The sequence below is a fragment of the Sphingomonas sp. CL5.1 genome, assembly GCF_013344685.1.
Taxonomy (GTDB): domain Bacteria; phylum Pseudomonadota; class Alphaproteobacteria; order Sphingomonadales; family Sphingomonadaceae; genus Sphingomonas.
Genome location: NZ_CP050137.1, coordinates 2792658 through 2849721 on the forward strand (window position 1 = coordinate 2792658; position 57064 = coordinate 2849721).

General features: G+C 67.6%; 51 protein-coding genes and 1 pseudogene (2 of these 52 only partly in view). 31 read left to right on the plus strand and 21 right to left on the minus strand.

Annotation, left to right across the window (positions count from 1 at the left end; genetic code table 11):
- From F9288_RS13535 to F9288_RS13555, 5 genes are all read left to right on the plus strand, one after another.
- On the plus strand, positions 1-748 hold the 3' portion of the coding sequence (locus F9288_RS13535) for a monodechloroaminopyrrolnitrin synthase PrnB family protein (RefSeq protein WP_174837270.1). Its footprint begins 434 nt before the window's first position; the window shows 748 of its 1182 coding nt (coding positions 435-1182); its start codon lies beyond the left edge, outside the window; its stop codon occupies positions 746-748.
- 267 nt (positions 749-1015) lie between these two features.
- Positions 1016-1552: a GAF domain-containing protein gene (locus F9288_RS13540; RefSeq protein ID WP_174837271.1), complete on the plus strand. Its 537-nt coding sequence runs from the start codon at positions 1016-1018 to the stop codon at positions 1550-1552.
- A gap of 174 nt (positions 1553-1726) precedes the next feature.
- A complete protein-coding gene (locus F9288_RS13545) occupies positions 1727-2680 on the plus strand; it encodes a sensor histidine kinase (RefSeq protein WP_174837272.1) in 954 nt (317 codons plus the stop codon).
- A 121-nt stretch (positions 2681-2801) separates the two neighbouring features.
- Positions 2802-4001 (plus strand): NnrS family protein, encoded by a 1200-nt coding sequence (locus F9288_RS13550; protein WP_217482524.1) that lies wholly within the window; start codon positions 2802-2804, stop codon positions 3999-4001.
- Positions 4002-4005: 4 nt separating this feature from the next.
- Positions 4006-4629, plus strand: a complete 624-nt coding sequence (locus F9288_RS13555) for a NifU family protein (RefSeq protein WP_174837273.1) — start codon at positions 4006-4008, stop codon at positions 4627-4629.
- Here F9288_RS13555 and fixJ read toward each other — a convergent pair.
- Positions 4626-5237: a response regulator FixJ gene (fixJ, locus tag F9288_RS13560; RefSeq protein WP_174837274.1), complete on the minus strand. Its 612-nt coding sequence runs from the start codon at positions 5235-5237 to the stop codon at positions 4626-4628. The two genes, F9288_RS13555 and fixJ, sit on opposite strands and share 4 nt — an antisense overlap.
- The gene (locus F9288_RS13565) at positions 5227-6780 is read right to left on the minus strand and encodes a PAS domain-containing sensor histidine kinase (RefSeq protein ID WP_254620882.1); all 1554 of its coding nucleotides are present in this window, start codon (positions 6778-6780) and stop codon (positions 5227-5229) included. Before F9288_RS13565 ends, fixJ begins: the two co-directional genes overlap by 11 nt.
- Positions 6781-6861: 81 nt before the next feature.
- Between F9288_RS13565 and F9288_RS13570 the strand changes: the two genes are divergently transcribed.
- The 3 genes and pseudogenes from F9288_RS13570 (at position 6862) to F9288_RS13580 (ending at position 9565) form a co-directional block, all read left to right on the plus strand.
- Positions 6862-7551, plus strand: a complete 690-nt coding sequence (locus F9288_RS13570) for an alternative oxidase (RefSeq protein WP_174837276.1) — start codon at positions 6862-6864, stop codon at positions 7549-7551.
- Between the two features lie 47 nt (positions 7552-7598).
- Positions 7599-7982: a response regulator transcription factor gene (locus F9288_RS13575; protein ID WP_174837277.1), complete on the plus strand. Its 384-nt coding sequence runs from the start codon at positions 7599-7601 to the stop codon at positions 7980-7982.
- Between the two features lie 99 nt (positions 7983-8081).
- Positions 8082-9565 (plus strand): annotated as a pseudogene (locus F9288_RS13580) (catalase).
- 23 nt (positions 9566-9588) lie between these two features.
- Here F9288_RS13580 and mdoH read toward each other — a convergent pair.
- From mdoH to F9288_RS13600, 4 genes are all read right to left on the minus strand, one after another.
- Positions 9589-11400, minus strand: coding sequence for a glucans biosynthesis glucosyltransferase MdoH (mdoH, locus tag F9288_RS13585; protein ID WP_174837278.1), 1812 nt, complete (start codon positions 11398-11400; stop codon positions 9589-9591).
- Positions 11397-12836, minus strand: coding sequence for a glucan biosynthesis protein (locus tag F9288_RS13590; protein ID WP_174837279.1), 1440 nt, complete (start codon positions 12834-12836; stop codon positions 11397-11399). The genes mdoH and F9288_RS13590 overlap by 4 nt, the downstream gene beginning before the upstream one ends.
- Positions 12837-12987: 151 nt before the next feature.
- A complete protein-coding gene (locus F9288_RS13595) occupies positions 12988-14232 on the minus strand; it encodes an efflux RND transporter periplasmic adaptor subunit (protein WP_174837280.1) in 1245 nt (414 codons plus the stop codon).
- Positions 14216-15223, minus strand: coding sequence for a TolC family protein (locus F9288_RS13600; RefSeq protein WP_174837281.1), 1008 nt, complete (start codon positions 15221-15223; stop codon positions 14216-14218). Before F9288_RS13600 ends, F9288_RS13595 begins: the two co-directional genes overlap by 17 nt.
- A gap of 197 nt (positions 15224-15420) precedes the next feature.
- Here F9288_RS13600 and F9288_RS13605 point away from each other — a divergent pair, with 197 nt between their 5' ends.
- Positions 15421-16485 (plus strand): AI-2E family transporter, encoded by a 1065-nt coding sequence (locus F9288_RS13605; protein WP_174837282.1) that lies wholly within the window; start codon positions 15421-15423, stop codon positions 16483-16485.
- On the opposite strand, the gene F9288_RS13610 is transcribed toward F9288_RS13605, so the two are convergent.
- Positions 16486-17340 carry a LysR family transcriptional regulator gene (locus F9288_RS13610; protein WP_174837283.1) on the minus strand — a complete coding sequence of 285 codons (855 nt, stop codon included), beginning with the start codon at positions 17338-17340 and terminating at the stop codon, positions 16486-16488.
- Between the two features lie 110 nt (positions 17341-17450).
- Between F9288_RS13610 and F9288_RS13615 the strand changes: the two genes are divergently transcribed.
- The 4 genes from F9288_RS13615 to F9288_RS13630 are packed head-to-tail and all read left to right on the plus strand — an operon-like array spanning position 17451 to position 21486.
- The gene (locus F9288_RS13615; protein ID WP_254621203.1) at positions 17451-18908 is read left to right on the plus strand and encodes an amidohydrolase family protein; all 1458 of its coding nucleotides are present in this window, start codon (positions 17451-17453) and stop codon (positions 18906-18908) included.
- Positions 18905-19378 (plus strand): nucleoside deaminase, encoded by a 474-nt coding sequence (locus F9288_RS13620; protein ID WP_174837285.1) that lies wholly within the window; start codon positions 18905-18907, stop codon positions 19376-19378. The genes F9288_RS13615 and F9288_RS13620 overlap by 4 nt, the downstream gene beginning before the upstream one ends.
- Complete coding sequence (locus F9288_RS13625) at positions 19375-20592, plus strand: cyanate transporter (protein WP_254620883.1); 1218 nt, start codon at positions 19375-19377, stop codon at positions 20590-20592. Before F9288_RS13620 ends, F9288_RS13625 begins: the two co-directional genes overlap by 4 nt.
- Positions 20593-20601: 9 nt before the next feature.
- Complete coding sequence (locus F9288_RS13630) at positions 20602-21486, plus strand: Rossmann-like and DUF2520 domain-containing protein (protein WP_174837286.1); 885 nt, start codon at positions 20602-20604, stop codon at positions 21484-21486.
- On the opposite strand, the gene F9288_RS13635 is transcribed toward F9288_RS13630, so the two are convergent.
- Positions 21468-23222: an FAD-binding protein gene (locus F9288_RS13635; RefSeq protein ID WP_174837287.1), complete on the minus strand. Its 1755-nt coding sequence runs from the start codon at positions 23220-23222 to the stop codon at positions 21468-21470. The genes F9288_RS13630 and F9288_RS13635 overlap by 19 nt on opposite strands.
- A 65-nt stretch (positions 23223-23287) precedes the next feature.
- Between F9288_RS13635 and F9288_RS13640 the strand changes: the two genes are divergently transcribed.
- A complete protein-coding gene (locus F9288_RS13640) occupies positions 23288-24142 on the plus strand; it encodes a LytTR family DNA-binding domain-containing protein (protein WP_174837288.1) in 855 nt (284 codons plus the stop codon).
- On the opposite strand, the gene F9288_RS13645 is transcribed toward F9288_RS13640, so the two are convergent.
- The 3 genes from F9288_RS13645 to F9288_RS13655 all read right to left on the minus strand — a co-directional run bounded on the left by F9288_RS13645 (position 24136) and on the right by F9288_RS13655 (position 26867).
- A complete protein-coding gene (locus F9288_RS13645) occupies positions 24136-25308 on the minus strand; it encodes an acyl-CoA dehydrogenase family protein (protein WP_174837289.1) in 1173 nt (390 codons plus the stop codon). The two genes, F9288_RS13640 and F9288_RS13645, sit on opposite strands and share 7 nt — an antisense overlap.
- A gap of 141 nt (positions 25309-25449) precedes the next feature.
- Positions 25450-26331 carry an SDR family oxidoreductase gene (locus F9288_RS13650; protein ID WP_174837290.1) on the minus strand — a complete coding sequence of 294 codons (882 nt, stop codon included), beginning with the start codon at positions 26329-26331 and terminating at the stop codon, positions 25450-25452.
- A gap of 20 nt (positions 26332-26351) precedes the next feature.
- Positions 26352-26867 (minus strand): ferritin-like domain-containing protein, encoded by a 516-nt coding sequence (locus F9288_RS13655; RefSeq protein WP_174837291.1) that lies wholly within the window; start codon positions 26865-26867, stop codon positions 26352-26354.
- A 256-nt stretch (positions 26868-27123) separates the two neighbouring features.
- Here F9288_RS13655 and F9288_RS13660 point away from each other — a divergent pair, with 256 nt between their 5' ends.
- Positions 27124-29475, plus strand: a complete 2352-nt coding sequence (locus F9288_RS13660; protein WP_254620884.1) for a membrane-bound PQQ-dependent dehydrogenase, glucose/quinate/shikimate family — start codon at positions 27124-27126, stop codon at positions 29473-29475.
- Positions 29476-29604: 129 nt separating this feature from the next.
- A complete protein-coding gene (locus F9288_RS13665) occupies positions 29605-30573 on the plus strand; it encodes a cation diffusion facilitator family transporter (protein ID WP_254621204.1) in 969 nt (322 codons plus the stop codon).
- On the opposite strand, the gene F9288_RS13670 is transcribed toward F9288_RS13665, so the two are convergent.
- On the minus strand, positions 30563-31351 hold the full coding sequence (locus F9288_RS13670; RefSeq protein ID WP_174837294.1) for a Crp/Fnr family transcriptional regulator: 789 nt from the start codon (positions 31349-31351) through the stop codon (positions 30563-30565). The genes F9288_RS13665 and F9288_RS13670 overlap by 11 nt on opposite strands.
- 270 nt (positions 31352-31621) lie before the next feature.
- Here F9288_RS13670 and F9288_RS13675 point away from each other — a divergent pair, with 270 nt between their 5' ends.
- Positions 31622-32881: a DUF763 domain-containing protein gene (locus F9288_RS13675; RefSeq protein ID WP_174837295.1), complete on the plus strand. Its 1260-nt coding sequence runs from the start codon at positions 31622-31624 to the stop codon at positions 32879-32881.
- Positions 32881-34026: a winged helix-turn-helix domain-containing protein gene (locus tag F9288_RS13680; protein WP_174837296.1), complete on the plus strand. Its 1146-nt coding sequence runs from the start codon at positions 32881-32883 to the stop codon at positions 34024-34026. Before F9288_RS13675 ends, F9288_RS13680 begins: the two co-directional genes overlap by 1 nt.
- Positions 34027-34169: 143 nt before the next feature.
- Here F9288_RS13680 and F9288_RS13685 read toward each other — a convergent pair whose 3' ends face one another.
- Complete coding sequence (locus F9288_RS13685) at positions 34170-34544, minus strand: hypothetical protein (RefSeq protein ID WP_174837297.1); 375 nt, start codon at positions 34542-34544, stop codon at positions 34170-34172.
- 299 nt (positions 34545-34843) lie between these two features.
- Here F9288_RS13685 and F9288_RS13690 point away from each other — a divergent pair, with 299 nt between their 5' ends.
- Genes F9288_RS13690 through F9288_RS13705 form a run of 4 tightly spaced genes read left to right on the plus strand, consistent with a single transcriptional unit; the run spans position 34844 to position 39010 of the window.
- Complete coding sequence (locus tag F9288_RS13690) at positions 34844-37003, plus strand: TonB-dependent siderophore receptor (protein ID WP_174837298.1); 2160 nt, start codon at positions 34844-34846, stop codon at positions 37001-37003.
- Positions 37000-37296, plus strand: coding sequence for a DUF3649 domain-containing protein (locus tag F9288_RS13695; RefSeq protein ID WP_217482525.1), 297 nt, complete (start codon positions 37000-37002; stop codon positions 37294-37296). Before F9288_RS13690 ends, F9288_RS13695 begins: the two co-directional genes overlap by 4 nt.
- Positions 37284-38753: a PepSY domain-containing protein gene (locus F9288_RS13700; RefSeq protein WP_254620885.1), complete on the plus strand. Its 1470-nt coding sequence runs from the start codon at positions 37284-37286 to the stop codon at positions 38751-38753. The genes F9288_RS13695 and F9288_RS13700 overlap by 13 nt, the downstream gene beginning before the upstream one ends.
- Positions 38750-39010, plus strand: a complete 261-nt coding sequence (locus tag F9288_RS13705) for a DUF3325 family protein (protein ID WP_217482526.1) — start codon at positions 38750-38752, stop codon at positions 39008-39010. Before F9288_RS13700 ends, F9288_RS13705 begins: the two co-directional genes overlap by 4 nt.
- Before the next feature lie 83 nt (positions 39011-39093).
- Here F9288_RS13705 and F9288_RS13710 read toward each other — a convergent pair whose 3' ends face one another.
- On the minus strand, positions 39094-40197 hold the full coding sequence (locus F9288_RS13710) for a beta-propeller fold lactonase family protein (RefSeq protein ID WP_174837300.1): 1104 nt from the start codon (positions 40195-40197) through the stop codon (positions 39094-39096).
- 165 nt (positions 40198-40362) lie between these two features.
- On the opposite strand from F9288_RS13710, the gene F9288_RS13715 reads away from it, so the two are divergent.
- Entirely contained in the window at positions 40363-40629 is a 267-nt protein-coding gene (locus tag F9288_RS13715; protein WP_174837301.1) for a hypothetical protein, read from the plus strand.
- Here F9288_RS13715 and F9288_RS13720 read toward each other — a convergent pair.
- Positions 40560-41317, minus strand: a protein-coding gene (locus tag F9288_RS13720; protein WP_174834848.1) for an IS5 family transposase whose coding sequence is annotated in 2 segments (ribosomal slippage) — positions 40560-40984 and positions 40984-41317 — 759 coding nt in all. Because the reading frame shifts where the segments join, the coding sequence is not laid out codon by codon here. The genes F9288_RS13715 and F9288_RS13720 overlap by 70 nt on opposite strands.
- A 54-nt stretch (positions 41318-41371) precedes the next feature.
- On the opposite strand from F9288_RS13720, the gene F9288_RS13725 reads away from it, so the two are divergent.
- Both F9288_RS13725 and F9288_RS13730 read left to right on the plus strand, forming a co-directional pair.
- Complete coding sequence (locus tag F9288_RS13725) at positions 41372-43402, plus strand: TonB-dependent receptor (protein WP_302675334.1); 2031 nt, start codon at positions 41372-41374, stop codon at positions 43400-43402.
- Positions 43403-43538: 136 nt separating this feature from the next.
- Entirely contained in the window at positions 43539-43988 is a 450-nt protein-coding gene (locus tag F9288_RS13730; protein WP_174837303.1) for a nuclear transport factor 2 family protein, read from the plus strand.
- 80 nt (positions 43989-44068) lie between these two features.
- Here the strand turns inward: F9288_RS13730 and F9288_RS13735 are convergent, their stop codons facing one another.
- Positions 44069-45568 (minus strand): aldehyde dehydrogenase family protein, encoded by a 1500-nt coding sequence (locus F9288_RS13735; protein WP_174837304.1) that lies wholly within the window; start codon positions 45566-45568, stop codon positions 44069-44071.
- Here F9288_RS13735 and F9288_RS13740 point away from each other — a divergent pair.
- The 5 genes from F9288_RS13740 to F9288_RS13760 all read left to right on the plus strand — a co-directional run bounded on the left by F9288_RS13740 (position 45558) and on the right by F9288_RS13760 (position 50479).
- The gene (locus F9288_RS13740) at positions 45558-45848 is read left to right on the plus strand and encodes a hypothetical protein (protein ID WP_174837305.1); all 291 of its coding nucleotides are present in this window, start codon (positions 45558-45560) and stop codon (positions 45846-45848) included. The genes F9288_RS13735 and F9288_RS13740 overlap by 11 nt on opposite strands.
- Positions 45826-46992, plus strand: a complete 1167-nt coding sequence (locus F9288_RS13745) for a CaiB/BaiF CoA-transferase family protein (protein ID WP_174837306.1) — start codon at positions 45826-45828, stop codon at positions 46990-46992. The genes F9288_RS13740 and F9288_RS13745 overlap by 23 nt, the downstream gene beginning before the upstream one ends.
- A complete protein-coding gene (locus F9288_RS13750; protein ID WP_174837307.1) occupies positions 46989-48212 on the plus strand; it encodes a CaiB/BaiF CoA-transferase family protein in 1224 nt (407 codons plus the stop codon). The genes F9288_RS13745 and F9288_RS13750 overlap by 4 nt, the downstream gene beginning before the upstream one ends.
- A 24-nt stretch (positions 48213-48236) precedes the next feature.
- Positions 48237-49889 (plus strand): AMP-binding protein, encoded by a 1653-nt coding sequence (locus F9288_RS13755; protein WP_174837308.1) that lies wholly within the window; start codon positions 48237-48239, stop codon positions 49887-49889.
- Between the two features lie 110 nt (positions 49890-49999).
- Entirely contained in the window at positions 50000-50479 is a 480-nt protein-coding gene (locus tag F9288_RS13760; RefSeq protein WP_174837309.1) for a MaoC family dehydratase, read from the plus strand.
- Positions 50480-50513: 34 nt separating this feature from the next.
- Here the strand turns inward: F9288_RS13760 and F9288_RS13765 are convergent, their stop codons facing one another.
- From F9288_RS13765 to F9288_RS13785, 5 genes are all read right to left on the minus strand, one after another.
- On the minus strand, positions 50514-51290 hold the full coding sequence (locus F9288_RS13765) for an enoyl-CoA hydratase-related protein (protein WP_174837310.1): 777 nt from the start codon (positions 51288-51290) through the stop codon (positions 50514-50516).
- 96 nt (positions 51291-51386) lie between these two features.
- On the minus strand, positions 51387-52220 hold the full coding sequence (locus F9288_RS13770; protein ID WP_174837311.1) for a LuxR C-terminal-related transcriptional regulator: 834 nt from the start codon (positions 52218-52220) through the stop codon (positions 51387-51389).
- Between the two features lie 321 nt (positions 52221-52541).
- Positions 52542-54164, minus strand: a complete 1623-nt coding sequence (locus F9288_RS13775; protein WP_254620886.1) for an acyl-CoA dehydrogenase family protein — start codon at positions 54162-54164, stop codon at positions 52542-52544.
- A gap of 95 nt (positions 54165-54259) precedes the next feature.
- Positions 54260-54628: a hypothetical protein gene (locus F9288_RS13780; protein WP_174837312.1), complete on the minus strand. Its 369-nt coding sequence runs from the start codon at positions 54626-54628 to the stop codon at positions 54260-54262.
- Positions 54629-54644: 16 nt separating this feature from the next.
- Positions 54645-56666, minus strand: a complete 2022-nt coding sequence (locus F9288_RS13785) for a TonB-dependent receptor (RefSeq protein ID WP_174837313.1) — start codon at positions 56664-56666, stop codon at positions 54645-54647.
- Between the two features lie 369 nt (positions 56667-57035).
- Between F9288_RS13785 and F9288_RS13790 the strand changes: the two genes are divergently transcribed.
- Positions 57036-57064: the beginning of an aldehyde dehydrogenase gene (locus tag F9288_RS13790; RefSeq protein ID WP_217482527.1), read on the plus strand. It continues 1483 nt past the right edge of the window; the window shows 29 of its 1512 coding nt (coding positions 1-29); it begins with the start codon at positions 57036-57038; its stop codon lies off the right edge, out of view.

Sequence of the window (57064 nt, forward strand, 5' to 3'; positions counted from 1 at the left end):
ATTCCTGTTCATCGACGAGAATACGCGCGGCATCCTGAGCTTCCAGAGCGCGGCCGACGCGCTCACCCGCATCGTGCCGCTGGGCGTGACCAGCCCGGTCGCCGACGTGCTCTATGAACAGGCGAAGCAGGCGATGGCGAACGTGATCCGGTTCAACGACCGCCTGTTCACCGAGCTGGATATCGACCGCTTCTTCTTCTCCGTCCGGCCCTATTATAAGCCGTACCGCGTCGGCCGGCAGATCTATCGCGGCGCCAATGCGGGGGACTTCGCGGGCATCAACGAGATCGACCTCATGCTCGGCGTGTGCCGCGCGAGCGATCCTTCCTATTCGCAGCTCCTGCACGAGAAGATGCCGTTCATGCTGCCGTCCGAGCAGCGCCGGCTGAACGAATGTATGAGCCGCAGGAGCCTGCTCGACGAGCTGCTGCTGCTGATCGACGATCATGCCGACAAGCCGTGGTTCAGGAGCAGCGCGCGCATGTATCTCGAGGTGTTCGATCTCTATGCGGAAACGGCGCGCCAGCATCACGACCAGCTCGTGATGCGCTTCATCCAGCGGCCGAGCGACAATCTCGCGCAGGCGCGGCTCACCGGCATCACCGCCAGCGGGCCGAGCCTGGAGGTGCTGATCCGTTCGCTCGAAACGCTGCGCGACTATCGCTGCGCGGCGGATCGCCCGGACCTCGCCACCCGTCACCGCGACATTGCGCGGTTGCGCGCGGTGGCCGATGGGAGCGATGCCTGATCTCCATCGCCATGGAGACAGACAGGCCGGATAGTGATCCTCCGAACGTGCGGGCGGCGCGCCTGGCGCCCAGCTTCTGACTGGCACACGTCGCCCGCACGCTCGTGACGAACATGGCCATCCCTCGCGGGACTATTATTCGCGCTATCCGGGGCGGTGGAGCTAGCCGACCCCGGTCGGCTCCTTTCATCGGCGGTCGACAAGCCCTTTTGTCGTCGGCTTTTTTCGATGATAGGATGCCGTGCGGGCCAGATGCGGAAGATTGCCATGGACAGGAAATCGGCGAGCGAGCGCGAGTCCCGGCAGAAGGCGCTGGCGGCCCGATGGAGCATAGCGGCGGAGGCGATAGAGGCACTCGCCGGCACGCGATCGCTCGATGCCGTGGTCAGCGTGTTGCGCGCCTTCGCGCGCCGCGCGGTGGGAGCGGACGGCATCGCGGTCGTCCTGCGCGAGGAGGATCAATGCCATTATGTCGCCGAGGACGCGAAGGAGCCGCTCTGGGCCGGGCAATATTTTCCGGCCGGGAACTGCGTCTCCGGCTGGGCGATGTCGCACCATCAGACGGCGGTGATCCCCGATATCTTCGATGATCCGCGCGTTCCGGTCGAGGCATATCGCGACACCTTCGTCCGCTCGATGCTGATGGTGCCGATCGGCCGGGTCGAATCCATTGCCGCTGTAGGCGCCTATTGGTCCGATTTCGGGCAGCCGTCCGACGATGAGATCATGCTGCTCGAGGCGTTGGCGCGCGCCGCTTCGGTCGCGCTGGAGAATGAGCGGCTTTCGCGGCGCGCCGGGGGCTGAGGGCACGGCGGACGGCTTGACTTCCGGTCATCCGGGCGGTCCTTATCGCGGCATGTGTTTCCACAAGGGATTGCTCATGATTGGGCGTGATGATCGTGGATCACGAAAACGGCGCGGCGTGTGAAGCCCGCCGCATTCGTCAAGCAAGCCATTCTCAAGCCTGCGCGATCGACGATGGCGGTCGCTCTCGTGGTGATAACAGCAATCGCTCTCGTGGTGATAACAGCAATCGCCGTCCCGACGCTGATCGGCCTGGCGGCCGAGCCGCTCGCCCACGAGCGCGGCCCCTACGTGGCCTATGTTCCGATCATCATGGGCATCGCGCTCTTTCTGGGCTGGCGGCCGGCGGCGATCGTCACCCTCGGTTCGGTGATCGTCGCCAACCTGCTGTTCCACCCTGTACGCACCTTCGGCCTCGGCGAGGGGCTGATCCGGACATTGCTGTTCTGCGCGGCCAGCGCGGTCTCGATCATATTGGGGCATTTCGTCAGGCACGTCGTCATCGAGCTGGACGCAGCCGCGCGCCGCGAGGAATTCCTCGCTTCCGAACTGGGCCATCGCGCGAAGAACCATCTCGCCCTGATCGAGGCGCTCGCGCGGCAATGCCGGCAGTCCGGGGATTCGACGGAGGAATTCTTCGACAAGCTGCTCCCGCGTATCGAGACGCTTTCCCGCGCGCAGGAACTCCTCACTCGCGGCGGCTATGGGGCCTGCGATCTGAAGGGACTCGTCCGGGATGCGTTGAAGCCGTTCGAGCATCACCCCGGCATCTCGATCGCGGGGCCGACCGTGCTGGTCCCGCCCGGCCAGACGACGCCCCTTATCATGGCTATCCACGAACTCGGCACCAACGCATCGAAATACGGCGCGCTCACCGTTCCCGATGGAAGGGTCGAGATAGGCTGGCGCGTCGAGCAGGATCGCGTTGAAATCTCCTGGATCGAGCGAGGCGGGCAAGTGGTCGAGGCGCCGCGACGTCGCGGGCTCGGCTCGCGCCTGATCTCACGCCACCCGGCATTCCATGCGGCGTCACTGGAGTTCCCGCCGGAGGGCGTGCGTTGCACGATCACGCTGAAGATCGCGCAGGAGGAATTGCGGAACCCGCGGGAGACGCGCGGCGATATCTGAGCGCCGTTTCCGCCTCCGGGATATCCCCTAGGTCCCACTCCCGAATTTCCCGCCCCGCCGCTGCTTCCTATGGCGCGGGGGCGGCGCCAGCGGGTCGCCGTTTCGGGCGGGAGGTGATGACGTGAGAGCCGAAGACGAACGCTTCCGCACGCTGATGCGGCTTCCACCGCTCCTGCGCGGCGGGTTCCGGCCGTTCTTCCTCGGTGGCGCATTATGGGCGGTCATCGTGGTCGCGCTCTGGGTGCTCGCGTTCGCGGGCAGGATCGCGCTTCCCACCCGGTTCGACGCGCTCGCCTGGCATCGTCACGAGATGCTTTTCGGCTATCTCGTCGCGGTGATCGCCGGCTTCCTGATGACCGCGATCCCCAACTGGACCGGCCGCCTGCCGATCGCCGGGGGCAGGCTGGCGGCGCTGGCGGGCCTGTGGCTGGCCGCGCGGGCGGCGGTGCTGTTTTCCGCGATCACCGGCGCGGCGCTCGCTTTCCTGCTCGACGTCGGCTTTCTCGCGACGCTTGGTTTCGTCGTCGCGCGCGAGGTGATCGCCGCGAAGAACCGCAACGTCCCGATCGCGGTCGCGATCGGAATCCTTGCGCTCGCCGACGCGCTCGACCATGCGGAAGCGCTTGGCCTCGCGGTGCCGGCGGGGCTGGGCTGGCGGCTGGGTTTCGCGATCGTGCTGTTCCTCGTGTCGCTGATCGGCGGGCGCATCATCCCCTCATTCACGCGCAACTGGCTCGCGAAGCAGGGGCGGGAGAGGGGGCTTCCCACACAGCCCGGCCGCTTCGACGTGGCCACGCTCGCGGTGACCGGTATCGCCCTGCTCGTCTGGGCGGCGCTGCCCGAGAGCAAGGTCGCCGGCGCGCTGCTGGTGAGCGCGGGCTTGCTCCAGACCGTCCGCCTGGCGCGCTGGTCGGGGCTGCGTAGCTGGCGCGAGCCGATCGTGCTGATCCTGCACGTCTCCTATGCGTGGCTGCCGCTCGGGCTGTTGCTGCTCGGCGGGAGCCTGTTCGTCTGGTGCATCCCGGCCTCGTCCGCGATCCATGCGCTCGGCGCCGGGGCGATGGCGTCGATGACGCTCGCGGTGATGACGCGGGCGACGCTCGGCCATACCGGGCGGCAACTCCGCGCCGATCGCGCGACGCAGGCGATCTATCTGCTGTTGACGAGCGGGGCGGCGCTGCGCTTCGCGGCGCCGATGCTGCCGGTCGATTATGTCGGCGCGATCGCTTTGGCGGGGGCATTATGGGGTGGCGCCTTTCTGCTATTCCTCCTCGTGTACGCCCCAAAGCTGCTCGGCCCGCGCCCGGACGGCAGGGCGTGATCCGATGAACCCGATCGAGTTCGAGCCGACCCCCAACCCAGACGCGCTCCGCATCCTGCCGGGGCGCCGCGTGTCGCATGGCCAGCCCAGGCAGTTCACCAGAACGTCGCCGGTCGCCGATCCGCTGGCCGCCGAACTGCTCGCCATCGATGGCATCGAGCGTGTGCTTATCGGCGCCGATTTCGTGACCGTGGTGCGCGAGGACGCGAGCCGGACGTGGGACTCGCTGCGGCCGGAGATCGTGCTGGCGCTCTCCGATGCGCTCGATCGCGATCTTCCGCCCGAGCCGCCGACGGTGCCAGCGGAGAGCTTGCCGCTCGGCGAGATCGAGCAGCAGATCGAGGTCGTGCTCGATCGCTGGGTCCGCCCGCTGCTCGCGGCGGACGGCGGCGAGGCGGTGTTCGTGCGCTTCGATCCGACGGACGGGACGGTCTGGATTCGCATGGAGGGCGCATGCGGCGGCTGCCCCTCCGGCAGCATCACGCTGAAACGCGGGATCGAGCAGGCGATCCGGCGCTGGGTTCCCGAAGTGACGCGCGTCCTGCCGGTCGAGGCCGAGCGCGCGCGGGAGAACGATCCGAAGGCGCGGTTCCGCCAGTGGATCGCGGGGAAATGGGGGAGCCGCTAGACGAGCCGCGCGATCATCACCATCCGCACCAGTTCGGAGGCCGTCCGCGCGCCCATCTTGGTCATCACGTTGGCGCGATACACTTCAACGGTGCGCGCGCTGATCTCGAGGTCATAGGCGATCACCTTGTTCGCCTTGCCCTCGATCAGCCCTTCCATCACCTCGCGCTCGCGGCCTGACAGCGTCGCCAGCCGCTTGCCGATCGCGTCGCGCTCCAGCTCCATCTCGCCGCGGCTTTGCTGGCGGGCGAGCGTGGTGCGCACCGCGAGCAGGATCGCCTCGTCGCTGAACGGCTTCTCGATGAAATCGGAGACGCCGGCATGCAGCGCCTGGATCGCCATCGGCACGTCGGCGTGGCCGGTGATGACGATCACGGGATCGGTGACGCCGATCGCCTTGAGCTTCGCGACCAGCTCCAGCCCGTTCATTTCCGGCATGCGCACGTCGGTGATGATGCAGCCGTGCTCCATCGTCGGCACGGCCTTCAGGAACTGGCTCGCGGATTCATAGGTCCGCGTCGCGATCTCGGAACAGTCGAGCAGGAAGGAAAGCGAATCTCGGACGCCCTCGTCGTCATCGATCACATGGACGACAGGTTCACTCGGCATCGTAGAGCTCCTCCTTGCTGACGGCGGGGATGGTGAAACAGAAGACCGCGCCGCCGCCTTCGTTCGCGCCCGCCTGGATATGCCCGCCATGCGCCTCGACGATGGTGCGGCAGATCGACAGCCCCACGCCCATGCCGGTGCGTTTGGTGGTAACGAACGGCTGGAAAAGCTGATCCGCGACATCGGGGCGGATGCCGGGGCCGGTGTCCGCGACGGTGACGAGCGCCATGTCGCCGGCATCGGGCGCGACGCTGACGGTCAGCTCGCGTCGTTCGGATTCGGTCATCGCGTCGACGGCATTGCGGATCAGGTTGAGGATGACCTGCTGGATCTGCACCTTGTCGACCAGCACGAGGTCGATCTCGGGGCGCAGATCGATGCGCACGCGGATGCCATGTTCCTTGGCGCCGACCAATGCGAGCGCGCTCGCCTCCTCCAGCAGCTTGGGCAGGTTCTCCAGTCGTCGCTCGGTCTCCCCGCGCGAAACGAAGTCGCGCAGCCGCCGGATGATCTCGCCGGCACGTAGCGCCTCGGCGGCGGCGCGGTCCACCGCTTCGGCCACGCGCGCGTGCGGCACCTCCTCGCGGCGGAGCAGCGCCTTGCTGCCCATGAGATAATTGCCGATCGCGCTGAGCGGCTGGTTCAGCTCGTGCGCCAGCGCCGACGCCATCTCGCCCAGCGCGGTGAGGCGGGAGACGTGGACCAGTTCGCTCTGCAATTCCTGTAGCCGCGTCTCGGTCTGCTGCCGCTCGGTCAGGTCGCGGACGAAGCCGGTGAAGAAGCGCCCCTCGCGAAGCTGCATCTCGCCGACGGCAAGCTCCATCGGGAAGGTCGAGCCATCCTTGCGCTCGCCCACCACCACGCGCCCGACGCCGATGATGCGCCGCTCCCCGGTACGGTAATAGCGTTCCAGATAGCCGTCGTGCGCCTCGCGATAGGGGGAGGGCATCAGCATGCTGACGTTACGCCCGGTGACTTCCTCGGCGGTCCAGCCGAACTGGCGCTCGGCGGTGTCGCTGAAGTCGCGGATCAGCCCGCCCTCGTCGATGACGATCATCGCGTCGGGCACGGTCTGGAGGATCGACGTGAGGTGCGCCTCGCGCTGCGCCAGCTCGCGCGCGATCGTCTCCTCGCGCTCGCGCGCCTCTTTCAGCCACGCGCCGCCGAACGCGACCACGGTGCCGATGACGAGGAATACCGCTGCCGCGATCCAGTCGCCGGGCAACAGCGGGCCAGTGAGCGCATCGGCCGCCACCCCGGCCGCCGCGCCCGCGAAGGTCGCGATCGCCGCCGCGCGGAAGCCGCCGACCGCCGCCGCCACCACGCCGGGCACGAAGAAGATGAAGGTCGCACGATTCGCCAGCAGCGGGTCCAGCCCCAGCCGCGCGGCGAAGCCCAACGCGACGATGCCGAGCGCGATCAGCGTCACCCTGCCGCTGCCGAGGTGCTGGCCCGCCGCCGCCGGGGCTTGCCGGCGCAGCGCCGGGCGGAAGGCGACGCGCGGCACCCCGCCTCCGGTACGTCCCTTAGGATGAAGACCCAAATTTCCGCTCCCGATCGATGCGCATAGATCGTCCGCGACAAGCCCGTGGATCAAGTGGCCCAGCGGAAAGGATAATTCAACATGACTCCCCCCCTGATCGACCTGTCCGTTCATCACCAGCCGCAAGGCGCTTCGGATCGCGTCGCCTTCGGCTTCACCAAGACGCTGCGCTGGGTCGCCGACACTTTCTTCGCCAGGCGCTACGGCCATCGCGCGGTGGTGCTGGAGACGGTGGCTGCCGTGCCCGGCATGGTCGGCGCGACGATCAACCACCTGAAATGCCTGCGCCGGATGTGCGACGACCGCGGCTGGATCAAGACGCTGATGGACGAGGCCGAGAACGAGCGCATGCACCTGATGACCTTCGTCGAGGTGTGCAAGCCGACCTGGTACGAGCGCGCCGTCATCATCGGCGTGCAATGGGTGTTCTATCTCGCCTTCTTCGCGCTCTATCTTATCAGCGCGAAGACCGCGCACCGCGTCGTCGGCTACTTCGAGGAGGAGGCGGTGATCAGCTACACCCACTATCTCGCCGAGATCGACGAGGGCCGCTCCGAAAACGTGCCGGCGCCGGAGATCGCGCGGCGGTACTGGAACCTCGCTGAGGGAGCGCGGCTGCGCGACGTGGTGCTGGTGGTCCGCGCGGACGAGGCGCATCACCGCGACGTCAATCACGGCTATGCGAACGAGCTGGCCGGCAAGCCGCAGGGCGAGATCGCGCCTTGCCCGCCGCATGAAACGCTCGAACCCGCCTGGAAGCAGGCGGCGTGATCCCCAGGGGCGGCGGGCACGCCCCGCCGCCGACCGGGAGGCCGGACATGCCGCAGCCACGCATTCTCCTCGTCGACGATGATCCGGCGGTCCTTGCCGCGATCACATTCGCGCTGGAGATCGAGGGTTTCGACGTGGCGGCATACGACAGCGCGGCGGCACTGCTGGCGGGCGGGCAGGATATCCTGCCCGCCTGCATCGTGCTCGATCATCGGCTGCCCGGCATCGACGGCCTGGAGTTGCTCGCGCAGCTACGGGGACACGGCCTCGGCGCAGCGGCGATCATCATCACGAGCAATCCCTCACAGAATCTCCGCCGGCGCGTCCGCGAGGCGGGCGCCCGATTGGTGGAGAAGCCGCTATTATGTGACGAACTGGTAGCGGCGATACGGCGTGTCATCATGGACGAGCCGAACGGCCGCGACGCATAGATTGAGCAATCCGATCACAATGACGCTTTTAATGAAGGAGGCGAATGAGCGGCATTGGGTTAGCCATTGGCATACCCACGAAGGACGAGGAATCCGCCCATGACCAAGTTTCATCCCGACGCGGGCCAATGCCCCGTCTCCCACCTGACCACCGCGTTCGGCGCGCCGGTACCGGACAATCAGGACAGCCTGACCGCCGGCCCGCGCGGTCCGCTGCTCGCGCAGGACGTGTGGCTGAACGAGAAGCTCGCCAATTTCGTGCGCGAGGTGATCCCGGAACGGCGGATGCACGCCAAGGGATCGGGCGCGTTCGGCACCTTCATCGTCACCAACGACATCACCCGCTACACGCGCGCGAAGATATTCAGCGAGGTGGGCAAGAAGACGGAGATGTTCGCCCGCTTCACCACCGTCGCCGGCGAGCGCGGCGCGGCCGATGCGGAGCGCGACATTCGCGGCTTCGCGCTCAAATTCTACACGGAGGAAGGCAATTGGGACATGGTGGGCAACAATACGCCGGTCTTCTTCCTGCGCGATCCCCGCAAGTTCCCCGATCTCAACAAGGCGGTGAAGCGCGATCCGCGCACCAATATGCGCAGCGCCACCAACAATTGGGACTTCTGGACGCTACTGCCCGAAGCCTTCCATCAGGTGACGATCGTGATGTCCGAGCGCGGCATCCCAGGAGCTATCGGCACATGCACGGCTTCGGCAGCCACACCTACAGCTTCTGCAACGAGGCGGGCGAGCGTTTCTGGGTGAAGTTCCATTTCCGGTGCCAGCAGGGCATCGAGAACCTGACCGACGCGGAGGCCGTGGCGCTGGTCGGCGGCGATCGCGAATCGCACCAGCGCGATCTCTATGAAGCGATCGGGCGCGGCGATTTCCCGAAATGGAAGATGTACATCCAGATCATGCCGGAGACCGAGGCGGAGACCTATCGCTTCCACCCGTTCGACCTGACGAAGGTGTGGTACAAGGCGGATTATCCGCTGATCGAGGTCGGCGAGTTCGAGCTGAACCGTAACCCGGAGAATTTCTTCGCGGATGTCGAGCAGTCGGCTTTCGCGCCCTCAAACCTCGTGCCCGGCATCAGCGTGTCGCCGGACCGCATGTTGCAGGCGCGGCTGTTCAACTATGCCGACGCGCAGCGCTACCGGCTGGGGGTGAACTACCACCATATTCCGGTCAACGCCGCGCGCTGCCCGGTGATGAGCAATCATCGCGACGGCTATGGCCGGATGGACGGCAATTATGGCGGCCGCCCGCATTACGAGCCGAACAGCTTCGGCCAGTGGCAGCAGCAACCCGATTATGCGGAGCCGCCGCTGAGGATTTCCGGCGACGCCGCGCACTGGAACTTCCGTGAGGACGACGCCGATTATTTCACCCGGCCGCGCAAGCTGTTCCAGCAGATGAACGATGCGCAGAAGCAGGCGCTGTTCGGCAACACCGCGCGGGCGATGGGCGACGCGCCTGACTTCATCAAGCAGCGCCACATCGACAATTGCACGCGCTGCGATCCCGCTTACGGCGCGGGCGTCGCCGCCGCGCTTGGCATGACGGCGCCGGCCCAGGCGTAGCGGCACGCCTGGGCAGCGCGCGACTAGCCTTTGCGCGTCGCGCGCTCCCGCCGCGGGGCGGCGGTTTCCGGCAGCCGCATGTTCCCCTCGTCGTCCGCCGCGGGCACGGTGAAGACGCCCCAGCGGGCGAGCCGCTCGCCGAGGATCGTGCTGGAGGTCAGCGAGATCAGCCATGGCGAGGCCAGCAGGCCGGCGATCACCGGCGAGAGCCACAGGCCGAGAACCGGATCGACGACTCCGGCGGCGATGAACGCGGCGGCAAGGGCGAGATGCTCGCGCACCTTCGGCAGGACCTCGCGCAGCGGGATGCGGGCTGCCTCGCGGCTCTGCACCGTCCAGTTCGAGGGGACGCCGAGCAGCAGGCCGATCATCGCCTTGGTCTGCGTCACCATCGTCACCGGCGCGAGCAATATCGCCAGGAGGATTTCCAGCACGGCCGAGCGGACGATCGCGCCCGCGCCGCCGAAGCTCCGGCGGCGCTCGCCGTTGGCCAGCGCCCAGATCAGGCCCATCGCCTTGACGCCGAACAGGCACAGCAGCGTCACCACCAGAACCGCCGCCGGGGGGCCGTCGACGATCGCGTCGCGATGACCGAGCAGGGTCTGCGCGACCTCCGCGAGGATCAGCAGCAGCCACGCCGGCGAGGTGAGATAGGCGGAGGCGCCGATCAGCAGGTGCAGGCGGCTGGCCCAGTGGAAGCCGGCGGCGTCGAGCAGCCGCAGGTGCTGGAGGTTGCCCTGCGCCCAGCGGCGGTCACGGATGGCGTGGTCGATGATCGTGGGGGGGAATTCCTCGTAGCTGCCCTCGATCATCACCATATGGACGGCCCAGCCACGCCGCCGCAGCAGCGCCGCCTCCACCATGTCGTGGCTCTGGATCAGGCCGCCGAACGGCGGCTCGCCGGGCAGGTCGGGCAGGCCGCAGCATTCGGCGAAGGCACGCGTGCGGATGATCGCGTTATGCCCCCAGAAATTCGCCTCCGAGCCGGACCACCACACGAGGCCAGCCGACGAGATCGGGCCATAGGCGCAGGTCGCGAAACGCATCCACCGCTGGAACAGGGTGCGCGCGTTGATGATCAGCGGCACCGTCTGCAACAGGCCGACGGTGGGTTTGCTCTCCATGATCGCGGCCATGCCCACCATCGCGCTGCCGCTCATCAGGCTGTCGGCGTCGAGCACGATCATCTGCGCATAGGTCCCGCCGAAGCGGCGCACCCATTCGGCGACATTGCCCGGCTTCTTGCCGATGTTGCGGGTGCGGCGGCGATAATAGACCGGGATCGGCGCATCCGGCGCGAGCCGCGCCCAGGCCGCTTCCTCCAGCTTGCCGTGCAGTTCGCTCGAATCGCTGAGGATGAAGAAATCGAAGAACCCCGCGCCGCCGGCCTCGGCCACCGATCGCGTCATCGCCGCGACGCGGCCGAAGGTCGCCTCGATGCCCTCGTTGTGGACCGGCATCAGGATCGCGGTGCGGTGGCGCAGTGCGCCGGCCGGCTGTGGGATCGGCGCGAAGCCGGGATGCTCGCCGGTGATGAGCTTGACGAAGCCGACCAGCCCGCTGACGAAACCGAAGGCGATCCAGCTCACCAGCGGCACGAACAGCGCCAGCAGCAGCACGTCGAGCAGGCCGATGCCGTCCTCGCCGAGCGCGACCCGCAGCCCGGTCGAGGCATACATGCCCAGCACCGCCGTCGCGACGATCAGCAGCAGCCGCTTGGCGAGCAGGCCGGGTGGGGCGGTGCGCACCTCGATCGTGCCGGGCGGATTGCCGTGGAGAAGCTGCTCCGGCATCGCGAGCGGCGCCTCGGGCGGCAGCGGAACGGGGAAGGTCATGGCGAAAGCGGCTCGATCAGCGTTTCGGACAGCGCGGAATTGTCGCGACGCAGGAACAGGCGCAGCTCTTTGGGATTGGCGGCGTCGGCGCGGATATCGAGCGTGACGCGCCAGCGGCCGGGTTGGCCCACCACCGGATAAGCGGCTATCGCCAGCAGCGCCGGCTTGCCCACGTTGACCACCGCCTCGACGCCGCTCCGGCGATCCAGCCCGATCAGGCTCTTGCCTTCGAAATCGACGACATATTTGCGTGCGCCCGCGATGGGCGGCGTGCCGGGGATGCCTGCCGCGCCCGCCCAATTATCCACCACGCGCGCCACGCTGCCTTCGAACGGGTCCTGCGACATCCATCGCAGGCGATAGGCGACATCGCGCCGCTCGCCCGCGCGTGCCGGCCGGTCACCCTGCCAGAAGGCGACGATATTGTCGTTCGTCTCCCCGTCCGTCGGCATCTCGTAGAGCAGGACGGCGCCCGCGCCCCAATCCCCGACCGGCTCGACCCACAGGCTTGGCCGGCGGTCATAGAAGGCGCCGTCGTCCTGGTAATCGGCGAAGCGCTGGTCGCGCTGGATCAGGCCGAAGCCCTTCACCCCATCGGCGCGGAAGCTGGCGGTGCGCGCGTGCGGCGGGTTGGCGAGCGGTCGCCAGATGCGCTCCCCGCTGCCGGACCAGATCGCGAGCCCGTCCGAATCGTGGATCTCCGGCCGCCAGTCGGTCGCCGCGCGGCGATCGTTCTGGTCATACCAGAACATGCTGCTGGCGGGCGCAATGCCCAGCCGCCGGATGTCGCGGCGCGGGAACAGCGCGGCGCGCACCGACTGGGTGACGCCGCCGGACTCCAGCGCGCAATCGAAGGCGTAGGCGCCAGCGATGCTCGGCCCGTCGAGCAGCGCGTGGACCTTCAGGCGGCGGTCCGAGACCGGCTCGATCCAGAAATCGGTGAAGGACGGAAACTCCTCCGGCCCGTCCAGCCCGGTATCCACCGCGATGCCGCGCGCCGACAGGCCATATTGATCCTGCGGCCCGACCGCGCGGAAATAGGAGGCGCCGAGGAAGGCGAGCCAGTCGCCCGACAGGTTCGGGTTGAGCACGCGGAAGCCCGCCGGGGCGGTCGGCTCGTCGCCGGCGAACAGCCCGTCCGTCGCGATCAGCGGACGGGCCATGCCGTCTTCGACGAGGTTGATCGAGACCGGCACCGGCGCGAGATAGGTCGCCGGCATCAGCCGCACGAAGCCGGCGAGCCGCTCCGCCGCGCCATAAGCGCGCCGTGTCGCCGCATCGAAATCGGGCGCGACATCATGCGCGGGCTGGCGCGCCACGTAACGGCGCGTGGCGAGCGCCTGCGCGCGCGAGACCAGCCGATCCCATGAGAAAGGCGTCGGCGGCCCGAATTCCGGCGCGCGCGGAGTCGCTGCCCGAGCCTGCGCCGTCACCATCGCGCCAGCCAGAAGGGCCAGGCTGGACCGCCGTGAAATTCGCACCGGGCCGTTCAAATCCGCATCGCCGTCACCAGATGACGCTCCTCTTACGGCTTCCGCGCGGAAAAGCGCGGCTGTCGTCAACGGCCCACGGCGTCTCGCGACCGGTTCAGCGCAGCCCGGTGATGACGCGCATGCCGGGTTTCAGCATGTCCGACGCCACCTCGCTTTTGCGTCCGTCGCTGCCGCCGCGCGTGACGGGGATGCGCTCCGGCGTGCCGTCGCTGCCGGTGACATAGACGGCCTCGCCATGCACCTCGCCCGGCGCGCGCGCCGCGTCGCTTGCCCGCCCGAAGTGCAACGCGCTGTCCGGCACCACCAGCACGTCGCGGCGCAGGCCGAGATCGAGCTGCACCGTGACGGTGGTTCCAACCCGCAACGCCGCGCCGGGGTTCCCCAGCTCCAGCGTGATGCCGACCGGCACGGTGTCGGCTGCGGCGGGCTTCGGCAGACTGCGCGCCGGGCTGGGCGGTGCGGCGGTTTCGGTGACGCGGAGGATCGGCGCGGCAATGGCTTTCCCCGATGCCGTGGTGACGATCGCGCGAGTCGGGTGAGCCTCGCGCAGCCTCAGCGCCTGCGCCCGGTCCGTGGCGATCTCCAGCCGCAGGCGGCTATACGGTTCGGCGATGGCGAACAGGTGCCGACCCGGCGTGCCGCCGATGCTCTGGCCGACGGCGACGAAGCGGCGCGCGATCACGCCGGCGATCGGCGCGCGGATATCCGCCGACGCGAGCCGCGCCTCGCGCTCGTTCAGCGCGGTGCGGGCGGAAGCCACCTCCACCTGCGCGGCGTCCACGGCGTCGTTCGCGCGCTTCGCCGTCTCCTGCGCCGCCGCCATCTCACGGTTCGACGGCACGCTGCCGCCCGAGCGCCGCCGCACGCGCTGATAGAGCGCCAGCCGGCCCTCGATATCCTCCTTCGCCGCCTGCGCCTTGCCGAGCGCGGCCTGACGCGCGTCGAGCAATTGCCGGGCCTGGTCGATCGCTTCCCGAAACGGCGCCGGATCGAGGCGGGCGAGGATATCCCCCTTGCTCACCGGCTGCCCGTCCTCGACCGCGACATCGCGGATCACGCCTTGCTGCCCGGTGTCGACCATATGCACCGCGACAGGTTGCAGTCGCCCGCCGCCGAACAGCTTCAGCGGGATATCGACGCGGGCGACCGGCTCGGTGGCATATTCGGTCGCCAGACCGCCGTTCACGAATCGGCCGACGAGGACGATCAGCACGACCGCCGCAAGCCCGATCGACAGCCATCGTATCCAGCGCCGCCACGATCCGCCGGGATTCGTGCCGAGGAATTCGTCGACGGAGGGGCCGGCGGCCTGTCCGATATCGTCAGGGGCGTCGGCCATCCGCCTCCGGCTCCCAGCTTCCGCCGAGCGCGGTGAACAGGTCGATCAGCGCCGTGGCGCGATCCGCCGCGGCATCGACCCGTTCGTTGCGCACCGCGAGCAGCGCGCGCTCGGCATTCTGTAGCGCGACCTGATCGCTCGTCCCTTCGCGATATTGCTTGCGCGCCATCGCCGCGAGTTGCCCGGCATCGGCGACGGCCTTGTCCAGCGCGGCCTCGCGGGCCTTGGCGGAGGCGAAGGCGGTGCGGGCGTTCTCCGCTTCCTCCAGCATCCGCAGCACCGCTTCCCTATAGGCCGCGAGCGTCCCCTTCGTGCCGCCGCCCCATGTCCGCGCCTGTCCGAGCCGCAACGCGGCCAGCCGCGCGTCGGGCCGGTGCGTCAGCAGGTCGGACGGTGCGCCGGCCACGATCTCCGCCGGCCCCACGGGGATCGGCGCGGGCGGGGCAAGCTGCTCGCGCAGCGCGGCGGGGGCCTGTCCTGTAAGGACCGCGATATGCGCGATATCCGCCGCGATCCCGGCTTCCAGCGCGGGAATGGCCGCCGCGACGCGATCGCTCTCCGCGACGGCCTGCAACGCGTCGAGCGGTGTGACCAGCTTGGCCTCTTCGCGGAACCGGGCGATCTCCTGGTCCTCCCGCCGGATGGTCAGGTGGGCGCGGATGTTCCCGATCTTCGCCTGCCGCGCGCACAAAGCGACATAGCTGCGCGCGATCGCCGCCTCGGTGGCGATACGCTTCATCGCCTGTTGATAGCCAGCCTTGCCACTCGCGACCGGGCCGGGCTCGCTCCCGCGTTCGACCAGCGCGTCGAGCAGCGGATCGTCGAAGCGGCGCCACCAGCGGGTGAGGTCTTCGGCGCGGAGCGGCTGCTGCGCGGCCGCGTCCCCCGAATAAAGATCGGGCAAGCCGAGCTGCGCCAGCGTGATCGGCCGCCCGCCGCCCGACATGTTCTCGCACCCGGACAGGCCCAGCAGCGCCGAGGCGCACAACAACGCTGTTCTAGCTACGCCCATTCACATCCCGATACTTCAACCCCAACGCGCTGAACCATCGAGGGACGCGGGCGTTGCGGTTCTTCCCTCACAAGTCGAACAGCGTCTGGTTCCGTAGCGCGCGGGCGGCCCATGTCCAGTGCGCGAGGGAAGGTGCGCATTGTTGCCGACGCGGAAATCGGGTTAGCGTGGCGCTCATGGAAAAAGTCCCCGCCAAGGCGACCGCGCGCGAAACGGCAGGTTTCACGCTGCTTCTCATCTCCGTCACGGCCGCGATGATCTGGTCGCTCTGGGCCTTTTCGGGGGCGATCCTGTGGGCGATCGTGCTGGCGGTGGTGTTCAGCCCGCTCAAGGAGCGGGTCCAGCGCGCGATGCCGGGTAGGGAAGGGCTGGCGACCGCGATCACGCTGCTCATCATCGTGTGCGGCGTGCTGTTCCCGGTCAGCCTGCTCATCAACATGCTGATCGGCGAGGCGGCGGGGCTGGTCGCGCGGCTCCAGTCGAACCCGGCGGAGCTGCCGGCACTGTTCGACCGGGTCGTCCATGCGCTGCCGGACTGGGCGCAATCGTGGCTGCATCAATCCGGGTGGGACAATCTGTCGACGCTGGGCGACCGGCTCGCCGCCAATATCCAGACGCTGGCGCAGGCGCTGGGGGCGAAGGCGCTGTCGATCGGTGCCGATCTGCTCAGCTATCTCGTCGCGCTGCTGGTAGCGCTCTACCTGATCTACGTCTTTCTGCGGCACGGGCGGATGCTGGTCGAGCGCGCGGGCGCGGTGATGCCGCTGGCGCCGCAACGGCGCGCGGTGCTGGCGCGCAATTTCATCTCGGTGGTGCGCGCCACGGTGAAAGGATCGATCGTCGTCTCGGTGGCGCAGGGCACGGCGGGCGGGGTGATAATGTGGCTGCTCGGCGTGCCCAACGCCTTGCTGTGGGCGGTGGTGATGGCCTTCTCGTCATTGCTGCCGGCGGTGGGAACCGGGCTGGTATGGGTGCCGGCCTCGCTCTACCTGCTCGCGACCGGCCATATCTGGCAGGGGATCGTGATGGCGCTGATGGGCGCCTTCGTGATCGGCACGATCGACAATGTGCTGCGCCCGATCCTCGTCGGGCGCGAGACGCAGATGCCCGACGCGCTGGTGCTGCTGGTGACGCTGGGAGGATTGTCCGCATTCGGGTTCAACGGCCTCATCATCGGCCCGGTCATCGCCTCGCTGTTCCTCGCCACATGGGAAATGGTGCGCGAGGATCAGGGCGCGTAGTCAGGCCGAAGTCGTCTTGCTCCGGCGCGACAGCACCTCCGCCATATCCGCGACGAGCCGGCTGATCGGCCCGCTCGCTTCCCAGGCGTAGAGCGAGGCGGCCATCGGCTGCTCGTCGCCCAGCGCGCGGTGGATGCGGACCCGCCGCCCCAGTGTCGAGCGGCGCGGCAGGAGCGAGATGCCCATCCCCGCTTCGATCGCGACGAGGACGCCGGACAGGCTGCTGCCGGTGAAGGCGATATACCAGCGGCGCTGCTCCTGCTCGATCCGCGCGAACATCTCGTCGCGATAGAGGCCGCCCGGCGGGAAGGAGACGAGCGGGACCGGATCGGGCCATTGCCGCTCGACGACGGCGCTCTCGAACCACGCCATCGGCTCCGGGAAGGAGGCGCGGCAATCGGCGGCGGCCTCATGCTCCTTGACGACCACGATATCGAATTCGCCGTTGCGGTAGCGGCGTGTCAGTTCGCGGCTCAACCCGGTCGTCACATCCAGCCGCGTCTCGCGATGGGCTTCGGAGAAAGCGGCGAAGATCCGTGCCATGTCCGGCGTGACGATATCGTCCGGCACGCCGATGCGCACCGCCGTAGTGCCGGCCGGATCGGCGAGCAGGCCCGTCGCCTCGTCCTGCAACGCCAGGATGCGCCGGGCATAGCCGAGCAGGCGCTCGCCGGCGGGGGTGGGGAGGACCGGGCGCGCCGCGCGGTCGATCAGCGCATGGCCCACCGCCTGCTCCAGCCGGGCGAGCTGCTGGCTGATCGTCGATTGCGTCATGTTGAGTCGCGCGGCCGCGCCGGTGAAGCTCTGCTGGTCGGCGATCGCGACGAAGGCGCGGAGCAGGCGGGGATCGAGCATCGGAGACATTCACATATTGGATGGAGTTCATCATAATATCTTGTTTGCGCATGATATGGAACCGGCCGTACAAACGGCGCGGAAACGACCCTCCGCATTCGAGAAGGATGATGTCCGTGAAACTGGCTCTTATCGCGCTTTCCGCCGCCGCGTCGTTGCTGCCGTTTCAGGCGATGGCGCAGCAGAAGGCCGACGTGCTGATCCGCCACGCGACCGTGGTGGATGTCGAGCACGCGCGGACCATTCCCGATCAGGCGGTGGCGACGGTGGGCGAGAAGATCGTCGCGGTCGGCAACGACGCGGAGGTCGCGAAGGCATGGGCCGCGACCCGGCAGGTGGAGGGGAAGGGGCGCTTCCTGATCCCCGGCTTGTGGGACATGCACATGCACTTCGGCGGCGGCCCGGAGCTGGCGGAGGAGAACAAGGCGCTGCTGCCGCTCTACGTCGCTTACGGCATCACCACGATCCGCGATTGCGCGGGCGACATGGCCTATGACGTGCTCGACTGGCGACAGCAGATCGCGGACGGCAAGCTGTTCGGTCCGCGCCTGCTCACCTCCGGCCCCAAGATCGAGGGGATCAAGCCGGTGTGGAAGGGCACGCTGGAAACCGGCTCCGAGGCCGATGTCGATGCGGCGGTGGCGAAGCTGGTCGCGCTGAAGGTCGATTTCGTCAAGATCACCGACAGCACGCTGAAGCCGGAATTGTTCCTCTATGCCGTGCGCAAGGTGCGCGCGGCCGGGCTGCGTGCCTCGGGGCATATCCCGATGGCGCTGACGGTGGGGCAGGCGGTGGACGCCGGGATCAGCTCGATCGAGCATCTCAGCTACGCCTATAAGGCCGGCGTGAAGGACGAGGCGCGGATCGCGGCCGATTTCGGTGCCGCCCGTATCGATCGCGCGCAGGCGCAGGCCGAGCTTGCCGCGGGCTTCGATCCGGCGACCGCGATGGCCTCCTATGCGAAGCTGCGCGACCGCAACGTGTTCGTGACGCCGACGCTCAATATCGAGCGGACGCTTGCCTATCTCGACAGCGACGATCATTCGAAGGACGCTTTTCTCGCCTATATCGGGCCGGGTATCCGCAAGACCTATCAATGGCGCATCGACCGCGCCGCCAAGGCGACGCCGGCCGAGATCGCGGCGCGGCACGAGCAATATCGGAAGACGGCGGCGGTGATGCCGCTGCTGGAGAAGGCGGGCGTGACGATCATGGCCGGCACCGACGCCGGCTTCCTCAATTCGTTCGATTATCCCGCGCTGGCGCTGCATCAGGAGCTGGCGCTCTATGTGAAGAACGGGTTGACTCCGGCGGAGGCGCTCTCCGCCGCGACGCGCGCCGGGCCGAAGTGGTTCGGTGTGCTTGACCGCTACGGGGCGGTGGAGACGGGCAAGCAGGCCGATCTCGTGCTGCTCGACCGCAACCCGCTGGAGGACATCACCGCGACGCAGAGCATCGACACGGTGATCCTGCGCGGCACGGTGGAGGATCGCGCGACGCTCGACCGGCTGCTGGCCGAGGTGAAGGCGAAGGTTGCGAAGTGGGACGCGGAAGCGGCGAAGAAGTGACGGCTGCCGACGACGAACGTTTCCTGCGCGCCGCGATCGATCTGGCGCGTGAGAATGTCGCGCACGGCGGGCGGCCGTTCGGCGCATTGGTGGTGAAGAACGGCGCGGTGATCGCGACCGGCGTCAACGAGATCATCGCCACTCATGATCCCACCGCCCATGCCGAACTGGGCGCGATCCGCGCGGCGAGCCGGAAGCTCGGCTCGCCGGACCTGTCGGGGTGCGTCGTCTATGCCAGCGGCCAGCCTTGCCCGATGTGCATGGCGGCGATGCGGATGGCAGGGGTCGTGGCGGTCGCCTTCGCCTGCTCGAACGCCGACGGCGAGCCGTTTGGCCTGTCGACCGAGGCGCTGCGCCGCGAATTGGCGCTGCCCTTCGCCAAACAGTCGATGGCGATCCGCCACGTCCCGATCGCCGGCGCGTCCGGCGTCTATGCCGAATGGCGAGGCCGGCAACGGCATCCGGCATGACCGCCCGCGCCGACCGCATGGCATCCGGCGCGCCGGCGATGCTGGGGCTGGTCGTGCTGGTCGGCCTCAACCTGCGTCCGTTCCTCACCGCGACCGGGCCGCTCGCCCCCGCGATCCGCGCCAGCACCGGCATGACGCTCCAGGGCATGTCGCTGCTGACGCTCATGCCGATGCTGCTGATGGGGCTGTGCGCCTTCGCCGGGCCGGCGGTGCAGGCGGCGGTCGGCGCGCGCGGCGCTATGGCCTGGGCGCTGCTGCTGCTCGCGTCGGGATCGCTGCTGCGGCTGTGGACGTCGGACGGGACGGGATTGGTCGGTACGGCGGCGTTGCTCGGGCTGGGTGTCGCGGTGGTGCAGGCGGTGTTCCCGGCGGTGCTCAAGCATCATTTCCCGAGACAGCTCGCGGTCGCGACCGGTCTTTATTCCGCGATGCTGATGGGTGGCGGCGCGCTCGGCGCGCGGCTGGCCCCGGTCATCGCGAGCGCGGCGGGGGACTGGCATGCCGGGCTGGCGTGGCTGGCGCTGCCCGCGCTGGCGGCGGCGGTCGCGGCGATGCGCATCTTGCCGGCGGCCGAACGTAGCGAGGCTGTGTCCGCGATCTCGGCGCGCGCCTTGCTGCGGCGGCCGCGCACATGGCTGCTGATGGTGAGCTTCGGGCTTATCAACGGCGGTTATTCCTCGATCATCGCATGGCTGCCGCCCTTCTATCAGGAGCGCGGCTGGAGTCCGGCGGCAAGTGGCGGGTTGCTCGCGCTGATGGCGCTCAGCCAGGCGACGGCGGCGCTTCTCTGCCCGGTGCTCGCGCGGCGCGGGCGGGATCGGCGCGGGTGGCTGTGGCTGACCATGGCGCTTCAGGCGATAGGTTTCGCCGGGCTGGTCGCGATGCCGGATTTCCTTCCGTCGCTATGGGCGATGACGGTCGGCGCGGGGCTGGGCGGCTGTTTCGCGCTGACGATGCTGGTCGCGCTCGATCACCTTCCCGATCCCGCGCGGGCGGGAGCGCTCGCCGCGTTGATGCAGGGCGGCGGTTTCCCCCTCGCCGCGATCGCGCCGTGGGTGGTGGCGTTGCTGCACGAAAGTACCGGCGGCTTCCGCGCCGGCTGGGCGATGCATCTCGCGAGCGTCGCCTTCGTCGCGTGCCTGACGATCCGCTTGGCGCCGCGCTCTTACGGCCCGGCGCTGGCGATCGTAGCGGAGCGGCCGTCGCCGCGCTAAACGCGCCGCATGACGGTGTATTGCCAGATCGGCGTGGTCGGCTCGGGCCGGGTCGCCAGCGCGCTCGGGCTCGCGCTCGGCCCGCATTCGGCGGCGCCCCCGCTGCTCCACGCCCGCTCGCCGGAGCGGCTGCGCGCCGCCGTCGCGTCGATCGGGCGGGCGAGCGCGGCGTCGGGATATGAGGCGCTGGCCGATGCCTGCGACCTCGTCGTCATCGCGGTATCCGACGATGCGATCGAACCGGTCGTCGCGGCTATCGCGCGGGCGATGCCGGTCGGCCGGGCGCCGTTCGTCTTCCACGTCAGTGGCCGCAGCGGCGCGGCGATCCTCGATCCGCTGCGGGCGAAGGGCGCGCGGACCGCCGCGATCCATCCGGTGATGACCTTCACCGGCGACCCTGCAAGTGAGGTGCGTCGCATGGCCGGCGCGCGCTTCGCGATCACCGGATCGAGCGGGGAGGCGCTGGCGGAGGCGCACGCGCTGGTGCGCCTTCTCGGCGGCGTCGCGGTGGAGATCGCGGAGGACCGCCGCCCGCTCTATCACGCCGCGCTGAGCCATGCCGCCAATCACCTCGTCACCCTGTTGAGCGGATCGGCGCGCGTGCTGGAGGCCGCGGGAGCGGACGATCCCTATGGCCTGCTCGCCCCCTTGGTCAGGGCGGCATTGGAGAACAGCCTCACGCACGGCTTCGCGGCGCTGTCCGGCCCGCTGCTGCGCGGCGACGACGAGACGGTTCGCGGCCATCTGCGCGCGCTGGGCGACTATTGCGCGGAGGTGCTGCCGGCCTATCGCGCGATGGCGCTCGCCACGCTCGATGAGCTCGAGCGCGCGGGAATCAGGCCACCGTCATCGCCGTTGCGCACGGACCTGGCGGCTCACGACCCGACGCCGTGATGTACGCGGAACAGGTTGTTGGGGTCGTACCGTCGCTTGATCGCGAGCAGACGCGGGTAGTTCGTGCCCCAGAAAGCCTCGCTCCAGCGCGGGTGGAAATAGTCCGTCTCCGAGACATAGGAGGCGGGCGGGCCGCTGATCGCCTCCAGCGGCGCGAAGGCCGCCTTCATCGCGGCGGCGTCGCTGCGCCCGGCGGCCACGTCGGGCTCGTGCCCCGCCACGCCGGGATAGGCCGGCGCTTCCCCGCCCGCGACGATCGCCAGTGCGAAGGCGTCGAGCAGACGCGGGTTGGTCGATGTGCCGGCGCATGCGGCGCGCACGTCCGGCGTCGCGCCCGCGATCCCCTTGTTGAAGTGCAGCGTGAAGTCCCAATGCGCCGCCGCTTCGACCAGCGCCGCGACCAGCCGGTCGCTGTTCGCCGGCGCGAGCAGCGAAGCGGGCAGCCATGTCGAATGATAGCCGTGGATTACCCAGCCGGCCTCGTCGCCGTTCTGCGCCCAGAAGGCGTCGCGTGGGCGGGCGCCGGGGCGGTCGTCGTGGCGGATCACGCCGGGTAGCGTTCGGAGGAAATCCGGGTCCCACATATGCTGCGCCGGGAAGGCGGCGATCATCGGCTGGCCGACCGTATAATCCTGCGACCGCGCGCGGAGATGCGCGAGAAGCGGCTGCCATGTCGCTTCCGCCTGTGCCTGGCTCAGCCCGGAGAACAGCATCCGCACTGAAAGCCGCCGCCCCCGGAAGCCGATCTGCTCGCCCCATGCCGGGTTGAACAGCGACGAGCGGTAAAGCTCCACCACCCGCGCCACCAGATCGCGCCACGCGACGTCGGACGATGCGGTGACATCGAATATCACCGCGCCGAACGTCGCCGGCAGGTCGTGGGTGCGCAGCGTCATGCGCGTGACCACGCCGAAACTTCCCCCGCCGCCACCCTTCAGCGCCCAAAAGAGATCGGCGTCGCGATGCGCGTTGACGACGCGGATGCGGCCGTCGGCGGTGACCACCTCCGCCTCGATCAGCCCGGCCGCGCCGGTGCCGTAGCGTTTGGAGAAGCTGCCGAAGCCGCCGCCCTGCACCAGGCCGGCGACGCCCACCGTCATGCAGCCGCCGCCCTGTACGTAGCGCCCGCCGCGCGTCGTCACCGCGTCATAGGCGCGGCCCCAGATCACGCCCGCGCCGAGCGAGACGGCGGCCTGCGATGTGGTGCCGGCGGGCGCGCCTTCGGCCACGAAGGCGTCGTGCAGCTCGATCGCATCCATCCGCCGCGTCCAGACGAGTAGCGAGTCCGGCGCGTTCGAGCCGCCGATATAGCTGTGCCCGCCGCCCTTCACGACGAGCCGCGTGCCGGTGCGCCGCGCGAAATCGACGGCGGCGGCGACATCGGCGGCGGAGGTGGCGGCCAGCACATAGGCGCTCGGCCGCGAGGTCCAGCCGTCGGTCCAGCCAAGCGTCTGCGTCAGCGCGGGGTCGTCGCCGATGAAATAGGGGTTGCGCAGGTTGCGGAACAATTCGGCGGTCGCCGGATCGCCGGGCCGCGAGCGCGCCTCCACCAGCGGCGAGCGGACGGGGAGCAGCCGGCCCGGAACCTCCCGCGCGAGCCGCTCCCATTGTGCCGGGGCCGGCAAGGTCGCGGGCAGCATCGCGTTCAGCCCGCGCGCCGGCCCCGTTGCCGCGATGCCGAGCGATGCGCCGATCAGCGCGCGGCGGTTCAATCCATGATCGAGAAGGCTGTCCATCTGCCGGTCCCTTATTTGCGTCCGGGCATCTTCCGGTCGCGAGGTCGCCGCGCCATAGAGGCGGGATGGCCGGGGACGCGGATGGTATGAGCGGCGATCGTGGTGGTGCGTCCGGCGTTCCCGTGGGGACGAGCGGCGTGCCCGCCTTCGGCTACGCCGCCGCTGCGATCGGCACGTTCCTCGTCACCAGCATGAACGTCTGGTCCGGGCTGGACGGCCGGCATGGCGACGACTGGCGGATCGCGGTCTATGAATATACCAGTACCGCCGTCATCTTCGCGCTGCTCTGGCCGCTCGGCCGGCTTGTCCGTCGCGTGCTGGAAGACTGGCCGACACGGCGGGGGAGGGCGGCCGCGCTGCTCCTGGCGGGATTGCCGGCGTTCGCGCTGGCGCATGTCTGGGGCTTCGTCGCGCTGCGCACGGCGATCTTCGCCGCCTTCGGCATGCGCTACGACTTCGACGGCGCGAGGGGATGGGCCTTCGAATTACCCAAGGAGATCGCGGTCTATGCGATCCTCATCATGGTGCTTGGCGCGACGGCGGTGCTGGCGCGCCGGCCGTCGGTGACCCAAGCGCCGGCCGATACCGACCGTCGGCTCGTGCTGCGCGAGGGCGGGCGCGTGATCCATGTCCGCCCGGCGGAGGTCGCGGCGGTCTCCTCGGCGGGAAATTACGTCGAATATCATCTGGTCGACGGCCGGAAGCCCCTCGTCCGGGGAACGCTCTCCGCATGCGCAGCGGAGCTGGACGCCGCCGGCTTCGTACGGAGTCACCGCTCGTGGCTGGTCAACATCCGGCTGATCGAGGAAATCGAACCTGCCGGCAGCGGTGACCGCCGCCTGTTCCTGTCGGGCGGCGTGGAAGCCCCGCTCTCGCGCCGCTTCGCCGATGGTTTCGATGCGGCGCTGACGATTCAATAGCTCCTCGGCAGCCCGAGGACATGCTCGGCGAGGAAAGACAGGATCAGGTTGGTCGAGATCGGCGCGACCTGATAGAGCCGCGTCTCGCGGAACTTGCGCTCCACGTCATATTCCTCCGCGAAGCCGAAGCCGCCGTGCGTCTGGATGCAGGCGTTGCCGGCCTCGACCGAGGCGTCGGCGGCGAGCAGCTTGGCCATGTTCGCCTCCGCGCCGTTGGGCTTGCCTGCCTCGTAGAGCCGCGCCGCCTCATGCACCATCAACTCGGCCGCGCGCATGTTGGCGTAGGCGCGCGCGATCGGGAAGGAGATGCCCTGGTTCTTGCCGATCGCGCGGCCGAACACATGGCGTTCGCCGGCATATTCGACCGACTTCTTCGTGAACCATTTCGCGTCGCCGACGCATTCCGCCGCGATCAGCGTGCGCTCGGCGTTCATGCCCGACAGGATATAGCGGAAGCCCTTACCCTCCTCGCCGAGCAGGTTGGCGGCGGGGATGCGCATGTTGTCGAAGAACACCTCCGTCGTCGCGTGGTTCATCATCGTGCGGATCGGGCGGATGGTGAGCGAGCCGTCGGCCAGCGCCTGCTTCATGTCGACGATGAAGGTGGATAGCCCCTCCGTCTTCTTCGTCGCCTGATCGCGCGGCGTGGTGCGCGCGAGCAGCAGCATCAGGTCGGAATGCTCGGCGCGGCTCGTCCAGATCTTCTGGCCGTTCACCACGTAATGATCGCCGTCGCGAACGGCGGTGGTGCGCAACGCGGTGGTGTCGGTGCCGCTGGTCGGCTCGGTCACGCCGAAGGCTTGCAGGCGCAGTTCACCGGTGGCGATCTTCGGGAGATAGGCGCGCTTCTGCTCCTCCGACCCGTGGCGCAGGATCGTGCCCATCGTGTACATCTGCGCATGGCACGCGCCGCCGTTGCAACCCTCCGCCTGGATCGTCTCGAGGATCGCCGCCGCCGCCGTGAGGCCCAGCCCCGAGCCGCCATATTCCTCCGGGATCAGCACGGAGAGATAGCCCGCGTCGGTCAGCGCCTTGACGAAGGCCGTGGGATATTCGCGTTTCTCGTCCAGCCTGCGCCAATATTCGCCCGGAAATTCGGCGCACAACCGTCGCACGCCCTCGCGGATCTCGGGGAAATCCTCGCTGTCATACGGGCTGAGATTCATCGTTGCGCTTTCTGCAATGGCGGTCGGCCGGCGACGTGTCGCCGCTGTTATCGCCCTTGCACGCGCCGCCCGCCACGAAAAGATCGCGCGAGGTTATGCCTGAAATTGTCATAGGGAAACCCTATGAGTGCGATCGTCCGATCAGAGGCTTCCGCCGTTGGCGCCGAAGATGCTGCCGGTGGTGAAGCTGGTCCCGCTCTCCGCCAGCGTGACGTAAAGGCCGGCAAGCTCGACCGGCTGGCCGGCGCGGCCGATCGGTGTGTCCTGCCCGAACTTGCGCGCACCTTCTTCCGATTGCCCACCCGATATCTGGAGCGCCGTCCACACCGGTCCGGGCGCGACCGCGTTGACGCGGATGCCGCGCGGGGCGAGCTGCTTGGCCAACCCCTTGGTGAATATCTCGATCCCGCCCTTGGATGTCGCATAGTCGAGCAGGTCGTCGCTGGGGTTGAAGCTGTTGACGCTGGCGGTAATGATAATAGCCGATCCGGCCGGCATCGAGCCGACGGCGCGCTTCGCGAGCCAGAACATCGCGTAGAGATTGGTCTTCATCGTGCGATCGAACTGCTCGTCGGAAATGTCCTCGATCGACTCGCGCGCCTGCTGGTAGCCGGCGTTGATGACGAGCAGGTCCAGCCCGCCGAGCTTCTCCCGCGCCTCGTCGACCAGCCCAGCGCAGAAGGCGGCGTCGGTCACGTCGCCGGGTAATCGCACCAGTTCCTGACCGTCGCGGGCGAACACCTGCGCGAGATCGTCGGCATCGGGCTGCTCGCGGGGATGATAGTTGATCGCCACCCGCGCGCCTTCGCGGGCGAAGGCGATCGCGGCGGCCCGGCCGATGCCTGAATCGCCGCCGGTCACCAGCGCATGGCGACCAGTGAGGCGACCCGTGCCGACATAGCTCGCCTCGCCGCAATCCGGCACCGGCTCCATGTCGCGCTGGAGGCCCGGCCATTCCTGCCGTTGTTCCGGGAAGTCGCCGCGATGATATCGGTCGGTCGGATCGACGAGCTTCCCGGTCATGTCGTTTGCCTCTCCCTGCTTCAGGCCGGTATGTTGTCCGCGCGGGCATTAGCGCCGCTTTCGGCGAGATCGCTGAGCTTCTCGTCGGTCGCCCGTTCCTCGTCGAGCGTCGCCTGGAGCAGCGGGATCACCTGCTTGTGCCCCATCTCCTTCGCCCAGGCGATCAGCGTGCCGTAGCGCGTGATCTCGTAATGCTCGACCGCCTGTGCCGAGGCGATCAGGGCGGCGTCGAGCACCGCCTTGCCGGCGATATCGCCGGCAACCTCGTTGGCTTCCTTGATGATGCCATCGATCGCCGGGCAGTCGACCGCCTTCACCTTCTCGTCGAGCAGGCCGAACACTTCCTCCAGCCGCTCGATCTGCCCGCGCGTCTCCTCGAGATGCTGCTCGAAGCCGGCGCGAAGCTGATCGTCGGTCGCCTTCTCGATCATCTTGGGCAGCGCCTTGGTGATCTGGTTCTCGGCATAATAGATGTCCTGCAAGGTATGCAGGAACAGATCGTGCAAAGTCTCGATGTCCTTGCTGAAAAGTCCCACGTCTTCTCTCCTCCGACTGAATGACCGGACAGGATGCCCGATGCGCGCCCTCGCCATTTCAGGGACATGTGCAAGAACACCCCGGCGAGGGAATGCGCTGCATCGCGGGCGCGATTTTGGTCATAACATGGGTTACGAGCAGCCCTTTTCGCGCGGATGATTGGGGGCCGCCGGCCGCTTGGGCATCCAGATCGTTTCTCGTGCGTTCTGTCCGTCTCGACGACGGGGCAATCGCGGAGAAGGCACGATGCGATTAATGGCGGTCCGCATCCTTGGCGTGGCAATCGCGCTTCTGGGCTGTTTCTTCGCGGTGGAGGGGGGCGTGCTCGTCTCGCTCGGCGGCTCGCCTTATTATGTGATCGCGGGTGTCGCGATGATCGCGAGCGGCATCCTGATCGCGCGCGACGATCCGCGCGGGCGCTGGCTGTATGTCCTGATCTGGCTCGGCACATGCGCGTGGGCGATCTGGGAGGTCGGGCTGGACGGGTTGCAGCTCATCCCCCGCGTCGTCGCGCCGACCGTGCTGCTGGTGCTCGTGCTGCTGACCGCGGTCGGCCGGGGCATGGGGCGGGGCAGGCGGGTCGCCGCGCCCGTCGCGGCGGCGATCGCCGCCGGGGTGATCGCGGTGCCGCTGCTGCGCAGCCACGGCGCGGTCGCCGAGGAAGCGCCCGCGCTCACGCCCGCCGGCGCCCCGGCCGGCGATGCCGCGAACGGCGACTGGACGCATTATGGCGGCACACTCGCCGGCCAGCGCTATTCCAGCCTCACGCAGATCAATCCGGGCAATGTCGCGCAACTGAAGCTAGCCTGGACGCAGCGCACCGGCGACCTGCCCGACGTGGCGGAAGCGGTGCAGCACAAGCGCGAATATCATTCGGAGGCGACGCCGATCCATATCGGCGACACACTCTACACCTGCACGCCGCATTCCGTGGTGCAGGCGATCGACGCCACCACCGGCCACACCAAATGGAGCTGGAAGGATACCGCCGACCGGACGGGCAATTCCTATCTCGTCTGTCGCGGCGTCTCCTATTTCGAGGCGCCGGCCGGCACGCCGTGCCCGCGCCGCATCTTCGCGCCGACTTTCGATGCGCGGCTGATGGCGCTCGATGCCGAAACCGGGCAGCCGTGTCCTGGCTTCGGCACCAACGGCGCGATCGACCTGCGCGCGAACATGGGCGTGTCGCATCCGGCGGACCAGATCAGCACCTCCCCGCCGGTGGTCGCCAACGGGCGGCTCATCATCGGCGAGCGGATCGTCGACAACGTCAACCGTGACATCCCCTCCGGCGTGGTGCGCGCCTATGATCCGGTGACGGGCGCGCCGGTCTGGGCGTGGGACGTGGGCCGCTCGCCCGACGCGATCGCGCCGCTGCCGGCCGGGCAGGATTACACGCGCGGCACGCCCAACGTGTGGGGCGCGATGACGGCCGATCCGGCGAACGGCCTCGTCTATCTCGGCACCGGCAATGCCTCGCCCGATTACTGGATCGGCTGGCGCCGGCCGTTCGACGATCGGTTCGGCACGGCGATCGTCGCGCTGGAGATCGCGACCGGCAAGCTCCGCTGGGTGCGCCAGCTCGTCCACCGCGACATGTGGGACATGGATCTGCCGATCGGCCCGTCGCTGTTCGACTATCGCGCGCCGGACGGCCGCGTGATCCCCGCGCTGATCCAGACGACCAAGATGGGGCAGGTCTATTTCCTCAACCGGCTCGACGGATCGCCGATCACCCCGATCGAGGAGCGCCCCGCGCGGCAGGACGGGGCGACGCCCGGCGTGAAGGTCTCGCCGACGCAGCCGTGGTCGGTCGGCCTGCCGTCCTTCACTCCGCCCGCGCCGAGCGAGCGCGCGACCTGGGGCGCGACGCCGATCGACCAGCTCCTTTGCCGCATCGACATCCGCCGCACGCAGGGCGCGGGCATCTACCAGCCGGTCGGGCTGAAGCCGATCATCGGCCACCCGGCATTCGACGGCGTGACCGACTGGGGCGGCGCGGCGGTCGATCCGGTGCGGCAGATGTTCGTGGTCAACACGATGGAGATGCCGTTCAAGATCCAGCTGATGCGCCGCGACGACCCGCGCGTCGGCCCGCTGCTCAAGAAGAAGCAGGGCGGCGAGAACGCGCGCGCGGCCCAGCTCTATACGCAATACAACACCCCCTATGTCGCGGTGGTGCAGGCATGGATGGGCGTATTCGGCGCGCCGTGCAGCGCCCCGCCGTGGGGCAAGCTGACGGCGGTCGACCTCAACACGCGCAAGGTGAAGTGGAACGAGATTTTCGGCACCGCGCGCGACACCGGGCTGTTCGGCACGCGGATCGGCGTGCCGCTCAAGACCGGCGTGCCCAATCTCGGTGGGGCGATCGTCACCGCATCGGGCATCGCCTTCATCGGTGCGACGACCGATCAATATCTGCGCGCCTATGACCTCGCCAGCGGCAAGGTGCTGTGGAAGGCGCGGCTGCCCGCCGGGGCGCAGGCCACGCCGATGACCTATCTGGGGCGCGACGGGCGGCAATATGTCGTCATCACTGCCGGGGGGCACGGCGCGCTCGGCACCGCTTACGGCGATTATACCTTGGCCTTCGCGCTGCCCCGATAGCGCGCTGAGGCGCCCTCACGATCACCGCAACGGAAAGGAAGCCGACATGAATCTTGGCAAGGGATGTATCCTGTGGCTGATCGGGATACCGATCCCCGTCATCATCCTGCTGTGGCTTTTCCTTCACCATTGAGCGGCGGGCAGGACGCCGCCGGCGGAGAAGGCTGGCGCGCGAATATCGTTCTCTACGGCGCGCTGGCCGCCAATATCGGGATCGCGGTGGCCAAGTTCGTCGCCGCGGCGATCACCGGCTCCTCGTCGATGCTGACCGAGGGGGTGCATTCGCTGGTCGACAGCGCCAACCAGATTTTGCTGCTCTACGGGCAACGGCGGGCGCGGCGGCCGGCCGACGCGCTGCATCCGTTCGGCTATGGCCGCGAGCTATACTTCTGGGCGTTCATCGTCGCGATCCTGATCTTCGCGGGCGGGGCGGGTTTGTCGGTCTATGAAGGGCTGGCCCATGTCCGCGAGCCGGAGCTGCTGCGCAACCCGACGGCCGCCTATGTCGTGCTCGGCATCGCCGCCCTGCTGGAGGGGATGTCTTGGGGAATCGCGGTGCGCGAGTTCGATAGCGAGCGCGGCGGTCGGCGCTGGTGGGAATCTATCCGCCGCTCGAAGGACCCCGCCGGGTTCATCGTGCTGTTCGAGGACAGCGCCGCGCTGATCGGCCTGCTGCTGGCCGCAAGCGGCATCTGGGCGAGCCATCACTACGGCGACCCCCGGCTGGACGGCATCGCCTCGATCGCGATCGGGCTGGTGCTGGCCGGCGTCGCCGTGCTGCTCGCGCGGGAGGCGAAGGGGCTGCTGATCGGCGAGAGCGCCGACGCCGCGATTATCGACACCGTCTGGCGGATGCTCGACGAGCGACCGGAGATCACCGCCGTCAATCATGTGCGGACGATCCACACCTCGCCCGAGGCGGTGTTCGTGGCGATCAGCGCGGACTTCGCCGACGACCTGCCGATGGGGCGCGCGGAACTGCTGATCGAGGAGCTGGAGGCGAGGATGAAGGCGGCGCTGCCGGAGCTGACCTCGATCTATATCCGCCCCGAGCGGCGGGAGGACGCGCTGATCCAGCAGCGTCCACTCAGGCGATGATGAGCCGGTCCTCCTCCTCGATCGCAGGGGAAGGCTGGCAGGGGACGGCGGGAGCGCGCTGGAACAGCCGGAGCGCGCCGAAGACATTGTTCCTGAACCGCCGCCCTTCCGCGTTCGACCTGAAGAACGCGATCTTCCTGAGCCTGGAGAAATCGCGCAGGCGGAGCTGTTTCGACTTCAGCTCGATCAGCCCGGCCCGCCGCATCTGCTGCAAGGTCCGGTTGACGTGGACGGGGGTGAGGCCGGTGACGTCGGCGAGGTCCACCTGCGTCAGCGGCATCTCGCAGGTGCCGCTGCCATTGCCGCTCACCCGCCCGATCCGCTCGACAAGCTCGCAGAACAGATGCGCCAGCCGCTCCATCGCGGTGCGCCGCCCGAGCGAGACCAGCCATTCGCATTGTGTTTCCGACGCGAGATGCGCCTCGTTCTCGACGATCGCCCGAATGCCGGGATCGCATTCGACATGGTGTTCGAACTCGCCGATATCGATCCGGAGCGCCCGGATCGGCGTCAGCGCGATCACATGCTGCGTCGTCGTGCGGGCGCGCCGCCACGCGAGATCGCAGAAGTCGCCGGGCACGAACACCGCCGTTATCTGCCGTCGCCCGTCGCTGAGCAGCCGGTAGCGCGCGGCCCAGCCGTCGATCAGCAGGAAGATATGCGTGAGACGTTCCCCCGGCCTGGCGAGATAGGTATGCGCCCGGTGGACATCCAGCGCGTCGCCTGTTCGCGCCTCCGCCGAAGTCGCTTCGACGGCCGGATCGGACGTCTCATGCATCGCGCGCTCCCGTGCATTCCGAAACATCAAGAATGCGCGGGGGGCGAGTCGGGGTCATTGATCCATGTTGTGATCGCCGGGGAAAGAGGCGGATGGTTCCGTTTCAGCGATCGGTGGAAATGATGATTCGCCGCGTTCTTATCGGTCGACAACGATCGGAAGAATGTGCCTGTTCCCTTGATGTTCCGCGCGTGCTAGACGAATTCCAATGGAGTTCCTTCCCGTGATCCCGACCCCGGCCACGCGCCGGATTCCCGCGCGGGCGGCGTGATGGGGCGGCGTTCCGGCAGCGCCGACCTTCCCCTCCACGGCGGGCGTGTGCCCGCGTGGCTCGGCCAGCGCATGACCAGGCTGGGCGCGGTCATCGTCGAGGCGATCGTCCTCGAATATGGCCGCGACGAACTGCTGCGGCGACTTGCGCACCCCTTCTGGTTCCAGTCGTTCGGGGCGGTGATGGGCATGGACTGGCACTCGTCCGGCATCACGACGAGCGTCATCGGCGCGCTCAAGCGCGGGCTAGCGCCGCTGTCCGGCGAGCTCGGTATTCATGTCTGTGGCGGCAGGGGCCGGCACAGCCGCGCGACGCCGCAGGAGCTGGCGGCGGTCGGCGATCGCATCGGCATCGACGGCATGGCGCTGGCACGGGTCAGCCGGCTGGTCGCGAAGGTCGATAATGCGGCGGTTCAGGACGGGTTCGACCTTTATCTCCACGGCTTCATCGTCACCGACGACGGGTGCTGGGTCGTCGTCCAGCAGGGCATGAACGGCGATCGCCGGCAGGCGCGCCGCTATCACTGGCTGTCGGAGGGGCTGGAGAGCTTCGTCGATACGCCCCACGCCGCGATCGAAGGGCACGGGCAGGGACGAATCGTCAATCTCGCCGACCGCCGCGCCGCGCAATCGCGCGCGCGCCAGCTCGAGTTGCTTGCCGATGCCGGCCCGACGGGGATCGCGCGCGAGCTTGCCCGGCTGGAGGGCAAGACGGCAACTGCGCCCGCGACGGAGCCGCTGCTTCCGCATCTGGTCCTGCCCGACCACCATGACGTGCGGGCGGCGGACGTCGTCGACCGGCGGCTCCATGCCGCCTTCGCCGCCGCCGCCGATCGCGGCCCGGCGGATTTCGCGGAGCTGCTGCTGGTGCCGGGCGTCGGCGCGCGCACCGTCCGCGCGCTCGCGCTGGTGGCGGAGGTGGTCCACGGCGCGCCCTGCCGATTCAGCGATCCGGCGCGCTTCTCGCTCGCCCATGGGGGCAAGGACCGGCATCCCTATCCTGTGCCGACCAGGGTCTATGATCACACGATCGCAGTGATGAAATCCGCCGTGGTGAAGGCGAAGCTCGGGCGTGAGGAGGAACTGGCGGCGATCCGGCGGCTCGATGCGCAGGCGCGGCGGCTGGAGGGGGCCGTGTCCGGCCCCTCGGTGGCGGCGATCATCGCCGGGGAGTTCGCGCGCTCGCACGATTATGGCGGTCGCAGCGTGTTCGGCTGGGAGCCGCCGGCCACGCGCGATCCGGCGGCGCAGCCGGGCTGATGGCGGTCGAACGGATCGGCCTGCCGCTCGCGCGGCGCATCGCGCTTGCCGCGCAGGGTTTCGGCGTGGCGCGTCCTGCGTTACCGGCTCCGGCGCATCTGCGCCGCACGGTGGCGCGGCTCAACCTCCACCAGATCGACAGCGTCAACGTGCTGGCGCGCGCGCATTATCTTCCCGCTTTCTCGCGGCTCGGCTGTTATGATCGGGCGGATTTCGACCGGCTGGCATGGGGGCCTAAGCGCCAGCGCGGGCTGTTCGAATATTGGGCGCACGAGGCCTCGCTCCTGCCGTTCGACTTCCATCCGCTGCTCCGCTGGCGGATGGCGCAGGCCGATCGCGGCGAAACCGGCTGGGGCCGGATGCGCCTCTACGCCACGGAGCGCCGCGCGGAGGCGATGGCCCTGCTGGATCGAATCCGGGGCGAGGGGCCGCTCGCCGCCTCCGACTTCGAGAGCCACAAGGGGCAGTCCGGCTGGTGGGAGTGGAGCGATACCAAGCGCGCGCTCGAATGGCTGTTCTGGGCGGGCCACATCACCACCGCCACGCGGCGCGGCGGTTTCGAGCGCGTCTATGACCTCACCGGGCGCGTCATTCCGGGCGAGGTGCTTGCCCGCCCGACGCCTTCGGACGCCGAGGCGCATCGCGGCCTGATCGAGCGCGCCGCCGCCGCGCTGGGCATCGCCACCGATGGTGAGCTGCGCGATTATTTCCGCCAGTCGCCACAGTACGCGCGGCCCGCGATCCAGAGCCTCGCGGAGGAGGGCGTGCTGATCCCGGTCGCCGTCCCCGGCTGGCGGCAGGCGTGGCTGCACCGCGACGCCCGCCGGCCGAGACGGATCGAGGCGCGGGCGCTGCTGGCTCCGTTCGATCCGCTGGTCTGGGAGCGCGATCGCACCGAGCGCCTGTTCGGCTTCCGCTATCGTATCGAAATCTACGTGCCGGCGGAGAAACGGCGATACGGCTATTACGTGCTTCCCTTCCTGCTCGGCGGTCGGCTGGTCGCACGGGTCGACCTCAAGGCCGACCGGCAGGCGAAACGGCTGATCGTCCGGTCCGTTCACCTCGAACCGGACGCGCCTGGCCACACGCATGAGGCGCTCCGCCTGGAGCTGGAGAGCATGGAACGTTGGCTGGGATTGGGCTGATCTTGTCGCGATTTCCCGATCGATCCGCGTGAGCGCTTCATCGTCCGGATCGACGATCCGGGGAAGAACCGGAAATTCAGCGCCGTCGAAGTCGGGGAACCGGCACGCTAATCATCCCTGACGCGAGGCGTGCCGTCAAAGCGCTATCGTCTGTAGCCGAAGCGGCTGCTTTCGATCGACACAACCGCGCCGGCGTTATCGCCCAAGGGGATCGCCGCCGTGCCGTATATGCCGCGCGTGCCGGCCGTCCCGATCATCATGCCGACCTCGCCGTGGATGCGCCGATCGGCGCGTTCCGCGCTGGTCAGCTCGCCGCGCGCGGCGGCGGCGCTGTCCTCGGTGTTCCCCTCGAGTATCCTGTCGCGCTGCTCGTCGGTGAGACGAATGGTGTCGGAACTCAGGGGCGCGCCAGCCGCCGGCGCCGTTTGCGCGACCGACGGCATCGCCCAGCCGGCCCCAGCCCCGAGAGAAAGCGCGATAGCGAAGGCGCGGAAATGCGGCGGCGTCGAGCGATTCATATCGCCTTATATACCGTCAAACCCGACTGCCAAATGAACGGCCTCATGATTCGCCGAAGATTTGAACCCATGCAGTCGCGGGGTCGCGATGAGGTGGCCGGGTTCGCGATGCGGAATCCGTTTTTCCTGAGCTTCAACCCGCGCGTGTCGCGCCAAGGCAGGGCCGGACAGGAATGCCTGTCGCGCGCTCAGGCCGGAAACTTTCGGTGCTCCCCGTCGCAATCCGGGCAAGCGAGCTATTGCGAACTATTATCATTGGTGTAATTGCGCGCGCCGTGGTTCCTGTCTGTGAGGTTGCGATGCGCGTATTGTTTCGGAAGTCCCTGCTGGCCGGTGCGGCGCTGGCGGCATTGACGGGATCACTCCCGGCTTACGCGGCCGCGCCGGGCGATTCGGCGCCCGCCGACAACGGCAATGACGATGTGGTGGTGCGCGGCGAGAAGGTGGTGGGGCAGGCCTCGTCCGGCACCAAATCCGATACGCCGATCGTCGAGACTCCGCAGTCGATCAGCGTCGTCAGCAGCGCGGATATCAGCCAGCTCGGCCTCGCCAATCTCAATCAGGCGCTGCGCTATGTCGCGGGCATCACGCCGGAATCGCGCGGGGCGAACGCGGAGATCTACGACCAGTTCAAGCTGCGCGGTTTCGATGCGCCGCGCTACCTCGACGGGCTGAAGGTGTTCAACAGCGCGACCGGCTATGCCGACCAGCAGGTCGATGTCTCGCGGATCGACCGGATCGAGGTGGTGAAGGGGCCAGCCTCGGTGCTCTACGGCCAGTCCAGCCCCGGCGGCCTTGTCGCCATCTCCAGCAAGCTGCCGCTCGATCAGGGCTTCTACGGCGCGGTTTCGGGGACATACGGCACCTACAATCTCTATGACGTCGAGGCCGATGTCGGCGGGAAGATCGACGGCAACGTGCTGTGGCGCGTCTATGGCGCGGTCAACGGCGCGGATACGCAGCAGAGCTTCGGCGTCCGCCGCCGCCAGACGGTGAGCGGCGCGGTGACGCTCGGCGCGGGAGGCGACACGACGCTCACCCTGCTCGCGGCCTATTCGCACGATCCGCAGAACGGCAATTACGGCAGCGCGCCGGCGATCGGCACCGTCTATGCCAATCCCAACGGTCGGATCGCCACGCAATTCGCCGACGGCGAGCCGGGCGATTTCTTCCACCGCGAGCAGACCGGGCTGACCTATATCCTCACGCATCGCTTCGGCGGCGGCTGGGCGTTCCGGTCGAGTGGGCGCTATCAATATGTCTCGACGCGGCTCGGCGCGATCTACCAGACGGGCATCCCGACCGACGCGACGCTCACCACCTTCGGGCGTGCCGCCTATGCGACGAACGAGACGATCCGCAACTGGACGTTCGACAACCAGCTCACCGGCCAGATCGGCACCGGGCCGCTCACCCATCACCTGATCTTCGGCCTCGACCGGCAGGTCGCCCATTCGAGCGAACTGGCCGCGTTCGACAGTGTCGTGAACGGGCAGGCAGTGACGCCGATCAATGCCTATAACCCCGTCTACGGCACCACGCCGGTGCCGCTGACGCCCGGCGCGATCGGCACGCCCTATTCCTATGGCGCGCGGCTGCGGCAGACTGGCCTGTACGCGCAGGACCAGATCGCGTGGGGCGGCCTGCGCCTGACGCTGAGCGGCCGCCACGATTGGGCCGACACCAAAAACGGCGCGGAGCAGCGCGACCGCAAGTTCACCTGGCGGGTCGGCGGGCTTTACATGACGCCGATCGGCCTCGCCCCCTATGCCAGCTATTCCACCTCGTTCGAGCCGCAGATCGGGCAGGTCCAGCATGCGGACGGCAGCATCACCGGCGCCAGCCCCTCGCTCGGGCGGCAGATAGAGGCGGGCGTGAAATATCAGCCGCCCGGCACGCAGATCCTGCTGACCGCCGCATGGTTCCGCATCGAGCAGACCAACCTGCTCACCAGCATCCCCAACAGCAGCTATTCGACGCAATCGGGCGAGGTCCGCTCCGAGGGCGTCGAGGCGGAGGCGACGGTGCCCTTGCCGCAAGGCTTCACCTTGCGCGCGGCGTTCAGCCACCAGAACGTCAAGACGGTGCGCGACGACGAGACGCCGGCGAACATCGGCAAGGGGCTGATCGGCGTCGGCAAGGGCAATGCCGCGCTCAACATCGACTGGGCGCCGCAGGGCGGGCCGCTGGCCGGGCTGACGATCGGCGGCGGGATGCGCTGGGTCGACAAGGTCTATGGCGGCAGCGACACCAACACGCCGTCCTATACCCTGTTCGACGCGCTCGCCCGCTATGATCTCGGCCGTGCCGATCCGCGCCTGAAGGGGGTGGAGATCGGCATCAACGCGACCAACATCTTCGACAAGTCCTATCTCACGAGCTGCTATCTCAATGGCGTCGGCTGGTGCTGGTATGGCCAGCGCCGCACGGTGCAGGGAACGATCGGCTTCCACTGGTGACGAAGGCGGCCGCCCCGTCGCTGCGCTACCGGCTCGCGGTGTTGTCGCGCGCGGTGGCGGCGGTCGTGGGCGGCTATGGCGTGGCCGTGCTGCTGGCGGTGGCGATCTCGTGGCTGCTGCCGCTGTCGCGCGAGGAGGCGTCGATCGTCGCCACGATGGTCGCGCTGCTCGGGCTGCCGGTGGCGGTGATGGGGTGCTTTTATGCGCGCACGGCGTTGCGCGCATGGATCGGCCTCGCGATCGCCGCCGCCGTGCTCGCGGGCATCGCCGCCGCGATGGGATGGCGGCCGTGAAGCCGGGCTTTCGCGGCTCGATGACCTGGCTCCACGACTGGTCGGGCCTGATCGTCGGCTGGCTGCTGTTCGTCATCGCGCTGGCTGGCGCGCTCAGCGTGTTCCGTAGCGAGATCGGCAACTGGATGCGCCCGGAGGCGCGGTGCTGCGCGGTCGGCAGCGTCGAAGCGGGGAGCGCGGCGGTCGATTGGCTGTCGCGTCATGCCGCGCGCTCGCCGGCCTGGTATATCCAGCCCGCCGACGCGCGCTCCGCCACCAGTTATGCGGTGTGGACCGCCAGCGACGGGAGCTACGCGCAGAAATGGCTCGATCCGCGCACCGGCAGCCCCGCGACGGTGCGTGACACATTGGGCGGCGACTTCTTCTACCGGCTGCATTTCGAGCTGGAGATGCCCTTTCCATGGGGGCGGATGCTGGCGGGCGCGGCGGCGATCGCGATGCTGCTCGCGGTTATCACCGGCATCGTCGCGCACCGGCGATTCTTCGTCGATTTCTTCACCTTCCGCGCGGGCAAGGGGCAGCGGAGCTGGCTCGATGCGCACAACCTGCTCGCCGTCACCGCTCTGCCGTTCCACCTGATGATCGCCTTCACCGGCGCGCTGACGCTCGCCAACCTCATCATGCCGTGGGGCGCGCTATCGATCTACCACGGCGACATGGAGGCGATCCGCAAGGACCTCTATCCCGCCGCGGTCGACCGCCCGGCGAAGGGCGTCCCCGCGCCGCTCGCGCCGATCGGCCCGATGCTGCGCGCAGCCGAGCGCCATTTCGGCGGCGGGATCGCGCAGATCGCCGTGCTCAACCCCGGCGACGCGGCGGCGGTGGTATCGGTGACGAGCGCGGAGGACAGCCGCATCGGCATCCAGCGGCAGAACATCAGCTTCGACGGCGTGACCGGCCGCCCGATCGCCGTGCATGACGAGAAACGGCCGGCGCTGCGCACCTTCAATTTCCTCTATGCCCTGCACACCGCGCGTTTCGGCGAACTGGCGACGCGCTGGCTCTATTTCCTGTGCGGGCTGATGTTGACCGCGCTGATCGGCGCGGGCCTGATCCTGTGGACCGAGAAGCGCCGCGCGCGCCGGCGGGGCTTCGGCTTCGCGCTGGTGGAGCGGCTCAATATCGGTTTCGTCGCGGGGACGCCACTCGCGTTTGCCGCCTTCATGGTCGCCAACCGGCTGCTGCCGTTCGGCTTGCCGGAGCGGGCGGCGGCGGAGGTGCGCGCGATGTTCTGGCTGTGGGGGGCTGTGCTGCTCTATGCGTTGTTCCGCCCGGCGCGGCGGGCGTGGCGTGAGGTGCTGGCGGCGGCGGCGGCGATGTGCGCGGCGATCCCGCTGGCCGATCTGCTCGCGGGCACCGGGAGGCTCGATGGTCTGCATATCGCCACCGCCATCGTCGCCCTTGGCCTTGCCGCCGGCTTCGCACGCGCGGCGGCGCATAAGACGGTGACGGCATGATGCCCGCGCTGCTCACCTCTTTCGGCGCGATCCTGCTGATCGGGCTGGCCACGCCGAGGCAGGCGGATCAGTGGCTCGGGCGCGGATGGAGCGGCGAAAGGCGGCGCATGTTGCGTTATGCCGGCTTCGCCGTGCTGGCTCTGTCCTTCCTTCTCCTGCCCCGCATGGACCTTCCGCGCGCGATCACGGGTTGGATCGGCGCGCTGGCCGTCGAGGGGGTCGCGGCGGCCTTGATGCTGCGAAAGCGCCGGCGCTGACCGCTTTCGTATGACGCCGCTGGCGAGCCGGACGTCGCGATGGATCACCCACAATCCAGCGGCAATCCGCCTCACTCGCGATACTATGCTGGCAGCACGATGACGCTCGGGCCGTCGGCGAAGCTCAGGCCAGTCGCGCCGGGCTGGTGTTCCGTTCGCAGCAAACTCCCGTCTTCCTGAATGCGGAAGGCGCTCACAACCACCTTCGATCCTTGCCTGAACACCGGGGAGGAGACCAGATACAGCCATTCCCCGCCGGTGGAACGGGCGAGGGCGGCCGGACCGGGAAGAGTGACGAAGGGTGATCCAGGGACGGGAACCAGATCGCCGTTCGCCTGGATTTCATATCCGGTGATGGAATCCGAGAAGGTGTTGGCGAAATAGACGAAGCGCCCGTCCGCGCTGAAGACGGGATTGTGAGGTATCTTCCCGGTCGGATAGGGCGATCCGGCGAGTTCGCTCAGGCTTCCGTCCGCCCCGATCCGAAAACCCGCGATCGATTTCGACTGTTCGTTCGCGACATAGAGATAGCGGCCATCGGGCGAGATGCCGGGAGTGATCGGGAAGACGCCGGACGAGATCCTGCGCTCGACCGGCTTCGAGAGGCTGCCGTCCGGCCGGATTTCCAGCCGGATCACCGCTTTCGCGAGAACGCTGGCGACATACAGGCTCTTGCCGTCAGGCGAGATGATCGGTTGCGCCGCGCCGTCGAGGCGCCGCCCCAGCGATACCGGCGCCTTTTGGGGGACGGGCAATCCCTGATCGTCGATGCGGAAATGGGCGATGCGGCCGAAGAAGAAGCCGGCCGGCCCCCGGCCCATCCCAAGATACAGGTCGCGGCCGTCGCGCGAGATCGCCATCGTGACCGGGGTGATCGATCGGGGAAGCGCGAGCGGGGCGCCCGCCGGGGTCAAGGTGCCGTCCTCCTCCACCCGGAAGGTCGCCAGTTGCGGAGAGGAGCTCTGGTGCCAGCTTACCGGCGTGCCCAGCCCGAGGCCCGGGGCGACATAGACGAAGCGCCTGTCGGGGCTTGCGATGATGTTGAAGGTGCCCGCGCCGGTGGGGAACGGCGAACCGGGCAACGATCGCATCGCGCCGTCATCGAAAAGATCGAAGCCGGCGATGCCGCCGCTCTGGGCGACGACATATAGCCGATCGATGACCGTCCTCGTTCCCGCATCCGTCAAGTCGTGCTCCTTCGCGTGGCGTCGTTGATAAGGCGATCATCCGACAAATCCGGCCGCCGCGTTGCCCCCAAAAATGGGGGCATCAGGGGCGGCGACACCTTCGTAACCTCGCATCAAACAGCCGGCCGATCGCGATCGAGCCGGGGAGACGGATGGGAGGGGAAGATGAAGCGTTATTCCTGCCTGGGCGGATTGATCCTCGCCTGCATGCCGGGGCTGGCCATGGCGCAATCCGCGCCGCCGGCGGAAGGGGCGGATAACCCGTCCGACGCGAAGGATATCATCGTCACCGCGCAGCGCCGGGCGGAGCGGCTGGTGGACGTGCCGATTTCGGTGAACGTGCTAGGGTCAGGACTCGTTGATCAGAGCCAGAAGATGACGGTGGCTGCGAGTGCGATGGCAGAGAAGAACACCCGCGGGCACCGGTCGTAGCGTGTGGCGACGCGCCGCCAGTCCTTGAGGCGGCCGAACATGATCTCGATGCGGTTACGGCGTCTGTACCGGCGCTTGTCGTATTTGACGGGCTGCAGCCGAGATTTGCGGCCCGGAATGCAGGGCTTGATGCCCTTCGCCTGCAAAGCCTCTCTGAACCAGTCGGCGTCATAGCCGCGGTCACCCAGCAGCCATTTCGCTTTGGGCAGGTCGTCCAACAGAGCCGTAGCTCCGGTGTAGTCGCTGATCTGCCCGGCGGTCATGAAGAAGCTGAGCGGGCGGCCGTTGGCGTCGGTGACGGCGTGAAGCTTGGTGTTCATGCCGCCCTTGGTGCGGCCGATCAGGCGCCCGAGATCCCCTTTTTAACCCGCAGGCTCGAAGCTGTGCGGTGCGCCTTCAAATAGGTCGCATCAATCATGATCGTCGCTGGTTCGGCGCCTTCAGCAGCCAGCCCTTCCATCATGCGAAGGAACACGCCCATATCGCCCCATCGCTTCCACCGGTTGTACAGCGTCTTGTGGGGGCCATACTCCTTGGGCGCATCGCGCCAGCGTAGCCCGTTGCGGTTCACGAATACGATGCCGCTCAACACCCGCCGATCGTCAACACGCGGCTTGCCGTGGCTCTTGGGAAAATAGGGGCGCAGACGATCCATCTGCTCGTCAGTCAGCCAGTACAAGTCGCTCATTCTCAGTCTCCTCACGGAGCCTGAATCAGATCGCGCTTCTCATATCAATGGGTCCTGACCCTAGATCAGCAAGACCTCCAGACCAGGCATATCGATGCGCTCTCCGACATCTCCAAGAGCGTGACGAGCCTGCGCTTCGAGGGCAACGCCCCGGCCTTCCAGCCGACCCTGCGCGGCATCGGCACGCTCGATCAGGGCGCGGGCGTCGATGCCAGCGTCGCGGTATATGTCGACGGCGTCTACATGGCGAACAACTACGGCATGTATTTCAACCTGCCGAACGTCGCCAACGTGCAGGTGCTGAAGGGGCCGCAGGGGACTTTGTTCGGGCGGAACGCGACCGGGGGCGCGATCCTGATCTCGACGCAGGAGCCATCCGACACCTTTACCGGCAATTTCAAGGCGTCTTATCAGAGCTACAATGACGTGAAGCTCACCGGCTATGTCTCCGGGCCGATCGCGGACGGCGTCTATTTCGGCATCGGCGGCTATTTCCGCAAGGGCGACGGATACAGCAGGAACATCGTGACCGGCGCCGACGACGACGGGCGGATCAAGATGTTCGACATCCACCCCGATCTGGTCGTCAACGTCACCGACCGGCTGAAGGTGCGCCTCACCTACGACCATAGCTATACGTTCGACGCCTCGACGCTGCCGATCGTCAACGGCGACGGCTATAACGGCATCGGCGTGCTCAACGCGGTGGTGCCCGGCATCAACGCGATCATCGCGACGAAGCCGGGGGAGACCGCCGAGAACGTCCTCCCGATCAACCTCAACACCAGCGACGCCGGGTCGATGATCGCGGAATGGTCGGTGTCGGACGAGGTGAAGATCAGGAGCGTGACCTCCTATCGCAGCGACAAGCAGATGTTCGCCACCGATGCGGATTTCACCAACCTGCCGCTGGAATATGTCGCCGCGGAAACCTCGAACAAGAGCTTCTCGCAGGAAGTGACTGTCTCGGGCAAATCGGGTGGGCTCGATTGGGTGACGGGCGTTTTCTATTTCAACAATATCGCGCGGGAGCCGAATGACCGGGCGGTGCTGGGGCCGGTGCCGGCGCTCGGCATCCCGGAGATTTCCGCGACGCTCAAATCGCTGAGCGTCAAGACCGACGCCTTCGCGGTGTTCGCGGATGGCACCTATCAGCTCAACGATCACGTATTCCTGACGGCGGGCGGCAGATTCAGCTCGGAACGCAAGGTAGCGGATTCGCCTGAGCTGCCGCCGAGCGCGCTCATTCCGGTGATGCTGCCGGCGACGCATGGCGAGAAGACCTGGAACAGCTTCACGCCCCGCGCGGTGGCTCGTTACCAGTTCGACGACAACGCCAACGTCTATGCGTCGTTCAGCCAGGGATTCAAGTCGGGCGCCTATACCGGCTTCCCGCCCAACCGCGTCGAGCCGGAGCATATCGACGCCTATGAGATCGGCTTCAAACGCGCGTCACGGCTGTTCGACATCAATGCGTCGGCCTTCCTCTATAATTACCGCAACGCGCAGGTGACGGTGATCGACGTCAACCACCCGACCGGCTCGACGCTAAACGCCGGCAAGCAGCGCAACTACGGCTTCGAGCTGGAGCTGTATTTCCGCCCGACCAGGGACTGGAAGATCTCGCTCGCGGGCGCCTATCTCAACGCGACCTACACCAGCTTCGTCGGCGCGTCGCAGTTCGTGAAGGGAGCCGATGCCAGCACCTTCGGCCTGCCGGGATGGTTGCAGGTGCCGACCGATGCCACGGGCACGGTCGTTCCGCGCTCGCCGAAATGGACCGGGAATTTCTCGACCAGCTACGACATCCACGTCGGCGACGCGACATTGCGGCTCGCGGGGAACGTGAGCGCGACCAGTTCCTTCTATCATTTCCCGGCCGAGAGCTTCCGCGAGCCGGGTTACGCCCGGGTCGACCTCAATGCGACCTGGATCGCCCCCGGCGGCCATTGGCAGGTGGAGGCCTATGCCACCAACCTCACCAACCATCGCTACGCGACCGAGCGCACGGGAGGACCGGTCGGCACCGCCGTGCTTTACGGCGCGCCGCGCGTGTTCGGCGGCTCGGTCGGCTTCAACTTCTGATGATGGCCGTGGGTATAGCGGGATCGCCGCGATCGAGGAGCAATCGCCCCGGAAATGGACCTCACGGCGCGGCTCGCCGCCGGTTGAGCTTTCGCGCGGGGCCGGTCACCCGCGCATCCCTGACGGAGATGTGGACATGACATATCTGAAGCGCGTTCCCGCCGCCCTGTTCCTCGTCGCGCTGGCGGCATCGGCTGGCGCGCGGACAAATCCCTCCCGCGCCGAACTGGAGAAGCAGGGAAAGGAAACGCTGGCGGTGATGGAGCGCCATGCGGATGCGATGAAGACGCGTGACGTGGAAACGATCGTGGCCGATTATGCCGACGATGCGATCGTCATCGCCACGCTCTTTCCCAAGCCGATCGTCGGCAAGGCGGAATTGCGGAAAGCGGTGGTGGAGGCGCTGAAGATTCCCCCGATCACCGCGAAGGACGAAACGACCTTCACCACGAAGGAAGCGGTGGGCGAGCTGGGCTATCAGATATTCGAGAATCCCGGCCTGACCGGAACCGAGACCTATATCGTGCGCAACGGCAAGATCGTCTTCGAGACCGCCAACATCACGCTTAAGGACGCGAAGAAATAACGCCGATCATATTCCGGGGGATCGAACAGTCTCCGGGATGGGCGGGAGCGGGCTTCGTGGCCGGCTCCCGCCCTTTTCCCTTAGAACCGCACCTGGACCGATTTGTTCTCGGTATAGGCGGCGAGCGATTCCGCGCCGAACTCCCGCCCGATGCCAGATTGCTTGAAGCCGCCGAACGGCATCACCGGATCGCTTTCGCCATAGGTGTTGATCCAGATGCGCCCGGCCTTCAGCGCGCGCGCGACCTTGTGGGCGCGGCTGATGTCCTTCGTCCAGATGCCGGCGGCAAGGCCATAGGTGGAATCATTGCCCTGGAAGATCGCATCCTCCTCGTCCCTGAACGGGATGATCGCGACGACGGGACCGAAAATCTCCTCGCGCGCGATCTTCATCGCGTTGGTCACGCCGGAGAAGACGGTCGGCTGCACGAAATAGCCCTTGCCTTCGATGCGTTCGCCGCCGGTCATCAGCGTCGCGCCGTCTCCGCCACCGGATTCGATATAGGACATCACGCGCGAAAGCTGCGTGCCGGACACCACCGGCCCGAGGAAGTTCGCAGGATCGAGCGGATCGCCCACCTTGCGCGCGGCGGTGATCCGCGCGACCCGCTCTGCCACCTCGTCATGGATGCTTTCATGCACGAACAGGCGCGTGCCGGAGGAGCAGATCTGCCCCGAATTGCGGGTGAAGCCGTTGACGGCCGCGTCGATCGCCCGCTCGATATCGGCATCCGGGAAGATGATGTTGGGCGATTTGCCGCCCAGCTCCAGCGTCACGCGCTTGAGGTTCCCGGCGGAGGCCTGAAGGATGCGCTTGCCCACGGCGGTCGATCCGGTGAACGACACCTTGTCGATCCGGGAATGGGTGGAGATCGCCTCGCCCACCGTCTGCCCATAGCCGGTGACGACATTCAGCACGCCCGGCGGCAGATCGGTCTCCTGGATCAGTTCGGCGAGCCGGATGGTCGACAGTGCCGCCAGCTCGGAAGGTTTCAGCACCACCGTGTTGCCCGCCGCCAGCGCTGGCCCGATCTTGGTCGGCACGAGCAGCAGCGGGACGTTCCACGGATTGATAAGTCCGCACACGCCGACCGGGTCCTTCAGCGTATAGATGAAGGTGCTGTCGTCGGTCGGCACCGTCGATCCCATGATCTTGGTCGGCCAGCCGGCGTAATAACGGAACACGTCCGCCGCCATCGCGACCACCGCCGTGCTGAACCAGAGTGGCATGCCGTTGTCGAGCGTCTCGATCGCAGCGAGTTCGGCGGCGTTGCGGTCGATCGTTTCCGCGATGCGAAGCAGTGTTTTGGTGCGCTGGTGCGGGGAGATGCCGTGCCAGCTCCGCGCGTTGAACGCCGCCTCCGCCGCATCGACGGCGGCATCGACATCGGCCGCATCGCCCTCCGCCAGCGTGGTGAGCACCTCCTCCGTCGCCGGGTTGACCGTATCGAGTGTCTTGCCGGACACAGCGGGAAGCCATTTGCCGCCGATCAGCAGCGATTTCGGCCCCGCGATCCATTTGCGGGCACGCTCCACCCCGGACAGATCGTATGACGTGGCGGAATTGCTGGTGAAGGACATCCTGGTCTCCTTGGCGCCGCGCGCGACGCGGCTTCATTCTCCGGTTCTTATCGAGAAGGAACGGTTTGCGCGCGCGATGCAATTGACGATTGGCGAAGGCTATTTTCGCCAATGGCGAGAGGAGGCTCGCGCGTTCGTCAACGGCGAACGGCGGTTTCTCATATCAAAAATTGGATCGCAAATTCGGTCGCGTCACTTTCGGGCAAATGCCGGCCGCATCTGCGGGACGGTTGCAGTTGCAGGAGTGATGTCTGGAAATGGGACCCTTGGCTGGCCTTAAGGTCGTGGAGCTTGGCGGCATCGGCCCGGCGCCGTTCTGCTGCATGCTGCTGTCGGACCTTGGCGCGGAAATCGTCCGCATCGACAGGATCGTCGCGTCGGACAGCGGCATCGCGATGGAAAAGCGCTTCAACCTGCTGCATCGCGGGCGCAAATCCGTGGCGATGGACCTCAAGAGGCCGGCGGCGGTGGCGGCGGTAAAGCGGCTGGTGGCGGACGCGCACGTTGTGATCGAGGGCTTTCGCCCCGGCGTGGCCGAGCGGCTGGGGCTGGGGCCGAACGACTGCTTCGCCGTCAATCCGGCGGTCGTCTATGGCCGGATGACCGGATACGGGCAGGACGGCCCGCTGGCGCAGGCGCCGGGGCATGACATCAATTATATCGCGCTCAGCGGCGTGCTGCACTCGATCGGCGAGAAGGGACGGCCGCCGGTGCCGCCGCTCAACCTCGCGGGCGATTTCGGCGGCGGAGCGCTCTATCTCGCGATGGGCGTGCTTTCGGCCTTGTGGGAGAGCCGCGCGTCGGGGAAGGGGCAGGTGGTCGACGCCGCGATGGTCGACGGATCGGCGTCGCTGATGGCGCTGTTCTACGGCTTGCGCGGCGCGGGGCTGCTTTCGGACGAGCGCGGCAGCAACCGGCTCGACGGCGGAACTCCGTGGTACGGCGCCTATGAGACGCGCGACGGGGGTTATATCGCGGTCGGATCGAACGAGCCGCGCTTCTATCGCGAGACGCTGAAGCTGCTGGGACTGGAGGACGCTGGTCTCGACGATCAGGCGGATCGCGGCAAATGGCCGGAAATCCGCGCCCGCTTCGCCGAGGCGTTCCGCGCCCGCGACCGCGACGAATGGTGCCGCCTCGCCGAAGGGCGGGAGGTGTGCATCGCCCCGGTACTCTCACTCGGCGAGGCACCGGACCATCCGCACAATGTTGCGCGGCAGAGCTTCGTGACGGTGGACGATGTGCGCCAGCCCGCGCCCGCGCCGCGCTTCAGTCGAACGCCCGCGCGGATACAGCGCGGCCCCGCCGACGTAGGCGAGCATACGATCGAGGCGCTGGGCGACTGGGGCTTCTCGCCGCGGGAGATCGCCGACCTGCAGGCGGCGGGCGCGGTCGCGCAGCGCGGACAGGAGCAGGGGCGATGATGGGCGCGGCGATGGGACGGCCGCTCGATGGCGTGAAGGTGCTGGCGGTCGAGAATTTCGTCGCCGGGCCGTTCTGCTCGATGTGGCTGGCGGACGCCGGCGCGGAGGTGGTGAAGGTCGAATCCCCCGGCCAGGGTGATTTCTCGCGCAGCACCAGCCCGACCCGCGATGACGGTGAGGGTGTGCCGCAAGGCCTTTCCTTCCTGCGCACCAACCGCAACAAGAAAAGCGTCACGCTGGACCTCAAGCAGCCGGAAGGTCAGGCGCTGTTCCGCGAGTTGGCGGTGAAGGCGGACATTCTCGTCGAGAATTTGCGCCCGGGTGTGATGGAGCGGCTCGGCATCGATTATAACGCGCTGCGCGAGATCAATCCCGGCCTGATCTATGTCGCGGTGTCGGGCTTCGGGCAGAAGGACCTGCTGCCCAGCCCGTTCAAGGACAATCCCGCCTTCGATATCGTCGGCCAGGCGATGAGCGGCCTGATGTACCGGCCGGAGCGGGAAGGCGACCGTCCCACCTATCTGGGCTTCTCGCTCGCCGATCTGGAGGGCGGTATCCTCGGCGCCTATGGCGCGATGCTGGCGCTGATCCAGCGCGGGCGCACGGGCAAGGGGCAATTGGTCGACATCTCGCTTTATGACGCGTCGCTGATCCTCAACGAAATCTCGGTAGCGATGTTCTCGGTGCTGGGCACCGCGCCGAAGCCTGGCCTGCATGCCGTCACCGCGCCGTTCGGCACCTATCGCGCGCGCGACGGCTATATCGTGATCGCGGTGCTGGGCGAGCATATCTGGCAACGCTTCTGCGAGGTGATCGGGCGGGCCGATCTGGTGGGCGATCCGCGCTTCAGGGATGGCATTACCCGTCAGGCGAACAACGCCGTGCTCAACGAACTGATCGAGGCGTGGCTGGCGAGCTATTCGCGCGCGGATGCGGTGTCGCTGCTCGTCAAGGGTGGCGTGCCGGCGTCGATCGTGCAGGATGTGGGCGACCTGTTCCATTGCCCGCACGTCGCCGCGCGCAACATGCTGATGCAGTTCGACGATCCGGTGTGGGGCAAGGTGAGTATCGCCGGCAATCCGGTGAAAATGTCCGCCGTGCCGGAGGCGGAAGCCAGCCTGCCGCCCCGGCTCGGCGAGCATACCGAGAGCGTGCTGCACGACTGGCTGGGCATGGACTCCGACCGGATCGGCGAGCTGCGCGCGCGCGCGGTCGTATAATCCGGGCGAGTGAGGAGCGGGACGATGCAATACAAGACCCGGCGGGAGCCGGAGCGGGCGGCGGGATATCGCGCGAATGGCGACTGGCCGGACGAGACCTTTTCGATCCTGCTGGCGCGGCGGGTTGCGGACACGCCGGACAAGGAAGTGCTGTTCGACGGGGTGACGCGGCTGACGTATCGCCAGCTTTCCGAGGCGATCGACCGGGTGGCGGTACGGCTGCGCGCGGCGGAGCTGGGCGCGGGCGACGTCGTGGCGTTGCAGATCCCCAACTGGAACGAATTCGTCGTCGTTTTCTTCGCGCTGGAGCGGATCGGCGCGGTCGGGCTGGCGATCAGCATCGACTTCCGCAGCCGCGAGGTGGAATATCTGCTGAAGTCGGCCGATTGTCGGGCCTATGTGAGCTGCCCCACGTACAAGGGCTTCGACTATGGCGCGATGATCGACGGGCTGCGCGCGCAGGTGCCGTCGCTTGCCTGGGTCGGCGTGGTGCGCGCCGAGGGGCGGCCCGCCGCGGAGAGCCTTGACGGCGCGATCGCGGGGACGGGGCGCCCGGCCGGTTTCGAGCCGGCGGCGCTGGACCCCGATAGGCTGAGCCGCATCCTGTTCACGTCAGGCACGACGGGCAATCCCAAGGGCGTCACCCACAATCACAACACCTCGCTGTGGCCGGCGCGGATGCTCAACCGCGACATGGGGCTTGGCGCGGACGAGGTGATGCTCCTCTATCTGCCGCTGGCGCTCAACTGGGGCTATCTCACCATCGTGCAGGCGATGATGGCGGGCTGCCGCGTCGTCGTGATGGAGCAGTTCCGCGCGGAGCAGGCGCTGGCGCTGATCCAGTCTGAGCGCGTGACCTATATCCCCACCGCGCCGGCCTCGATCGTGTCGATGCTAAACGTGCCCGATCTGGCGAGATACGACGTCTCCTCGCTGCGGATGGTCATCACCGGCGGCACCTCCTGCCCGCTGGAGCTGATCCGCGCCTTCCGCGCCCATTTCCCATCCGCCACGCTGATCGAGCTGTACGGGATGCTGGAGACGGGAGGGTATCACACCTATACCCGCCCGACCGACGATCCGGAGGCGGTGGCGGGTTCGGTCGGTCGCGTCGGATCGAGCATGAAGCTGCGCATCCGCGACACCGAAGGGCGGCCCGTGCCGGACGGCGAGCCGGGGGAGATCCAGTGCGACGGTCCCGGCATCCAGCTCGGCTATTACAACAATCCCGTGGCGAACGAAGAGGCCTTCACGGCTGACGGCTGGTTTCGCACCGGCGACCTCGGGACGATCGACCCGGCGGGCAATCTGCGCATCGTTGGCCGGCTGAAGGAGATCATCAATCGCGGCGGCAAGAAATATTACCCGCGCGAGGTGGAGGAGATACTCTACGCTCATCCCAAGGTGCTGCACGCGGCGGTGATCGGCCTGCCCGATGCGCGGCTCGGCGAGAGCAACTGCCTTTGCCTCGTTCCCCGGCCTGGCGTCGAGGCGCCAAAGCTGGAGGATTTCGTCGATTTCCTGAAGGGGACGATCGCGACCTACAAGCTGCCGGAACGGCTCGAGCTATTCGATGAGCTGCCTTACACGCCGACGGGCAAAGTCCAGCGCCACGCGCTCGTGAAGCAGGTGCTGGCGCGCGATGCTTCGCAAATGGCGAAAGACGCGTTCCCCTAAGACGCTTTGAACAATCCCCGGCGGCGGATCAGGCTTGCGGCGTGAGGAGGGGGACACCGCGCCCCACGAACTCGCCCGTGCTTACGGCTGGAATGACGGAAAGGGACGATATGGCTATCGATTACGCGGCGCTCGCGACCGGCAAATGGTTCGAGGACCTGGAGCCGGGCAAGGTGTTCAAGCACGCCATCACCCGCACGGTGACCGAAACCGACAACCTGTTGTTCAGCACGCTCACCCACAATTCGGCGTGGCTGCATCTCGACGAGGAATATTCCAAGACGCAGATGTTCGGCACGCGCATCGTCAACAGCATGTTCACGCTGTCGCTGGTGTGCGGCATCCAGGTGGCGGACGTGACGCTGGGCACGACCCTTGCCAACCTTGGCTTCTCGGAGATCAAATTCCCGAAACCGGTGTTCTTCGGCGACACGATCTATGTCGAGACGGAAGTGATCGACCGCCGGGAATCGAAATCGCGTCCCGATGCCGGGATCGTGGAGTTCGAGCATCGTGGCCACAATCAGCGCGGCGAACTGGTCGCCAGCCTCCGTCGCTCGGGCCTGATGGCCAAGCGCCCCGTGGCCTGACGGCGAACCCTCCGGGCCGTCGGGCCGGAGGGACTCAGCCCCGGAAGCGCGGCTTGCGCTTTTCCATGAACGCGCGGCCGCCTTCCTTCGATTCCTCGGTGCGATAATAGAGCGCCAGCGCCTGCATCCCGAGCGCGCCGATGCCGCGGATATTCTCGCTGTCCGCGTTGAAGGAACGTTTGGCGATCGCAAGCGCGGTAGGGCTGCGCTCCATCAGCTCGCCGCACCAGCGAGCGACTTCCGCGTCGAGCTGCTCGTCGGCCACGACGCAATTCACCAGCCCCATCGCCAACGCCTCCCGCGCGGTATAGCGGCGGCACAGATACCACATCTCGCGCGCCTTCTTTTCCCCCACGACACGCGCGAGATAGGCGGTGCCGAAGCCGGGATCGACCGACCCCACTTTCGGGCCGACCTGGCCGAACACCGCATTCTCGGAAGCGATGGTGAGGTCGCAGATCGTCGCCAGGACATTGCCTCCGCCGATCGCATAGCCGCGCACCTTGGCGATCACCGGCTGGGGCACGTCGCGGATCAGCGATTGCAATTCGTCGATCGGCACGCCGATGACGCCCCGGCCGCCATAGCCATCGCCATGCCCGCTCTGGTCGCCGCCGGTGCAGAAGGCCCTGTCCCCGGTGCCCGACAACACGATCGCCCCGATCGCGGGATCGGCTCCCGCCGAGGCGAAGGCGTCGAGCAGTTCCTCCACGGTCTGCGGACGGAAAGCGTTCATCACCTGCGGCCGGTTGATGGTGATGTACGCCGCGCCGTCGACGGTCTCGCGAATGATATCCTGATAGGCGGTCATGGCTTTGCCCTCCGATAGCGGCGTTGCGTGAAGGCAAAGCGCCGGGCGGGCAAATTGCGGATCGCGAAGCGCGGCTTCGTCCGGTGCGAAGCTGCTTCAGTTGATCGTTTCGCCATCCTCGTCGGCGCAGCAGCTCATATACCAGGACAGGAGGTCGTGGTACGAGCCGAGCGCCAGCTTCTCGTACAGGCGCTTGCGATAGCAGATCACCGTCTCGCGCCCGATGCCGAGGTCGAGCGCGATCCCCGAGGCGGTCAGCCCGCGCAGGATGCGCGCGCCGACCTCCACCTCGCGGCGTGGAAGCCGCTCGGGCGCGCGCTCGATACGGCGCTCGATCTGCGCGACGTCGAGCAGCTCGCGCGTCAGCCTGTTGCGCTGCCCGCCATATTCGCGATGCTTGATGAACAGCGGCAGCGCGAGATCGCGCAATATCTCCAGCCGTTCGCGGGATTCGGGGAAGCCGCCCTGCTGCTGCGACTTGGCGAGCGAGATGCCGAGGATGCCTTCCTCGCTCGATCCGCACACCATCACGCGGTCGGAAACCTGCATCGCATCGTAATAGTTGCGCATCTCCATGCAGCGCGTCCCGGCGCGCGTGACATGGAACAGGGCGGCGGCTTCCGGCCGCGTCTCGATCCAGTCGGCGACCCAGGGATCGACCCCGAACAGACGGCGGGAGATATAGAAATCGGCCTGCCGCTCGGCCGATCCGGATGCGTCGAGGCTCACCGAGCGCAGCACGCTCGGCTGGTTGCCGATCATCTTGAAGAAATGGACATATTCGACGTTCGACACTTCCCTCAGGAAGCGCAGCAGCTCATCGGCGAAGCGCGGCGTGCCGAGCGCGCCGACAAGGCCGCCGAGATCGGCGCTCATCAGCCGCGCGTTCTCCCGCGCTCGCGTCGGGTCCGCCAGCATTGTCATCACCATATCGACCTCCTGACCGATCGCTGCTGGCCGGGATGTCTCCTCCCGATACACGCGGCGACCGTCGCTCCTCCTCTCCCGCTCGCGGCGCGCGGTCGGACCGGACGGTTCATGCTACCGTCCTTCGCGTCGAATGTGATGGCCGCGCGGCGCGAATCCAATTGGTGAACGGCGAAGTCGCGCTTCGACGCTCGCGAAATGGGCCTTCATCGCGTGCCGGCGTCGTCTTCCCGGATACCAGCCGCCATGATTTGCAGACACCTCGGCGTCGAAGGCTGGGCCGGGTCGGGAAGGAACCGCTTACCGTGCGACTCCTTCCTTCGCTCAATTCCGGCCGCCCATGAGGCCGCGTGCGATGACCTGCGCCTGGATCTCTGCGGCACCCTCGAAGATGTTGAGGATGCGTGCGTCGCACAGCACGCGGCTGATCTCATATTCGAGGGCGTAGCCGTTGCCGCCGTGGATTTGTAGCGCAGCGTCCGCGTTCGACCACGCGGCGCGCGCCCCGAGCAGCTTGGCCATGCCTGCCTCGATGTCGCAGCGCTTGCCCGAATCCTTGGCGCGCGCGGCGGCGTAGCTCAGCTCGCGCGCGGCGACGAAATCGACGAGGCTGGCGGCGAGCTTGTCCGACACGCGGGGGAAATGGACGATCGCCTTGCCGAACTGCTTGCGCGCAAGCGCATAGTCGAGGCCAAGCTCCAGCGCCCGCCGTGCGACGCCCACCGCGCGCGCGGCCGTCTGGATGCGCGCGCCCTCAAAGGTGCGCATGAGCTGCTTGAAGCCTTGCCCTTCCTCACCGCCGAGCAGCGCTTCGGCCGGCGCGCGCATCGCATCGAACTGAAGGGCATATTCGCGCATCCCGCGATAGCCGAGCACCTCTATCTCGCTGCCGCTCATGCCGGAGGCGGGGAAGGGGCCGCTCTCCGTCCCGCGCGGCTTGGGCACCAGCAGCATCGACAGGCCGGCGTAACCCTGCGCATCGGGCACGGTGCGCGCGAGGAGCGTCATCAGGTCCGAGCGCGCGGCATGGGTGATCCAGTTCTTGGCGCCGTCGATCACCCATTCGCCGGCATCCCGCCTCGCGCGGGTCTGAAGCGAGCCGAGGTCGGAACCGGTGTCAGGCTCGGTGAACACGGCGGTGGGCAGCACCTCGCCGCTGGCGATCCTCGGCAGCCAATGCGCCTTTTGCGCGTCCGTGCCGCCCATCGCGATCAATTCGCCCGCGATCTCCGAACGAGTGCCGAGCGAGCCGGCGCTGATCCAGCCGCGCGACAGCTCCTCGGTGACGAGGCACATGACGAGCTTGCTGAGGCCCAGCCCGCCATATTGCTCGGGGATGCACACGCCGAACGTGCCGAGATCGGCCATCGCCCGCACCGTGGCATCGGGGATCAGGTCGTTGGCGAGATGCCAGCGATGCGCGTTGGGGATGATCTCCGCGTCGGTGAAGCGGCGGAACTGGTCGCGGATCGCGTCGAGATCGGCGTCGTGCAGCGTCTCGCTCGGCCAATGGCCCTGCGCCAGTGCCTCGACCAGCGCCGCTCGGACGGGGGCGAGGTCCTCTTCCAGCAGCGCGGCGCAGGCGTCGGCCAGCATTCTTCCCGCCGCACCGATGCCGAGATCGGACGGGCGCAACAACTCGTTCTGCCCCATCGGCAGGCCGCCGGCGAGCTGGCCGATCGTCTCGGCGAAGGCGAGCCGCGCGACCATCGCGTCGAGCGGGTTGATGCCGTGGCTGGCGCGCACCCAATCAAGCACCGCTTCCAGCGCGGCGACGCTGGTGGCGATCCAGGCGAAGCCGTGCGCCGCGCGCTGATCGGCATCGATCGACCGGCTACGCAGCCGCTCCGTCAGCGCCGCATGCGTCGATGCGCGGAACGCCTGCGCCGCCGCGAGACAAGGCGCGAGATCGTCGATCCGTTCGCCGGCCATGATCGCGCTGCTCATCCCTGCCTCCTCCGTCCGGGGCGCTTGCTGACGCGATCGGCGCCGCGCGTCGACTTCGGATGGGCGAAGCGGAGCTTCTCGTTTGGGAAATCGCTTCAGGCCTGAAGACGCGCGGCCAGGTCCATTTCCGGCGCGATATATTCCTCGACCTCGGTGATTTCCCCATCGCTCACGGCGACCAATTGGGTGATATGCACCTTCCCGATCCGGTCGAGCGTGATCGCGGCCTGACAGAAGAAGCCCTTTGCCGTGGGCACGATCCGTACATTCTCGAACGGCGGAATCCGCCCCGCCGCGTGCGCGGCGTTGAACGCCTGCATCGCTTCGCGATGCGGCATCCATTTGTCGTCCGAACTGTGCCAGATTCGGCAATCGGCGGAGCAAATGTCCTGCAATATCGAGAAATCCCCGCCCATCGCGATGGACCACCCGTCGATCAGCCGCTCGACCTGCGCGTCTGTCATATCCCGCTCCTTGCGATCAGAAACTGTACGAAAGCGATCCGCCGATCACGCGAGGCGGCTGGAAGATCGCGTAGGTGCCGAACGGCCCGCCCTGATATTGCGCATAGAGGTGCTTGTCGGTCAGGTTGGTCACGAACGCCTCGATCTTCCAGTGATCTCCCGTCGGCGTGAACGCGGCGTTCAGCCCCACCGTGGCATAGGCCGGATTACGGAACTGCTCGTTCATCAGGTTGTAGAGGCTGCTGGCGAAGCTCATGTTCGCGCCGAGCCGCACCTTGCCGATCCCGATGTTCAGGTCGTAGCTGGTGGAGACGTTGCCCGACCATTTCGGCGAGCGCGGCACGATCGTCCCGGTCGCGTCCCGTGGCGCGGAGACCCATTGCCCGGCGCCGTTCGCGACCTGGATCGTGGCTTCCCTGAAGTCGGTGAATCGCGCGTTGAGATAAGCGCCCGACAGGTTGATGCGCCACTCCGGCACCGGGCGGATCGTCGTCTCCAGCTCGAAGCCATAGGTGCGCTCGCCGGGCGCGTTGATCGTGACGCCGAGATTGGTCGTGAAGTCGAAGGTCGTGACCTGGAAATCGGTGTATTTGTAATAGAAGGCCGCTGCGTTGAGATCGAATAGCGGCGAGGCGTGCTTGTAGCCCGCCTCATAGGCGGTGACATGTTCGGGCTTCACCAGGTTCGGCGGGAAGCCGGCATAGGCGCCCGGCTTGTAGCCCTTGCTGAACGAGAAATAGACGTTGTCGCCGGGATCGAACTGATACCGCAACGCGGCGCGTGGGGTGACGGCGTTCCAGTGGCGATGATCGCTCACCACGGGCGGGACGCCGCCATATTGCACCGCAAGGTCCTTGCGCTCGCTGCTGAAGCGCGCGCCGGCGGTCAGGAACAACCCTTGCGTCAACTCATAGGTGCCGTCGGCGAACACGCCGATCGCCTCGCTCTTGATCTTCGAGGAATCGATCATGTTCGAAACGCCGAAAGAGGTGATCGTGGTGAAGGGGGAATCCGCGATGCTGTTATAGTAATTCGCGCCCGCGACGAGATCGAGCGGGCCGGATTTGTGCGAGACGGTGAATTCCTGCGAAAAGGTCTTGAACTTCAGCATCTGCGCGACCGAAAGCAACGGCAGGTTCGACATGTCCGCGTCGGAGACGAACAGGTTGGAATCGTGCCGGTAGCTGGTGACGCTCTTTAGCGCGGTGCTCTTGCTCAGTTGCAGGTCGCCGATCGCGGTGAAGGCGTCCGCCCTGGTCAGGTTGACCGGGGCGGTGTCGGCGGCGAAGCGGGGGAACTGGCTGCTGATCAGCGCACCGGGGAAATTGCGGGCCAGGGCATAACCGTCGACGTTGAACAGCCCGAGCGACGAGGTGTCGAACGCATAGCTGTGCTCGTAGATCAGCCGGATCTTGAGGTTGTCGTTGTTGCTGAACAGCAGGCTGGGCCGGATGTTGAACAGCTTCAGCCGGGCGTCGTGCTGGCCGTTGGCGATGTTGACGGTGAAGCCGGGGCTTTCCCGATAGAAGCCGCTGACGCCGATCGCGATGTTCGACGTGATCGGGCCGGACAGATAGCCCTGCACGCGCCCATCGTCATAGCTGGCATAGGTTCCCTTGACGTTCCCCGTCCAGGTAAAGGACGGCTGGGCGGTGGAGATCAGGATCGCGCCGCCGGTCGTGTTGCGTCCGAACAGCGTGCCCTGCGGGCCTTTCAGCACCTGGACGTCGCTGACGTTCGGCAGGTTGAAGTTCATGCCGCTGGAATTGGGCAGATATACCCCATCGACATAGACGGCGACGCTGGCGTCCACCCCGCCGCCCTGCACCAGCGTGCCGATGCCGCGTAGCGTCGGCTCGAACTGGGGCGCCTGTCCTTCGAAGCGCAGGCTGGTCACCGCTTGCGTCAGGTTGGCGAGGGAGTCGATGTGCTTCGCCTCCAGATCGACCGAATTGATCGAATTGACCGACAGCGGCACGTCGACCAGCCGCTCGGCGCGGCGCTGTGCGGTCACGATGACGTCTAAGCCGTCGGTCACGGCCGGCCGCGCCTGATCGACCGCGGTCGCGCCAGCATCCTGCGCGAGGGCGTGAAACGGTGCGAGCACGGCTATCGTGCTGCAAAGCAATGCGGATGTTCTCACGATCCTCTCCCTGAAGACATTGGCAGATCGACGCCACGCGCCGGTCTGATCGCCGGCTTCGCTGCGCATCGTCGCTCGTTTGGGATCACCGTTCTGCCCCCATCGTTGGGGACAGCGGGGAAGTGTCTGCCGGGTCTAGGACCATTCCATCGGCGCCTGCGAGGAAGGACGGGCGATCTCGTCCCCCGATGCCGGGAATGCCGGCGCGTGCGGCTCGCCATAAACGGTGTCCCAGGGAGATGGCGCGTGGAGAGGATGGAGCCGATGGCAAGGATGGAAACCAGCAGCATCAT

Bases quoted from the DNA above. Each gene is read 5' to 3' on its own strand.
- F9288_RS13750 (WP_174837307.1), top strand. From the start codon at position 46,989: ATGATGGGCGCGGCGATGGGACGGCCGCTCGATGGCGTGAAGGTGCTG.
- F9288_RS13670 (WP_174837294.1), bottom strand. From the start codon at position 31,351: ATGCATGAGACGTCCGATCCGGCCGTCGAAGCGACTTCGGCGGAGGCG.
- F9288_RS13645 (WP_174837289.1), bottom strand. From the start codon at position 25,308: ATGAATCTCAGCCCGTATGACAGCGAGGATTTCCCCGAGATCCGCGAG.
- F9288_RS13735 (WP_174837304.1), bottom strand. From the start codon at position 45,568: ATGTCCTTCACCAGCAATTCCGCCACGTCATACGATCTGTCCGGGGTG.
- F9288_RS13755 (WP_174837308.1), top strand. From the start codon at position 48,237: ATGCAATACAAGACCCGGCGGGAGCCGGAGCGGGCGGCGGGATATCGC.
- F9288_RS13540 (WP_174837271.1), top strand. From the start codon at position 1,016: ATGGACAGGAAATCGGCGAGCGAGCGCGAGTCCCGGCAGAAGGCGCTG.
- F9288_RS13590 (WP_174837279.1), bottom strand. From the start codon at position 12,836: ATGGTGACGGCGCAGGCTCGGGCAGCGACTCCGCGCGCGCCGGAATTC.
- F9288_RS13730 (WP_174837303.1), top strand. From the start codon at position 43,539: ATGACATATCTGAAGCGCGTTCCCGCCGCCCTGTTCCTCGTCGCGCTG.
- F9288_RS13765 (WP_174837310.1), bottom strand. From the start codon at position 51,290: ATGACCGCCTATCAGGATATCATTCGCGAGACCGTCGACGGCGCGGCG.
- F9288_RS13660 (WP_254620884.1), top strand. From the start codon at position 27,124: ATGGCGGTCCGCATCCTTGGCGTGGCAATCGCGCTTCTGGGCTGTTTC.
- F9288_RS13715 (WP_174837301.1), top strand. From the start codon at position 40,363: ATGAAGCGTTATTCCTGCCTGGGCGGATTGATCCTCGCCTGCATGCCG.
- F9288_RS13610 (WP_174837283.1), bottom strand. From the start codon at position 17,340: ATGCTCGATCCCCGCCTGCTCCGCGCCTTCGTCGCGATCGCCGACCAG.
- F9288_RS13700 (WP_254620885.1), top strand. From the start codon at position 37,284: ATGGCGGCCGTGAAGCCGGGCTTTCGCGGCTCGATGACCTGGCTCCAC.
- F9288_RS13570 (WP_174837276.1), top strand. From the start codon at position 6,862: ATGACTCCCCCCCTGATCGACCTGTCCGTTCATCACCAGCCGCAAGGC.
- fixJ (WP_174837274.1), bottom strand. From the start codon at position 5,237: ATGCCGAGTGAACCTGTCGTCCATGTGATCGATGACGACGAGGGCGTC.
- F9288_RS13625 (WP_254620883.1), top strand. From the start codon at position 19,375: ATGACCGCCCGCGCCGACCGCATGGCATCCGGCGCGCCGGCGATGCTG.
- F9288_RS13770 (WP_174837311.1), bottom strand. From the start codon at position 52,220: ATGGTGATGACAATGCTGGCGGACCCGACGCGAGCGCGGGAGAACGCG.
- F9288_RS13595 (WP_174837280.1), bottom strand. From the start codon at position 14,232: ATGGCCGACGCCCCTGACGATATCGGACAGGCCGCCGGCCCCTCCGTC.
- F9288_RS13635 (WP_174837287.1), bottom strand. From the start codon at position 23,222: ATGGACAGCCTTCTCGATCATGGATTGAACCGCCGCGCGCTGATCGGC.
- F9288_RS13650 (WP_174837290.1), bottom strand. From the start codon at position 26,331: ATGACCGGGAAGCTCGTCGATCCGACCGACCGATATCATCGCGGCGAC.
- F9288_RS13630 (WP_174837286.1), top strand. From the start codon at position 20,602: ATGACGGTGTATTGCCAGATCGGCGTGGTCGGCTCGGGCCGGGTCGCC.
- F9288_RS13640 (WP_174837288.1), top strand. From the start codon at position 23,288: ATGGCCGGGGACGCGGATGGTATGAGCGGCGATCGTGGTGGTGCGTCC.
- F9288_RS13605 (WP_174837282.1), top strand. From the start codon at position 15,421: ATGGAAAAAGTCCCCGCCAAGGCGACCGCGCGCGAAACGGCAGGTTTC.
- F9288_RS13615 (WP_254621203.1), top strand. From the start codon at position 17,451: ATGTCCGTGAAACTGGCTCTTATCGCGCTTTCCGCCGCCGCGTCGTTG.
- F9288_RS13685 (WP_174837297.1), bottom strand. From the start codon at position 34,544: ATGAATCGCTCGACGCCGCCGCATTTCCGCGCCTTCGCTATCGCGCTT.
- mdoH (WP_174837278.1), bottom strand. From the start codon at position 11,400: ATGACCTTCCCCGTTCCGCTGCCGCCCGAGGCGCCGCTCGCGATGCCG.
- F9288_RS13760 (WP_174837309.1), top strand. From the start codon at position 50,000: ATGGCTATCGATTACGCGGCGCTCGCGACCGGCAAATGGTTCGAGGAC.
- F9288_RS13555 (WP_174837273.1), top strand. From the start codon at position 4,006: ATGAACCCGATCGAGTTCGAGCCGACCCCCAACCCAGACGCGCTCCGC.
- F9288_RS13690 (WP_174837298.1), top strand. From the start codon at position 34,844: ATGCGCGTATTGTTTCGGAAGTCCCTGCTGGCCGGTGCGGCGCTGGCG.
- F9288_RS13745 (WP_174837306.1), top strand. From the start codon at position 45,826: ATGGGACCCTTGGCTGGCCTTAAGGTCGTGGAGCTTGGCGGCATCGGC.
- F9288_RS13545 (WP_174837272.1), top strand. From the start codon at position 1,727: ATGGCGGTCGCTCTCGTGGTGATAACAGCAATCGCTCTCGTGGTGATA.
- F9288_RS13775 (WP_254620886.1), bottom strand. From the start codon at position 54,164: ATGAGCAGCGCGATCATGGCCGGCGAACGGATCGACGATCTCGCGCCT.
- F9288_RS13680 (WP_174837296.1), top strand. From the start codon at position 32,881: ATGGCGGTCGAACGGATCGGCCTGCCGCTCGCGCGGCGCATCGCGCTT.
- F9288_RS13705 (WP_217482526.1), top strand. From the start codon at position 38,750: ATGATGCCCGCGCTGCTCACCTCTTTCGGCGCGATCCTGCTGATCGGG.
- F9288_RS13780 (WP_174837312.1), bottom strand. From the start codon at position 54,628: ATGACAGACGCGCAGGTCGAGCGGCTGATCGACGGGTGGTCCATCGCG.
- F9288_RS13675 (WP_174837295.1), top strand. From the start codon at position 31,622: ATGGGGCGGCGTTCCGGCAGCGCCGACCTTCCCCTCCACGGCGGGCGT.
- F9288_RS13575 (WP_174837277.1), top strand. From the start codon at position 7,599: ATGCCGCAGCCACGCATTCTCCTCGTCGACGATGATCCGGCGGTCCTT.